Source organism: Pantoea sp. 18069 (assembly GCF_902706035.1).
GTDB lineage: Bacteria > Pseudomonadota > Gammaproteobacteria > Burkholderiales > Burkholderiaceae_C > Comamonas.
This window is the reverse complement of sequence record NZ_CACSJA010000016.1, coordinates 57,672-114,397: the sequence shown is the minus strand read 5'-3', so window position 1 is coordinate 114,397 and position 56,726 is coordinate 57,672. Positions and strand designations below refer to the sequence as shown.

Sequence of the window (56,726 nt, the reverse complement as noted above, 5' to 3'; positions counted from 1 at the left end):
GCGTTATGTGACCAACACCCGTGGCGAGCTGGTGGTGATTTCGCGTTCCGGCGAAATCGTCATCCAGGACGAGCACGGCCGTGAGCGCGAACGCCACAAGGTGCCTTACGGCGCCATCCTGACGATCAAGGCCGACCAGGCGATCAAGGCCGGCACGATCCTGGCGAACTGGGATCCGCTGACCCGACCGATCATTACCGAGTACGCCGGTAGCGTGAAGTTCGAGAACGTCGAAGAAGGCCTGACGGTTGCCAAGCAGCTCGACGAAGTGACCGGTCTGTCCACGCTGGTGGTGATCGATCCCAAGCGCCGCGGCTCGACCAAGGTGATCCGTCCCCAGGTCAAGCTGATCGACGCGAGCAACCAGGAAGTCAAGATTCCGGGCACCGATCACTCGGTGACCATCGGCTTCCAGGTGGGCGCGCTGATCCAGGTGCGTGACGGTCAGGAAGTGGGCCCCGGCGAAGTGCTGGCCCGTATCCCGGTCGAAGGCCAGAAGACGCGCGACATTACCGGCGGTCTGCCGCGTGTGGCCGAGCTGTTCGAAGCCCGTACGCCCAAGGACAAGGGCACGCTGGCCGAGATGACCGGCACGGTGTCGTTCGGCAAGGAAACCAAGGGCAAGGTCCGCCTGCAGATCACCGATCTGGAAGGCAAGGTTTCCGAAGAGCTGGTGCCCAAGGAACGCAACATTCTGGTCCACGAAGGCCAGGTGGTGAACAAGGGCGAATTGATTGTGGACGGCCCGGCCGACCCGCAAGACATTCTGCGCCTGCTGGGCATCGAAGAGCTGTCGCGCTACATCGTGGACGAAGTCCAGGACGTGTACCGCTTGCAAGGCGTGAAGATCAACGACAAGCACATTGAAGTGATTGTTCGTCAGATGCTGCGCCGCGTGGTGGTCGAGAACCCCGGTGAATCGACCTACATCGCTGGTGAGCAGGTCGAGCGCTCGGAAATCCTCAACACCAACGAGAAGCTGCTGGCCGAAGGCAAGATCCCCGCGACGTACTCCAACGTGCTGCTGGGTATCACCAAGGCTTCGCTGTCGACCGATTCGTTCATCTCCGCGGCTTCCTTCCAGGAAACCACCCGCGTGCTCACCGAGGCTGCCATCATGGGCAAGCGCGACGAGCTGCGCGGTCTGAAGGAAAACGTGATCGTCGGCCGCCTGATTCCCGCAGGTACGGGTCTGGCCTACCACCAGGCACGCAAGGCCAAGGACATGATGGACGACGCCGAGCGCCGCGCCATTGCCGAAGCCGAAGCGGCCGAACTGGCTGGCATCATCGAAGAAGGTGCCGACACGGTATCTGTCAGCGATCCGTCCGTCGATTAAGTCTCTGACTTAACTGAGCCGCGCCCCCGTACCGCTGATGGTGGACGGGGGCGTTTTCATTGGGTTTTTCATCGAACCGGCGCGCGATCAGCGAAGTGGGCCGGTCCCTGTGCATGTGGTCTATCTCCCTGGACTGGATCGTCCTGGCCGTGTTGGTCTTCTGGGCCGTGGGTGCCTACAACCGGGTGATGCGCCTGCGATCGGCCTGCGTGCAGGCCTTTGGCGCGCTGGACAGCTATTTCCTGCAGGCCCAGGGGCTGCTCAGCGAGTGGAGCGCGACGCAAGCCGCGTCCGAGGACCCCGAGGGCGCGCAGCGGCTGGCGCACGCGGCCTGGCAGCAAAGCCTGGCCGCGATGGGTGCTGCGCTGGCCGGCGCGCGTGCGCGGCCTTTGCACGCGCAGACCATGCAATTGCTTGAACGCGCCCATGATGCGCAATTCGCGGCCTGGCAAGCCTTGAAGAAACTGCCGGGTGCACCCGACGACCCGGCATGGCGCCTGCGCTGGCAGCAGCAACAGGCACAGACCGGACTGGCCGCCGACCAGTTCAACACCGCAGTGGCGCAATACAACGCGGCCATTGTCCAATTTCCAGCGCGCGTGCTGGCGTGGTTCTTCGGATTCCGCGCGGCACGCCCGCTCCAACCGGCGCTCGCGCCGCAGCTACCAGACACCGCCGCATGAGTCGTATCTTCCCTCCTTCTTCCCGAGAGCCGGCACAGGCCGCGGGCGGCGCGGCGCCTGCGCTGTCGCAGCAACTGGCCGAAGTCGCCCAGGCCTTGCAGGCCATTCTGGCGGGCCAGTCGGGTACCCAGGCGCTGGCGGCCGTGCCCCAGCGCCTGCGCCCCGGCGTGCAGGCCCTGCTGTTCCAGGTGCTGCGCCAGCTGGGCCGTGCCCAGGCGCTGCGCGCCGAACTCGCGCCGCGCACGCCGCCGCCGCGCGTCAATGCGCTGCTGTGCACGGCGCTGGCGCTGGCCTGGGATGAAAGCCAGGCCCCCTACCCGCCGTTCACGCTGGTCAACCAGGCCGTGGAGGCCGCCAAGCGCGGCCCAGCCCAGCGCCAGGCGGCGTTCATCAATGCCTGCCTGCGGCGTTTTCTGCGCGAGCGCGACGCGCTGGTGGCGAAGACCGATGCCCAGCCCCAGGCGCTGTGGAACCACCCGCAGTGGTGGATCGCCCGGCTGCAGCAGGACCACCCCGCGCACTGGCAGCAGATCCTGCAGGCCAACAACCGCCATGCGCCCATGACCTTGCGCGTCAACCGGCTGCAGGCGACGCCCGCGCAATACCAGCAACTGCTCGCTGCGCAGCAGATGGGCGCGACGCCCGTGGGCGAAAGCGGCCTCGCGCTGGCCCAGCCCCAGCCGGTGCAGGCCTTGCCCGGCTTTGCGCAAGGCCAGGTGTCGGTGCAGGATGCGGCCGCGCAGATGGCCGCACCCTTGCTGCTCCAGGGCCTGGACCTGACGCAGCCGCTGCGCGTGCTCGATGCCTGCGCCGCCCCGGGCGGCAAGACCGCGCATCTGCTCGAATACGCTGGTGCGAGCGCGGGAGCCGGGGCGCCGTTGCAGGTCACGGCGCTGGAGATCGACGCCGAACGCAGTGGGCGCATCCACGAGACGCTGGCGCGCGTGGGCGTGAAGGCGCAGGTCGTCGTCGCCGACGCTTCGCGGCCCGACCAGTGGTGGCAGCAGGCCAGCGGCGGCGCCCAATTCGACGCCATCTTGCTCGACGCGCCCTGCACGGCTTCGGGCATCGTGCGCCGCCATCCCGACGTGCGCTGGCTGCGCCGCGACAGCGACATTGCCCAGCTCGCGGCCATCCAGTCGCGCCTGCTCGACACGCTGTGGCCGCTGCTGCGCACCGGCGGGCGCATGCTGTATTGCACCTGCTCGGTCTTCAAGGCCGAAGGCGATTTGCAGGTCAAAGCGTTCCTTGCACGCAACACTCAGGCGCGCTTGCTGCCATCACCCGGCCATTTAATTCCGGGCAATACTGCGCAAACCGCAGCTGTCCCGGACAATGAACCGGGTGACCATGACGGATTCTTCTACGCCCTGTTGGAAAAAGCCCCCTGAGAGCGCCCCGCTCGCAGGTGCGTTGCCCGTGCGTTGGCAGCACTGGGCGCTGGCCTGCCTGCTGTGGATCGCGGGCTGGGGCCTGCCCGGCGAAGTGCGGGCCCAGAGCAGCGCGGCGATCACCCAGATGCAGGTCGAGCGCACGCCCGAAGGCATGCTGCTGAGCGCGGTGCTGGCGTTCGAGCTGCCCGAGCATGTCGAGGACGCGCTGCTCAAGGGCATCACCATGCATTTCGTGCTGCAGGCGCAGGTGCTGCGCGAGCGCTGGTACTGGTCCGACCGCGAGATGGCGCAATCCGCGCGCTATATGCGCCTGAGCTATCAGCCGCTGACGCGCCGCTGGCGGCTGCACACCTCGTCCACCCCGTTCACCGGTTCGGGCCTGGGGCTGGCGCTGTCGCAAACCTATGACGATCTCGCGGAAGCGATCAACGCCATGCAGCGCGTCGCGCGCTGGAAGATCGCCGACAGCGGGCAGGTGCCCGAAGACATGCCGGTCACGGTGCAGATGCGCTTCGGCCTGGACCTGTCGCAGCTGCCGCGGCCGCTGCAGATCGGCGCCTTCGGCCGCTCGGGCTGGAACCTGCAGATGACGCAAAGCCTGCGCCTGGCCGGCGGAGGCCTGCCTTGAGCGTGCGGAACGCGCCGGACGCGGCGAACGCCCCGTTGCCTGTCTCGCGTCTGTCGCGCTCCGCACGCTGGGCCCTGGGCGTGGGCGTGGCGCTGATGTGCGCCATCGGCCTGGTGCTGATGTTCCTGCTGGCGCTGGCGACCAACAACCGCGAAGTCTACGAGCGCAACTACAACTGGCTGTTCACGATGAACGTGCTGGTCGCGGCGGTGCTGCTGGGCTTGCTGCTGTGGGGCGGCGTACGGCTTGCGCTGCGCCTGCGGCGCGGGCGCTTCGGCAGCCGCCTGCTGCTCAAGCTCGCGGGCATTTTCGCGCTCGTGGGCGTGGTGCCCGGGCTGCTGATCTACGTGGTGTCCTATCAGTTCGTTTCGCGCTCGATCGAAAGCTGGTTCGACGTCAAGGTGGAAGGCGCGTTGTCCGCGGGCGTGAGCCTGGCGAGCATCACGCTCGAGACCGTGGCCAACGACATGGCGCACAACACGCGCACCGCGAGCGAGTCGCTGTCCAAGGTGCCCGATGCGGCGGCCGGCTTCGAGCTCGAACGCATACGCGAGCAGCTCGGTGCCGTCGACGTGGTGCTGTGGAGCGCTTCGGGCAAGGTGCTGGCCAGCGTGGGCCCGTCGAAATTCGATCTGCTGCTGCCCGATAGACCGAGTGCGCAGCAGATGCGCGCGGTGCGCGACCAGCAGGCGGTGGCGCGCATCGAGGGGCTGGACGATGTGTCGGTCGTCACCGAGGCCGCGGCCCTGGAGCGCATGCTCGAAGCGGTGCGCGTACGCACGCTGGCGCTGGTGCCCAACCCGGCCGTGGGCCTGCTGGCCGAGCCGCGCTATGTGCAGGCCACGCTCAAGCTGCCGATGGCGCTGCTGGCCAACGCGATCGCGGTGCAGGAGGCCCACCGTGAGTACCAGGAGCGCGCGCTGGCACGCGAAGGGCTGCAGCGCATGTATATCGGCACGCTCACGCTGAGCCTGTTTCTCGCGGTGTTTGGCGCCATTTTGCTGGCCGTGGTGCTGGGCAACCAGCTCGCGCGGCCGCTGCTGATGCTGGCCCAGGGCGTGCGCGAAGTCGCGCGCGGCGACCTGCGGCCCAAGGCCTCGCTGCCCAGCGCCGACGAGCTCAGCGGCCTGACGCGCGCGTTTGCGTTGATGACCCAGCAGCTTGCCGAAGCGCATGCGGCCGTGGGCCAGAGCATGGCCGATGTCGATGCCGCACGCTCCAATCTGCAGACCATTCTCGACAACCTGACTTCGGGCGTGATCGTGCTCGACGAAGCCGGCCATGTGGTGTCGAGCAATCCCGGCGCGACCCGCATACTGCGCGTGCCCATGGCCGCCTACCAGGGGCGGCTGCTGGGCGACGTGCCGGGGCTGGCGGAATTCGCGCAGATCGTGCGCGAGCAGTTTGCGCAGTTCCTGGGGGAGGGCGGCCGCGACCGCTGGCAGAAAGTGCACGAGCTGCACAGCCCGGCGGGCGGCGGCGTGGTGCACGACAGCACCAGCCTGGTGGTGCGCGGCGCGGAGCTGCCCGACACCCAGCGCCTGCTGGTGTTCGACGACATTTCCGAGATCGTCTCGGCCCAGCGCGCCCAGGCCTGGGGCGAGGTGGCGCGGCGCGTGGCCCATGAAATCAAGAATCCGCTGACGCCTATCCAGCTGTCGGCCGAACGCCTGGCGATGAAGCTGATGGACAAGCTCGCGCCCGCCGACCAGGCCTTGCTTGGCAAGTCGGTCAAGACGATTGTCGACCAGGTGGGCGCGATGAAGCACCTCGTGGATGAGTTCCGCGACTACGCGCGCCTGCCCGCGGCCCAACTGTTGCCATTGGACCTCAATGGCCTGCTGGCCGACGTGATGCATCTTTATGGCGAGGAAAATGCGCCGGTGCGTGTCAAGGTCGACCTCGACCCGAACTGCCCCCGGATTGCGGGGGATGCGCAGCAACTGCGGCAGATAGTGCATAACCTGTTGCAAAATGCCCAGGATGCGACCGAGCAGGCCGCGGCCGAGACCGGCCGTGCGCCAGAGGCAGTGGAGCTCAGCACGCAGTGGAATGCGCTCACCGAGCGCGTGCAGTTGAGCATCAGTGACCGGGGGCCGGGATTTCCGGCGAACATCCTGCAACGGGCCTTCGAGCCCTATGTCACGACCAAGGTGCGCGGCACCGGTCTGGGGCTCGCAGTGGTCAAGAAAATTGCAGATGAACACGGGGCCCGGATCAAGTTGAGCAACCGGGTAGAAAACTCGATAGTGCAGGGAGCACAAGTGTCGCTATCATTTGCCCCTGTAGGTAAGGCCCTCGCGGAGGGCTCCGCTCAGCGCAGCACATAGGCGTTTCAATACACATGGCAAACATACTGGTGGTCGACGACGAATTGGGGATTCGGGATTTGTTGTCGGAAATCCTCAACGACGAGGGTCATAGTGTCGACCTGGCGGAGAACGCAACCCAGGCACGGGCAGCGCGTCTGTCCAGCAACTATGACCTGGTGCTGCTGGACATATGGATGCCCGATACGGACGGGGTGTCGCTGCTCAAGGAGTGGGCGTCGGCCGGGCAACTGACCATGCCGGTGATCATGATGAGCGGCCACGCCACCATAGACACCGCCGTGGAGTCCACGCGCATCGGTGCGTTCTCCTTTCTCGAAAAGCCGATCACGCTGCAGAAACTGCTCAAGGCGGTCGAGCAGGGGCTGGCGCGCAGCAGCGCGCAGGCCACTTCGGCGCCCGGGCATGCGCCGGCCGAGACCGGCAGCGCCGCGGCGCAGATCGAGACATCGCATCACCATGCGATGTCCTCGACGGTGCGCGTGGCGGCCGAAGCCGGCCCCGAGCAGCACCAGGGGTTCGACCTCGACCGCCCGCTGCGCGAAGCGCGTGACGGCTTCGAGAAAGCCTACTTCGAATTCCACCTCGCACGCGAAGGCGGCTCGATGACGCGCGTCGCCGAAAAGACCGGTCTGGAGCGCACCCATCTGTACCGCAAGCTACGCCAGTTGGGCGTCGACCTGGGCCGCAACAAGCGCGGTTAAGAATTTTTGAAAAAAATCGCGATTTTCAATTTGGGGCCAAAAAACGCCCCTATAATTTGAGCTTCAGCGGCCCGGTAGCTCAGTCGGTAGAGCAGAGGATTGAAAATCCTTGTGTCGGCGGTTCGATTCCGTCCCAGGCCACCAAACATGAAGCCCCAGATCAGAAATGGTCTGGGGCTTTTCAGTTGGGGCGCGAGGAAGGCAATCCTCGCTTTCCGAAGGGCTGCCTGTTGTCGGCATAGTCGATTGCAGCCATCGGCAAAAAAATGGTTCTCTCACGATGCGGCCCGGCAGTGCTGCGCACCAATGCCCAATGGCGTCAGGACCGCTTGGTGACGCTGCCACTGACTCCCGCACGGTCAGCCATTCCAACAATACCAACGTGACTGTGCCGAACATCCGCGTCACCACTTTTGACCCGGTGAAGGCAGAACTGAACAAGGCCAATCGCTCATCTGTGCGTAACGATCAGTCTGTCGTGTGACTGCAATGCTGGAGGACGCAGCACGCCACTGGCCATCGCAATCCCCGCGTTCTCCCGGCTAGTGTTGAAGGGCCAGTCGTACTCTGGACGTTACGGAATCGAACTAAGCGGAGCGGCGACCAGCAGACGCGATTTTGCGAATCTCCCCGTTTTGTTGGTATCGCCTGATCCACCGCCGTGCAGGCTCCTCGACAAAGTAGTAACCCGCTGCGGAAAGCGCCACCAGCACTGTCAATGATGCTATCGCCAGCACCTTATTGTCGGACAGCGCGGGGGCTGATTGAATCAACTTGTCGTGATGGCTGATAAGCAGCAAGATGATCAGGGCTTGAAATGAATAGAAGCAGTAACTTATCTTTCCCAGCCAGACAAAGACGCGGCAGGAAAGAATCGACGCAATCAGGCCTTTGTCATTTGACAGGGAAAAAATCATGAAGGCGATCACAGGCAGGGCGATCCAGTTATGGCCGACATAAAGAGGCATTTTTGGCCCCACCACTCCAAGATAAAGCAGAAATATCACCAGTACAGCCACTTGCAGCGCCGCTCCCCAGCGATATCTGAATTCAAGACGGAGGGCCAGGAATGCACATGCCCCAATCAAGAACTCCGGCAAACGAAAGATGGGCATTGAATAAAAGACGCCATTCGATGGGCTGTCGAAAAGTGCGGCGGAAAGACCGGGCAACGTCGCCAACAACCAGCAGACAGCGGCGATGCTCAACAACTGCCTCACGGATGCCTTCAGAAGCTTGGGCAAAAGGAATGGGAGCAGGGCGTAGCAGAACGCTTCGACGGAAATTGACCAACTGCCACCGACATTCCAGTAGTGGAAATACTGGGGAAACCATGCCTGGATAAGAAAAATATTTGAGAAGACAAGGGTCGCCAATTGAGCGATCCCCTTTGATGCATCGGCCAGTGAATCGCTGTTGAAACTGATTCCAATCCATGGCAATGTCACCAGCGCAGCTGCTAGATATATTGGGTATATTCTGGCGAAACGATTGATGAAATAGTCTTTTAACGTGCTGTGTCCATCTGCGTAACGATACGCAAGCACAAAGCCGGAAAGCATGAAGAACAAGCTCATCCCGACGGCTCCCTGGTCCAGAGCATTCTTCGCAAAAGGATGGGTCGAGATAGGCCAGCGAATGTGAATGTGGAAAAGAAAGACATAGAAGGCTGCAACAAAACGCAGTCCAGTCAGGGAGCGGATTTCTTTTTCGTCTTTCAATGGTTGTCCTTGATTTTTCGCTTGTCCACTAGCCATGCCCGAAACCAGATGCTTCCCGGGAAAGGCCTGTTGCAGATTTTTCGGCGCGGATGGCGGTGCTTTTCATCACCTTGTGATGAAGGCGACCACACTTTTGCAGTACTGGCGCAAACGTTGCCATGTGGTGCACTGCATCGACTCATTTGTTAAGCAACACGACTCAAAGATCGCATACGCCGCTTGGGGCGAGGCCATTATCCGTGCATGGCGTAAGCGTCGAGGGTCGCCTGTGCGAACTATCGTAAGCGGGCGGATAGGGCCGTGATCAGTGTGGTCCATTGCGAGTGAGCCGGCAGGGGGCCCTAGCCAGTGCCGAGATCTACCGCTTCCTGGTCGATAAAACGCCCCTGGCTGCGCAGCAGCGGCAGCAATTGGGTGTCGGCATAGGCGCAACCTGTGTGGCCGGGGTCGGTTTGCTGGGCTTTGGCGGCCCATTCCGGCGTATGGCCTGCGCCGGCCGCCAGCAGCGTTGCCAGTGGTGCATAGCCGTGGCGCCAGGCGCTGGCCCCGGGAAACACTTCGCGCAGGCTGGCAAGTATCTGCATGCCGGCGTGGTCGAGGTCGCCGAAGAAGTACACCGGCAGCGACCCGCTGCACGGGGCGAACAGCCAGTTTTCAATCGCTGGCAACGACGCGGCGCATGCGGGGGCGCGCAAGTACAGGCGGCAGCCGGTGCGTGCGCGCAGCCTGCGGGCGCTGCCGCGAAAACCCGCCGCATAGACCAGCAGGCTGCGCTGCCAGGCCGGGCCACGGGCATCGGCCATGTGCTCGAAGGTGACCAGGTTCTCGATGAACAGCACGTCCGTGAAGGCCGGGGGCCGGCCCTCATCGCCGGCGCCTTCGGGGCCGCTGGCGGGGGGCGCCAGCAGCAACTGGATAGGCGCTTCGCTGAACTGACCCGGTGCCGCGCCGAGCAGGCGCAGCAGTTCCTCACGGTGGTCCAGCACTTTGGAGCGGCCCTGAAAGGCGCGCGCCGATGCTTCGCGCAGGGCCATGGTCCGGCCCGACCGGCACAGCGCGGTCAAGGTGACGAGGCTGCGGGTGGCCTCTTCCAGCGACAGCCCTTCGATCGGGACCAGCGGGCTGCGGGCCAGGTGGTCCAGCACGGCGGCCGGATCGGTCGGCGCGTCGTGCGGGCGGGCTGTCCAGTGCGCCGTGATCTGCGCCCGCCATTGCTGCCGCCAGCGCTGGGCCTGCGGGGTGTAGCCGGCCCACGCCGCCAGGGCGTCGAAATCGAGCAGCTCCAGGCGCGGCTTGCGGTCGATGAAGTTGGCGAAGGCCCGCGGTGCCTCCAGCCGCAGGGCGGCCCAGCCCGTGGCGCACAGCTCATCGAGCTGCATGCGCAGCAGCTGGATCTGGTCGGCGTCCACGGCAGCGTGCAGTTCGGGGGCCGCCTTGCGGTCCAGCGCCAGGCGCAACGGCCCCTGGGCCGTGCTGCGCTCCGCCTTGGCGAGCAGCAACCGGGCCACACGCAGCAGGAAGGGATGCGGCGAAGGCTCAGCGGTGTCCATGTTCAGTGCCGGGCCTGGCCATCGGGTCGACCACCGTCCTTGTCTTCAGCTTCCGGGGCAGGAGCCGGGGCAGCAGGCCCTTGCGCCTGCTGCCACTGGGCACGCGCAGCTTCGCGCGCCTGCTCGGCATGGGTGTCCCACAGCCGGGCCAGCGCCGGGCGGTTGAGCGTCTTCTCCTGCGCTTCGCTGACGAACAGCTCCTGGAAACCATCGCCGCTGGGCCGGCGTGCCATCACCTTGGAAAAGGTGAACTCCTTGTCGAACTCGGGCTTGACCGCGCCCGACTTGGAGGTGGGCATGGCGACGATGAGCTGCAGCCCCAGGGTCTGGGACAGGAAGCGCAGCACGTTGCGCGAACGCGTTTCGTCCATCTTGGAGAAGGCCTCGTCGCTGAGCATCAGGCGCAGGGCCGGCGCACCCTTGCGGTCGCGGCCGAAATGTCCGAGCGCATGGGCCAGCACCGCCGAGCGCACCACGTAGAACGGCGTCTCCAGTTCGCCGCCCGAGCCCGTGCCCCAGGTCGACAGCCTGGTGGTGCCCACCGGGCTGGTGCGCACGATGTCGTAGCGCCGGTAGTTGCGGTAGTCGGCCAGTTCGCGCAGCGCGCGTTCGCTGGCCCCCTGGTCGTTGGCCAGCAGCAGGCGGCGAATTTCTTCCGCGGTGGCGCGTTGCGCATCGGTGAGGCGGGGCGAGGTGAAGATAGAGCCGCGGTCATGCTCCAGCCCTTCGACCGCGCTCTCCACCGCCTCGAAGAACTCCTGCACTTTCTGCAGGCGCGGCACCCAGTCCCACTCCAGCTTGAAGGTGTCGCTGCCGAAGCGGATGTCCTGCAGGTGGCGGTTGAGCCGCTGCAGCGTCAGCGCGCCCTGCTTGACGTCGTCGCGCATCTTGAAGCAGAAGCTGCTGGTGAAGACGTGGTTGAACTGGCCTTCGGCCTCGCGCAGGGCGCTGGCGTTGTCTGCCAGGCCGATTGCACGCTGGCGCTGGGCCTGCTCGGCGATGGCGGCGCGGGTGCGCTCGACCAGGGGGAGAAGCTCTTCCAGGCGGTCCACGCTGCGCGGGGGATCGGTCCAGGCAAAGCGCTCGCTGTCGTCGCGCGCACCGGACAGGTAGGCGCCCACGGCCTGGGCCAGCTCCCGCAAGGTGCGGGGCAGGTTGTCGCGCAGGCTTTGCACGCGGTGGCGCAGTGCGTCCAGGCTGGTTTCCTGCTCTGCCGCCAATGCCTGGGCTTCGTCCAGCAACTGGCGCTCGGTGGCCAGCGCGGGCACGGCTGCCGCAAAGCGCGAAGCCCAGACCGCGGCATTGGTGCTGGCGATCTCGAGATCCGGCAAGCGCTCGGCCAGGGCCTTCTCCCGGCGGCGCAGATCCGCCAGTTCCCGGTCCGTGGCACCGACCTGCTTGAGTTCCTCGTCGCGCTGGCCGGTGATTTGCTCTATGCGCGCCCTGAAGCCTTTTTGCTCGGCCAGCAATGCGTCGATGGCGGACAGGTCCAGCGCCTTGAGCGCCTGCTCGGCACGCGCATGCTGCGCCTGGCTTTCGAGCACGGCAAGCACCAAGGGCGTGAGCGGCGTGAACACCGAGCCGTTGAACATGCGGGTGATGGCCTGCAACGACTGGCGCAAGGTTTGCAGGGTACGGGTTTCCCCTGCCAGCCGCCGGATCTCGTCTTCGCACCACTGCCGACGCCGCTGGCGCGCGGCTTCGCCAAAGACCAGGTCGCCGTCGGGTGCGCGGCAGGCGAACATGCCGTAGCCCCGGCTGCCCAGGCCTTCCTCCATCAGGCCCTGCGCGGTGCGCGCCAGTTCGTCCTCGGTGTCGACCTTGCGCACGCGGCCGTACTGCGCCAGCAGGAACGCGTTGGCCACCGGGTGCTTGCAGATCAGTTCGTGCAGCACGGCGCGGTTCTCCAGCTGGCGCCCTTGCGTGTCTTCCATGGCCTTGCGCCCCTGCACGACCTTGGGCGAGCGCACGCGGTAATGCTGCTTCACCAGCCGGGTGCACAGCGCCTCCATCCCGGCCTCGACGATGATGGCGAAGCGGTCGCCGCCCATGTAGCCTTCGATGGCGTTCTGCCAGGGCGTGCCGGGACGCGGCTCCACCAACTGGGCCAGCAGGTGGGGGCGGGCAGAGGGCATCTCGCGCTCGATCAGCGCCACCGCATCGTGTGCGTCTTTCGGCCCCTGGGCCCGGCCGGACTGCAGGCGGCGCAATTCGGCATTGCGCTGCTCGGCGTCGTCCTTCAACTGGTTCAGCCGCACGCCGACGTCGGTCAGTGCCTGCAGCACCGCCCCCTGCACCGAGGCATCGCCATCGTGGATGCACTGGCGCAGGACGCCGAGTTGCACGTCGAACGCTTCCAGGTCGAAGGCGGGCAGCTCCACGTCCAGGGCCGCGTCGCGCGCGTAGGCGCTGACCATCGCCGGCCAGGGTGTGAGGATCTGCTGCGCGACAGGGCGAAGCGCCTGCACCGCCGCAGCCAGGGCCGGCTCGGCCGAAAGATCCAGCGCCAGCAGTTGTTCGAGTTGCGCGGCCATCCCCGCGATACCGCGCGCGGCCTCCTGTACGCGGCCCCAGTGCAGGCGGAACTGGTCGGCCTGCAGCCGGATCTGGTTTTCCAGCGCCTGCTTCTCGCGTGCCACGTCGCTGTCGTCCAGGCGCTTTTCCACCCCGCGCAGTTGTTCGCGCAACTGGGTTTCCTGCGCTTCGAGCGAGGCCCGCTTTTCCTGCAACTGCGCCTGCTTCCTGTCCTGGACGGCGATCTGGCGCAGCACCAGGGCCTGTTCATCGTGCGCCTCGCTGCGCGCGCGCAGCGCATGGGCGATGGTGGTGGTGACGAAACGCCGTGCTTCGTCCAGCACCTGCCCGGCGCTGGATTGCGCGGTGTCGAGCCGCTGCAGATTCAGCGCCAGGCGCTCGGCTTCGAGCTTCAGGCTGGCGATGGAGCGCATCAGCTCGCGCATCTTGTCCAGGTCCTTGCTGAAGTCGTGCTGCTCGAGGATTTCGTCGCGCACCAGGTCGTTGACGTTGCCCAGTTCCTTGTATGCCATTGCCTTGACGAGCGACTTGGCCGCGCGCGTGGCGTCGTGTTCGCCTACCGCCGTCTTGCCCATGAGCGCGCCGTACAGGTGCTGCAGATAGCCGCCCTTGTCGGGGAAGCGTTGCACCACCGCGCCGGACTTGTCCGGCCTGGCCTGCAGGCGGTGCTGCAGCTGCACGTACAGTTCCTTGAGCGGCAAGGGCGAGGCGGTGAGTGCCTCGCCCGCGCGGCGCGCCAGATGGTCCAGCGACAGGGCCCGGCGCACGAGGAAGAACTGCGGCGCGCCCTGCAGTACGGCACGTCGGCCGTCCTCGAAAGCCTCCACGCCGACCAGCGCGGTGAAGGGCTCGGTCTGCTCGCCCGCCTGCTCGGAGGCTTCGAACACGATGCCCGCGTAGCTGGTCGAGCGGGTGCGCAGGAACACGCCGTCGGCCTGCTGTCCCAGGGCGTAGGCGGCCAAGGTGCGCGGCTCCTTGCCGCCGCGCCGGCTCTGCGTGGATTCGTCCTGGCCGATGTTAAACTGCACCACGTGCTGGTGCGCGGCCGTGAGCACGGTCTGGATGGCATCGAGCAGCGTGGACTTGCCCGAACCCGATTCGCCCGTGAGCAGCACCGAGTCGGCGAAGGGCCATTCGCGGTCCTCGAGCGAGCCCCAATGCCAGGTGAGCAGCTTGGCGATCTTCATGCGCTGCCCTCGGAGGCCGGGGGCATCTTGTGCCCCGCCAGGCGCAATGCCTCGTCCAGCGCCTCGTCGCTGACGAAGCTCATCACCGGCCGCAGCACGGCCAGGCCCATCTGCATGTCTCCGGCGTCGTCGCCCTCGACGAAATGCAAGATGCGGTGCTTGCGCAGTTCGCGCAACAGGGCCGTGCGTTCGCTGGCCGCATTCGGCAGCTTGTGCGCCAGCAGCGACACCACCGCCTGTGACAGTTCCTCCAGGCTGATGGCCAGGCGCTCGTCCACCAGCGGGCGGCGTCCGGTCAGCGCCTCGGTGTAGAGAAAGCGCAGGGCGATCACGGCCGCCACGAAATCCCGCGACAGGCGCGCGCGCAGGCGGCGCACGCCGTCTTCCTCGTCGTCACCGCCGCCTTCGCCCGGGGGGTACAGGCGCAGCAGGCGGGCGTCGCTGTCGTGGGCCAGCACGAAGCCTATGCAGGCGAACCATTCGCGCAACAGCTGCTCGCACTGGATGGCGTCGTCGTAGAGCGCGGCTTCGGGCCGGGAATGCTCGCGCCACAGGACGCCGCTGGCCAGCAGGCGCCCGGCCAATTCGGCGAAGCGTGCGGGCGTGATGCTGGCGCTGCCTTCGGTCACCAGGCGCTGCTCGATGTACTGGGCCAGGGATTGCAGCATGTTCAGCGCTCCCTGCCTGGCTGGCCGGGTGCCGCGTCCAGCCCGTTCATGGGTTCGATGCGCAGTTCATAGTCGTCGGCCTGGAAGTACGGCGTGCTGACCTGCGTGGCCGTTTTTCGCGCCTGCAACAGGCGGCGCCCCTCGGTCGAACGCGCTGCGCCCACGGCATGCAGCACGCGCACCGCGTCCTCGGCCGAGTCCATCGGCAGTGCCGCCAGCGTGATCGGCCCATCCTGCAAGTAGGGCAGCAGGCCTTGCAGCACCTGCTGATCGCTGAAGGCAAAGGCCTCGGCTTCGGCCCGGCGCAGCAGCGCACTCAGGCGGCTGGCCTCGTCCACCACCAGCGGGGCCTGCGACGCGGCCTCGACCTCGCGGTCGCGCACCGTCCAGCGCAGCACGCCGCCGGGCAGGCGGATCTCGCTGGTGGCCAGGCGCCGGGTCAGGGTGTCGAGCAGCAGTGCGCGGCCGGGCTCAGGCTGGTCCTTGAGCCACGCCATGGTGCGGCCCAGGGGGGATTCGGCGCCATAGTCCAGGGACAGGGCCTGGCGCAACAGGCTGGTGAAGCGGCGCACGTAGTTGTTCATCTCCGAGCGCAGCATAGGCAGTTTCAGGCCGCAGGCGGCATCGACCATGCTCTCTATGCGGTCCGCGAGCCACAGCATGGGGCTGCGGCCCTGCGACGTCTGCTCCAGCCAGGGGGCGCGCTGCAGCAGGTGGGCGTTCACCAGGGCGCGTTGCTCGCCGTCGAGGGCGCGCACCTCTTCCAATGCTTCGTTGATCTGGCCGCGATGGCGCTCGGCCGAGTCGGCCACCAGGCGCACCGCATATTCACGCGCGAAGCGCTTCTCGATGAATTCATTGAATTCGTTCCAGGCCACCTTCTGCGCCAATGCCTCGCGCGTCAGGCTCTGGATCAGGTGGCGGAAGTATTCGATGTCGTCCTGCAGATCCTGGACCACGCGGCTGGCGAACTCGTGGCCGTCCAGCAGTTCATCGGCGTCGCCGGTGGCGATGAAGGCCGTCAGCGCCTTGCGCGCCGAGCGCATGTTGCGCTGGCGGGTCTTGGCGCGGGAATCGTCGATGTTGGCGAAGGTCTCGCTGAAGGCCTTGCCCGCGCGGCTGAGCTTGAGCGTGGGCCGCAAGTCGATGGGGTCGCGGTAGTCCTCGAGCCAGCCGTGTTCCTTGAGCTTGCGCACCAGATCGCTCGCATAGGCACGCTCTTCTTCGGCGCGCGTGGTCTTCGCGTCGCCAAAGGCCAGGCTGCGCAGCGTGGGGTCGGCGAGCGCATGCTGAATGACTTCCAGCACCAGATCGCGCGTCAGCACTTCGGCATAGTCGGCGTTGGCCCCATGCACACGCTCGTGCAAGGCCCGCAGCACGGCGGCGCACAGTTCACGGTTGTCATGCGTGAGTGGACGGAAGAAATGTTCGCGGGGCGGGGTGAAGAACTGCATGGAATGCCTCGGGGCCACGGGTGCACCAACCGATTTTCGACAGGCCTGCCAAGACCCGGGTGGACCTGCGGTGGCTGTTACGGCAGGCCGATCCAGTCTAACGCAGAGTCATGGAGCGGGCCTGCAACAGCATGTGCGTGTTGCAGCGTCAAGCAGCAAATGCCATAGATGAGAATAACTCTCAGTACAATCGCCTGTGATTTCATTTCGCCGCCCGATTTCCGCATGCAGCGCAGCAATGCTGCGCTGTGGGCAGGACTTCGTGGTATCGCCATTTCGGACTGGCGGCGACCCCATGCCCGCCGTGTCTTACTGCCTCCATTCCTCGTCCGACCGACCGCCTTCCAGGACATCGGGTACAGGTGCGTGCCTGCGCCCAAGGCATGGAACGTGATGCGGCACGACCTGCTTTCACAAAAGGGTGCGCCAGAGCCTCCTGATGCGCCAGGCGGCCACCTGGCCAGCCTCTATGCGCGCTGGCGCGTACCCGTCATGCGCATGCTGCGCCGCCACTTCGGCACAACGGCGGAAGTCGAGGATGCAGCGCAGGAAGTGTTTGTGCGCGTGGCTGCCACGGGCAAGGTGCTGCGCCCCGAAGAGGAGCAGCCCTATCTGCGCCAGACGCTGCGCAGCGTGGCCGCCCGGGACTGGCACAAGAGCGCCCGATCGCATGGGCTGCAAGCCGTTTCCTATGATGAATGCCAGGAGGAACTCCACGCGGCGGCGGCGGAAAATCAGGGCAGCGCCGAGCACGCGGCGCAGCAGCGCCAGCGGCTGACCCGCTTGCACCAGGCCGTGCAGGAGCTGCCCGAACGCCAGCGCCAGGCCTTTGTGTTGCACCGGGTCGAGGGCCACACGGTGCAGGAGACTGCCGATCAGATGGGGATTTCCTTGCGCATGACCGTGAAGCATCTGGCGCGCGCCCTTGCCTACTGCGAGACCCGCGTGCTGTTCGCCAGTGCGGGGCAGATGCAGCGCCTGCAAGCCATGCAGGCGTCGCTGAGTGAAAAAGATGACGATCAACGCGCCGCTTCATGGGCGCAGGGCCCAAAAGAATGAGCGCAAAGCCAAGCCCATCCCTTTTGCAGGACCTCCCGCCAGAGCAGGTGCTGGCGTTGAACCACCGCGCGGGCGACTGGCATGTGCGCCGGCAGCAGCCTGGCTGGTCCAGCGCGGATGAGCGCGCGCTCGATGCCTGGCTGGCCGAAGATGCGCGCCATCGCGAGGCGATGGAGCGTGTGGGCCGGGCGTGGCGAGAGGCCGCGCAGCTCAAGGCGATGTTCCCGGCTGCATATGGCCCCGCCCCGCAGGCCGCCGCATCCCGTGCGGCCCCGCCGGTGGCTGGCCGCCGCACTGCTTCGATCGGCCAGGGCTGGTGGCGCGGGCCTGTGCTCGGGTCGGCCTGTGCGCTCGCCCTGGTGGCGATGGTCGGCTACGGCTGGCATCGCTGGGACAACACCGCGGGCTATTCGGTCGATGTCGCCACCGGCCCCGGAGAGCTGCGCAGCATCGCTCTGCCGGACGGCTCGCAGGTGGCGCTGAACGCCAACAGCCAGTTGCAGGTGCGTTACTACCCGCGCCGGCGCGAGACCGTGCTCGACAAGGGCGAAGCCTTCTTCACGGTGGCGCCAGCCGCGGCCAGGCCGTTCACCGTGGCCAGTGGCGGCCACCAGGTGCGTGTTGTCGGCACGGCGTTCAATGTGCGCACGGGGCCGCCGGAGTTTGTGGTGCAGGTGCAGCAAGGCCGTGTCGAAGTGCGCTCGACCGCGGATGCCGGCGCTCCCGTGGTGGTGATGGGGCCGGGCTCGGGGCTTGCCATCGACCCCCTCGACGGCCACCGCCGTGAGTCGGCGGTCTTGCCCGAGGCGATCGCGGAGTGGACCAGCGGCCAGATCTACTTCAAGCGCCTGCCGCTGGCGCAGGTGGCGAAGGAGCTGGCGCGTCATCTGGTCCAGCCCGTGGAAGTGGAGGGCGCGGCGCTGCAGTCGCTGCCCATCTCCGGCTTCCTGGCGCTCAAGGATCCGGAGCGATTTCTGCTGGCCTTGCCCAGCGTTGCAGAGGTGCGCGTCCAGCGCCGCAGCGACGGCGGTTGGGTGATCCGCCGTCGCTGAGATACAAATTGTTTCGTATTGACGGGTTCCATGGATCAGGCCTTTGATGCTTCTTCATGGCAGGGGCACGGAGATTTTCGCGTCCCACGCGCTGCCAGCCACGGACACAAAGCCTCTGCTTTTCTGATTCCCAGCCAACGGCCGTACATCAGCGGTCGGACCTGCCTTCTTGCGCCGGTCTGCCGTCGTCACACAGGCAGGAATTCAGGAGATGCAGGTCATGCACCAAGGTCAGTCGAGGGAGTGGGTTGAGAAGAACGGGCGGGCGACGCACGGCGGCGGCGTCGCATTGCGGCCGAACATGCTGGCGCTGATGGTTTCCATGGCCGTGGCCGTGATGGCCATTGCGCCCACCGCCGCGACGGCACAGACGGCAGCCGCGCAGGAGGCACGCCTGTCGTTCGATCTGTCGGCACAGCCGCTGCTGAGCGCGCTGCGGGCCTTTGGCCGCCAGACGCAGTTGCAGGTGCTTTTTGACGATGCGCTGGTCGAAGGGCGCCAGGCCGCGGCTGTGAGCGGCAGCCTGTCGCCACGCGATGCGCTGGAGCGGCTGCTTTCCGGCACCGGCCTGGTGGCCGTGAGCACCCAGCCCGGAACGTTCACGCTGCGGCCCCAGGCGTCCGGGAGTTCGGCGACGACGATGGCGGCCGTGACCGTGACGGCGCAGGCCCTGGGCGGCGGCGCGACCGAAGGCACGCGCAGCTACGTTGCGGCCGGACCCAGCACCACGGCCACGCCGCTGGGGCTGACGCAGCGCGAGACGCCGCAGTCGGTGAGCGTGATGACCAGCCAGCGCATGGAAGACCAGGGCCTGATGACGATACAGCAGACGCTGGCACAGGTGCCGGGAGTGCAGGCCACGGCCCTGGGCACCGAGCTCGGCGGTGCGAGCGCGCGCGGCTACTCATTCAGAAACTACCAGTTCGATGGCGTGAACACTTTCGTCCAGGTGCTCGGCGGCGGGGCCGTTCCTGCCGCCACCGTGGCCGACATGGCGTTCTACGACCGCATCGAAGTGCTGCGCGGTGCCTCCGGTCTGGTGACCGGGGTGGGAGACCCTTCCGGCACGATCAACATGGTGCGCAAGAAGCCCACGGCCGAATTCCAGGGCTCGGCCGAGGCAGGCCTGGGCTCATGGGGCGACAAGCGCGGTGTGATCGACCTCTCGGGCCCGCTGAACGAGGCCGGCACGGTGCGCGGTCGCCTGGTCGCCGCCGGGCAGGACGCCGACAGCCACATCGACAACTATGGCCGCAAGAAGGCCCAGATCTACGGCGTGATCGAAGCCGACCTGACCAGCACCACGCGTGTGACGGCCGGACTGGAACACGAGCGCACCAAGGTCAAGGGCCAGGGCTCCTACATCGGCTTCCCTATCTGGTTCGCCGACGGCTCGCGTACCGACCTGCCCGTGTCGTTCACTGGCGCGAGCCGGGACAACCGGCTGGACCTGGAGTCGACCAAGGCGTTCGCCACGCTCGAGCAGCAGCTGGGCGGCGACTGGAAGCTGAAACTGTCGGCCAGCCACGCACGTTCGTCGCACCGCGAGGAGCGCACCGTGCTGGACTCCGACAGCACCTTTTATGATGCCGCGGGCAATGGCGTTGCCCTGTGGGCGTCCAAGCGCGCGGGCGACATCGAACACAGCAACGTGGATGTGAAACTGATCGGTCCGTTCTCGCTGCTGGGGCGTCAGCATGAGCTGGTGCTGGGCGCGGCCTATGAAGAATATGACCAGCTCATGCAGTCGCACCCCGACACCAGCGGCCTGAGAGGCACCGCCGCCAATCTCTTCACCTGGGATCGTACGGGCGCGGGCGTTTACGGTCCGGTCAATGTGAATTCGCAATACACCATGCGGCAGTCCAGCCTCTATGGCGCGGCGCGCTTCCAGGTAAGCGACAAGCTCAAGCTGATCACGGGCACGCGCATCCTTTCGCACGACTACAAGTTCGACGAAAGCTGGACGGGCGGCAGCTATGCCACCGCCACGTCGGAAGATGGCGTTTTCACGCCCTACGCCGGTGTCGTCTACGACATCGACAAGGACCATGCGGTCTACGCCAGCTACACCACGATCTACCAGCCCCAGTCGGCGCGGGACCGCAACGGCGCGGTGCTCGATCCGACCGAGGGCGCGAACTATGAAGTGGGACTCAAAAGTGCCTGGCTCGGCGGACGGCTCAATACCGCTTTGGCGCTCTACCAGATCCGGCAGGACAATGTGGCTGAAGCCGATCCCGGCTACTTCGTACCCGGCACCATCGACACGGGTGCTTCGCGCTCCGTCAAGGGCACCAGGACCCAGGGTCTGGATGTGGAGGTTTTCGGGGCGCTGGCGCGTGACTGGAATGTTTCGGCATCGTGGACCTACGGCCAGAGCGAGACCGCCAATGGGACGCGCACCAATACGACCTTCCCGCGCAACATGGTCAAGCTGTGGACCACCTACCGTCTGCCCGGCGACTGGAGCCGTCTCACACTGGGCGGTGGCGTGAACTGGCAGAGCAGGACCTACTCCACGGTCAATTTCTGGCAGCTTAACCGCGACCTGTACTGGGAGCAGAAATCCCATGCCGTCGCCAGCCTGATGGCGCGCTACGAGTTCAGTCCGCAGCTTTCCGCCACGCTGAACGTCAACAACCTGTTCGACAAGAAGTACATCGCCTCGGTGTCCGACTGGTGGAATTCGGGCAATTACGGCACGCCGCGCAGCGTGGCGTTGAACGTCAAGTACCGTTTCTGACGTTTTCGCCGGGCAACGGCTCTGTGCGTTGCATAGCTGCGCTGCCATCCCCGGATGGCAGCGGCTTGCGACAGAACGCATGTCCAATGCATTGCGATAGAAAACACTTCGGACGATTTGCTTGTTTGCAAATGAAAACTCAGTCGTTCTGAATCTAAGGTGCGTTCACTAGCATCTGCCCCATTGCAATCATCTGGGGTGGAAAGAGTGAACAAACGTCGTTTCCTGCTGGCCGCGCAGTCGCTGCTGGCCCTGTCCGCATGGGGCGTGACCGGCGTCGCACGGTCCGCCGTGAACCCGAAGACCAAACTGGTGGTCGCCGATCAGAGCGAGCTGCTGCGCCACCTGCTCGATGCAAGCGGGCAGCGCAAGCCGCTGGGCTTTCAGCTGGAGCTGCCCAATTTCGCCGGCGGCCCGGCCATTTTCGAAGCGATTCGCGCGGGTGCGCTCGACATTGCCTATGTCGGCGACACGCCGCCCATCCAGGCGCGCGCCGCGGGCGTGAACCTGCCCATCATCGCCACCTTCACGCGCGAGCGTGCGCAGTACCGGCTGGTGCAGCGCGCGGGCGCCAATATCCAGCGCCTGAGCGATCTGCGCGGCAAGCGCGTGAGCTATATCGAAGGGTCGGGGCGCCAGGTGTTCCTGATCGAGGCGCTGACGCGTGCCGGCCTGGGCCTGGGCGATGTGCAACTGGTGAACCTGCGCGTGGCCGAGCTCAATGACGCGCTGCGCGCCAACGCCGTCGATGTGGCGGTGCTGATCGAGCCGCATGTGACCCGCCTGGGCAAGCAGATAGGCGCCAGCCCCGTGCCCGACCCGCAGGAGCGCAACCTGCTGCCCGCGACGTCCTATATCTATGCGCGCCCCGAAGCGCTGGCCGATGCGCAGAAAGCCGAGGCCATAGGCGAATTCCTGGCGGCCTTCGTGCGCGCCGGCAAGTGGAGCAACGCCAACGTGGCGCAATGGGGCCGCCACTACTACACCGACTTCCAGCGCGTGGATGGCGAGAGCACGGCGGCCATTCTGGCGTCGCAGTCGCCATTGCTGTTCCAGACCGCGGCCGAAGCCCAGCCCCACCACCAGAAGCTGATCGACATCCTGCACGCGGCCGGCACCTTGCCCAGGCGGCTCGATGCCTCCGCTTCGTTTGCCACGACCTATGACAGCGTGATCGAGGCCAACCGATGAACCCGCGGCGCAAGCCATTGCCAAGGAGCCCCGCATGACGCAGTCGAATACGCTCGCGCCCCCGGCGCTGTGGCCGGCGCCGCCCGCCAGGACCGTTGCCGGAAAATCGCCTGCGCTGGTGCCGCCGCGCCTGTCGCAAGGCCGGCTGCTGATCGGGCCGGCGCTGCTGGTCGTGGTCTGGGAGGCCGCCTCGCGCCTGGGTTTCCTGTCGCCCGCCACGCTCACGGCGCCGTCGCAGGCGCTGGTCACGGCCTGGCAGATGGTGGCCGACGGCAGCCTGCTGCCGCACCTGCTGGCGTCGGCCGGGCGCGCGTACAGCGGGCTGCTGCTGGGCGTGGTCGCAGGCGTGCTGCTGGCGCTGCTGTCGGGCCTGACGCGCAGCGGCGAAGCCTTGATCGACGGACTGGTGCAGATCAAGCGCGCCGTGCCCACGCTGGCGCTGATTCCGCTGGCCATCATCTGGCTGGGCATTGGCGAAGCGATGAAGGTGCTGCTGATCTTCACGGCCGTGCTGGTGCCTATCTACATCAACACCCATGCGGCGCTGCGCGGCATCGACGTGCGCCATGTCGAGCTGGCGCAGACCCTGGGGCTGTCGCGCAGCGAGTTCATTCGCAAGGTGGCGCTGCCGGGGGCCTTGCCGGGGTTCTTCGTCGGCCTGCGCCTGTCCGTGTCGCTGTGCTGGACGGCGCTGGTGGTGCTGGAGCTGATCAACACGCAGACCGGAATCGGCTACCTGATGAACCGCGCGCGCGACTGGGGCCAGACCGACATCATTGTCGTGGGCATTCTGATCTATGCCTTGCTGGGCCTGCTGTCGGACGCCGTGGTGCGCCGCATCGAAGCGCGCGTGCTGTCGTACCGCAGGGCGCTGGGATCATGACGCATACCGCAACGCCAGGGTCGGTGCAGCTGCGCGGTTTTTCGCGCGGCTTCGGCGGCAAGAAAGTGCTCGATGACCTGCGCCTGGACATTCCCGCGGGCCAGTTCGTCGCGCTGCTCGGCGAGTCGGGCTCGGGCAAGACCACGGTGCTGCGCGCGCTCGCGGGGCTCGACGGCGACGCGCAGAGCCAGGGCGTTGCCAGTGCGCATGGCAATGTCTCGGTGCTGTTCCAGGACTCGCGCCTGCTGCCCTGGCTGTCGGTGATCGACAACCTGACGCTGGGCCTCGACGCCGCAGCCGTGCGGCCCGCGGCCGAACAGATGCTGCGCGATGTGGGCCTGGGCGACAAGGCCCATGTCTGGCCGAACACGCTGTCGGGCGGGCAGTTGCAGCGCGCGGCGCTGGCGCGCTCGCTGCTGCGCGAGCCGCATGTGCTGCTGGCCGACGAGCCTTTCGGCGCGCTCGATGCGCTCACGCGCATGCGCATGCACGGCCTGCTGTTCCAGCTGGTCGAGCGCATCAAGCCGACGGTGATCCTGGTCACGCACGACGTCGACGAATCGCTGCTGCTCGCCGACCGCATCCTGGTGCTCAGGAACGGAAAGATCGCGCAGGACTACGCCGTCGACCTGCCGCACCCGCGCCGGCCCGATCACCCGCTGTTCATGGACCTGCGCACCACCTTGCTGCAGAGCCTGGGCGTCGACACCGAACTCGCTTGAAAGACCCGCCATGACACGACAACTGCATCTGAACCTTTTCCTGATGTCGCGCGGCCACCATGAAGGTGCGTGGCGCCATCCCGGCGCCAACCCCAAGGCCTTGACCGACCTGGACCTCTATGTCGACGCCGCGCGCATCGCCGAGGCCGCCAAGTTCGACGCGGTCTTCCTGGCCGACAGCCTCGTGGGCCCGGAGAACGGCCAGGTGATTTCCTCGGGCATGCTCGAGCCGCTGGTGCTGCTCACGGCGCTGGCGCTCAAGACCGAGCGCATAGGCCTGATCGGCACGGCCTCGACCACCTACAGCCAGGCCTATACGCTGGCGCGCCAGTTCGCGTCGCTGGACCATATCTCCAAGGGCCGCGCGGGCTGGAACATCGTGACTTCGTGGGCTCCGCGCGCCGGCGCCAACTACGGGCGCAGCGAAGACGTGGAGCATGGCGATCGCTACCGCATCGCCGAGGAATTCGTCGCCGCGGTCGATGCGCTGTGGCGCAGCTTTCCCGCGAGCGCCATCCTCGACGACGCGGCTGCGGGCCAGTTCCTGGACGCGGCGCAGATCCGGCCCGTGGATTTCAACGGCAGCCATATCCGCACGCGCGGCCCGCTCAATGTGCCCAGCAGCCCGCAAGGCCGGCCGCTGTATGTGCAGGCCGGGCAGTCGGAAGCGGGCCGCGCGTTTGCCGCGAAACGGGCCGAGGCGATCTTCACGGCGCATGGCTCCAGGGAGTCGGCCCAGGCCTTCTATGCCGATATCAAGGGCCAGGCGCAGCAGTGGGGTCGCAGGCCCGAAGACATCGTGATCCTGCCCGGCATCAGCGCGGCGATAGGCTCTACGACCTACGAAGCCCAGCAGGTCTGGGAAGAGCTCGACAGCCTGACCAGCATCGAGGTGGGCCTGGGCCGGCTGTCGGCGCGCTTTGGCGGCCATGATTTTTCGGGCGTTGCGCTCGACAGGAAGCTCACGCGCGACGACTTTCCCGACCCGAACCTGGTCGAAGCGTCGCGCAGCCGGGTGATAGGCTATGTCGACACCAGCCTGCGCGAAGGCCTGAGCCTGCGCCAGTTGCTCAAGCGCCTGGCCGGAGCGCGTGGCCACCTCGCGGTCGCGGGCACGCCCGAGCAGGTGGCCGACACCATCGAGGACTGGTTTCGCAGCGGCGCGGCCGACGGCTTCAATGTCATGCCGCCGGTGATCAACCAGCAGTTCGAGCTGTTCACCAGCGAGGTGGTGCCTATCCTGCGCAAGCGCGGCCTGTTTCGCCATGAGTATGAAAGCCATACCTTGCGCGGGCATTTCGGGCTGGAGGAGCTGGCGCCGGCGCAAGCCGGAGCGCAGCCTGCAGCTGCCGCGCTTGCCGCCTCGGAGTTGGTGCAGGCCTGATCGGCGCTGCGGGGGCGGCAAACGAACAGCGCCAGCGCGGTGGAGGCCGGGGGCTTGCCAAAAGCCATGGATTGCTCCGACCATAGCGCCATGCAACGTTCTGTTCTCTCGCTTCCCGCATTCGCCCTGGCTGCTTTGCTTGCACTGACGTGTGCGGTGGGCCAGGCCCAGCCGCCGGGCGCCAAGGCGCCAGCATCTGCGGCCATCACCGCGGTCCAGCCGATTCCCCTGCAGGACATTCTTGCGCGCGCGGACGAAGGGGCGAACGGCCATTCGCTATTCGTTTTCGAGAAGTCATGACTTTGCGCTCGCTGGTCGCACAAGTCAGATCACTGCTAATGCATTGATTGGTTGGAAGAAAAGGCTGTTTCTTGAGAGGCGCTATGGTTTTCGCCAGCCCTTGATGGCCATCAGCGAGCCATCGAAGCTGCCTTGCCGCTACGCCTCGGGGCCGCCTGCCGTTCAGCGGATCGCCAGGCCCGCGGTCTTGATCGCCTGGGCGTAGCGCGGCTGTTCGGTCTGCAGGCTCCTGGCCAGATCCGCGGGCGTGCCGCCGGCGACCTTGAAGCCCTGGGCTTCGAGCTGGGCGCGCACTTCGGGCGACTGCAGCACCTGGTTGATGTCGCGGTTGATCTTCTGCACGATGGCCTGTGGCGTGCCCGCCGGCGCGAAGTAGCCTTGCCAGCTTTCGACGGAAAAGCCGGGCAGTTGCGCCGCTTCCGCGACCGTGGGCACATCGGGCAGCGCGGGCGAGCGGTAGCTGGTGGTCACGGCCAGCGCGCGCAGCTTGCCGGCACGCACATATTCGGTCACGGCGGCCAGCGTGATCAGCGTGGCGTTGGCATGGCCGGCGAGCACGTCGACGGACGCCGGGCCGCCGCCGGGATAGGGAATGTAGTTGACCTTGGCGCCGGTTTCCTGGGCCAGGATTTCATGCGCCACATGCGCGATGCCGCCATTGCCGGGCAAGGCCAGGCTGATGCTTTCGGGCTGGGCCTTGGCACGGGCCAGGTAGTCGGCCAGGGTGTTGAGGCCCGTGCCGGGGTTCACGACCAGCACCTGCGGGTTGACCACGGCCTTGACGACCGGCGCGAAGCTGCGCGCCGCGTCGTAGGGCAGGTCGCGAAACAGGATGCCGTTGAGCGTCAGGCCTTCACCTTGCTGCAGCAGCGTATAGCCATCGGGCGCGGCCTTGGCGGCCTTGCCCGCACCGATGGTGCCGCTGGCGCCGGGAATGTTCTCGACGATCACGGTCTGGCCCCAGAGCACGGACAGGCGTTCGCCCAGCGTGCGCGTGAGCTTGTCGGCGCTGCCGCCCGGCGCCACGGGAACGATGATGCGCACCGGCTTGCTGGGAAAGCTGCCGACCTTGTCGGTGGCCGCGTGCAGCGAGGAAACATACAGCGCGCCGCCGCCGGCGGCGGAAAGTGCGATGGCCGACGCCAGAGTGCGCAGGAAGAAACGTTTGGTGGTCATGTGGCGGCTCGGCAGGAAACGGAAGATGCCCTGAATCTAGGCGCCGTACCCCGGCGCGTGAACGAAGCTTTTCGGCTAACGATCTGCGGTTTTCTTCGTTGGACAAGCCCGCGCAGGTGCGTACCGTGGTGGCAGATTTCCGCAAGGCCCATCCCATGACCCAGACCCATGTTTCCCTCGACTTCAGCGGCAGCGATATCGCCAGCCGCCGCACCGCTGCCGTGGCGGATTTCATCGCCCAGGCCCGGCGCCTGGTGCCCGACCCCGAGCGCGCGACGCCCGAGCAACTGCGCGCCGTGGCCACGCTGCTCGAGCGCCTGGGCACGCAGCGCGAACTGTTCGCGGCCGAGCATTTCCCGGTGTCCGCGCAGAACCCGGCGCAGGTGTATCGCCTGAGCGAGGACGCCGCGGGCCGCTACGCGCTGTACCTGTCGACCGGGCTGCCGGGCAAGTCCCAGCCGCCGCACGACCACACCACCTGGGCCATCATCGCCGGGGTGTCGGGCAATGAGCGCAATGTGTTCCTGCGCCGCGAGACCACGCAGGATGCAACGCGCGACAGCCTCACCGCCGAGCGCAGCGTGGACGTGACGCCCGGCGTGTCCGTCGTGCTGTCGCCGACCGACGTGCACACCATAGAGCTGATCGGCGACGAGCCCGGCCTGCACCTGCATTTCTATGGCCTGGCCATAGACCGCCTGCCCGGGCGCGTGGTGTTCGAAAGCCTCGAAGGCGGAACGTACCGTACCTTTGGCCCACCCAAGTCCATCCGCCACCCGGTCGTCTCGCCCCAGGCGCTCAAGGCCGCGCTGTTCGACGGCGAAGAAATTGCCGTGCTCGACGTGCGCGAGACCGGCGTGTTCGCCCACCGCCACATCCTGTTCGCGGCGTCGGCGCCGCTGTGGCGGCTCGAGCTGCTGATCGATCGCCTGGTGCCGCGCCGCGGCACGCGCATCGTGCTGGTCGATGGCGACGAGTCGCTGTCGCACCAGGCCGCGGCCAAGCTCGCGCGCCTGGGCTGGCGCAATGTGTCGGTGCTCCAGGGCGGCACCGACGGCTGGGCGGCCGCAGGCTTTGAAATCTTCAGCGGCACCAATGTGCCGAGCAAGGCCTTTGGCGAAGTCATAGAACACGAAAAGCACACGCCCTGGATCACCTCCGACGAGCTGCAGCAGCGCGTGGCGCGCGGCGACAACATCGTCGTGGTCGACAGCCGCACGCCCGAGGAGTTCGCGGCCTTCAGCCTGCCGTTCGCGCACAGCCTGCCTGGCGCCGAACTGGTCTACCGCATAGCCGAGATCGCGCCCGACCCCGAGACTTTCGTGGTGGTGAACTGCGCGGGCCGCACGCGCAGCATCGTGGGCGCGCAGACGCTGATCGACGCCGGCATTCCCAACCGCGTGGCGTCGCTGCGCAACGGCACCATGGACTGGCTGCTCACGGGCCGTACGCTGGCCCATGGCCGCAGCGCGACCTTCCCCGAACCCGCGCCCGACACGCTGGCCAAGGCGCGTGAACGCGCGGCCGACGTGGCGCAGCGCGCGGGCGTGCAGCGCATCGATGCCGCCGAACTTGCGCGCTTCGAAGGCGAAGCGCAGGAGCGCTCGCTCTACCGCTTCGACGTGCGCACCGAGCAGGAATACGCAGCCGGCCATCTGCCGGGCTGGCGCTGGGCGCCCGGCGGCCAGCTGGTGCAGGCCACGGACGAATACGCGGCGGTGCGCGGCGCGCGCATCGTGCTTGCCGACTGGGACGGCGTGCGCGCGCTGACCACGGGCGCCTGGCTGGCCCAGCTCGGCGGCTACGAAGTGTTCCTGTACACGCCGCCGGCCCTGCCCACGCTGGAAATCGGCGCCGAGCCGGTGCGCGTGCTGGCGCTGCATGCGCCCGCGCCGCTGGTGTCGCCGCAGCAGGCCCAGGCCTTGTTGAAAGCCGGCACGGCCAGCGTGTTCGACATCGATCGCCGCGCGGCGTTCGAGAAGAAGCACATCGCGGGCGCGCGCTTTGCGGTGCCCGACCGCCTCGAAGCGCTGGTGGCCGAGCTGCCCGAAGCGCAGACCGTGCTGCTGCATTCGCCCGACGGCGTGCTCGCGCGCAGCGTCGCGGCCGAACTCGCGGCGCGCACCGGGCGCGATGTGCGCGCCATTGCGGGCGGCACGCCGGCCTGGGTGGCCGCCGACCTGCCGGTGGCGCAGGGCGCCGAAGGCGTGCTCACGGGCGATGACGACCACTGGTACAGCCCCTATGCCCACCATGACCTGGAACTGCGCAACGCGGGCTTCCAGCAGTACCTGGACTGGGAGCTGGGCCTGGTGGCGCAGCTAGCGCGCGAAGGAACCACGGGAATCCGGCTGCTGCCTGCGGCCGGTTAGTTGGGGACGCAAGGGGGGCCGCGGCGGCCTGGGGAGGCCGCCGCGGGATGGCAAAACAACAACGGCGCCTTGGGGCGCCGTTGTTGTTGGGGGGCGGGGCTTACGCCGTGGCGAGTTCTGTGCTTTGCGCCACCTGCTCAAACGCCTGCTGCAGATCCGCAATCAGATCCTGCGGCTCTTCGAGCCCCACATGCAGGCGCACGACCGGCTGGGTGCTGGTCCAGAAACTGTGCTCGCGCAGGCGATCGGGCGAGGCCACCAGCGCCAGGCTTTCATAGCCGCCCCAGGACGCGCCTATGCCGAAGAAGCGCAGCGCGTCGATAAAGCGCTCGCCCGCGCGCGCATCCACGCCTTCCTCGAACGCAAACGACACCAGGCCGTTCGCGCCGCTGAAGTCGCGTTTCCACAGCGCATGGCCCGGGTCGGAAGGCAGGGCGGGATAGAACACGCGGCTGACCTGGGGCTGGTCCTGCAGCCACTGCGCGACCTGGGTCGCATGGCGCTGGTGCTGGGCCAGCCGCACGGGCAGCGTGCGCAGGCCGCGCAGCGCGAGGTAGGCGTCGTCGGCGCCCACCGTGAGGCCCAGCGCTTCATGCGCGAGCGCGATCTTCTCGGACAGTGCCGGCGAGTCGGTGACGACGATGCCCTGCATCACATCCGAGTGGCCCGAGATGTATTTGGTCGCGGCGTGAATGGAAATGTTCGCGCCCAGCGCCAGTGGCTGGTGGAACCAGCCGCCGCTCCAGGTGTTGTCGGTCGCGACCGGAATGCCATGGGCGCGCGCCACGGCCGCGAGCGCGGGCAGGTCCAGCACTTCGTAGAGCAGCGAGCTCGGCGACTCGAGGTAGACCAGCCTGGTGTTCGGCCGGATCTTCTTGGCCAGGTCGTCCTGCGACGGCGAGAAGTATTCGAGCGTGATGCCCAGGCGTTGCAGCAGCGTGGCGTCGACGCGACGCACGGGCGAGTAGACGCTGTCGGCGACCAGCGCGTGGTCGCCTGGCGACAGCAGGGCCACCAGTACCAGCGTGATCGCCGACAGGCCCGAGGGCGTGAGGAAAGCGCGGTGGCCGCCTTCGAGCGCGGTCACTGCGTCCTCGAGCGCGCGGTGGGTGTCCAGGCCGTGCCGGCCGTAGGTGGCCAGGCGCTCGCCCGCGCTGCGGCGGTGGTGGTGGTCGGCGTAGGCGGCGCTGCTCTCGAAGCGCACGGTGCTGGTGCGCACCACGGGAACGTTGACCGGGCCCGAGCCGCCGCGCAGCGCGGGCGCGCCCGCGTGCAGCAGGCGGGTGGAACGGCCCAGGCGCGAGGAAGAGGCGTTGGTGCTCATGCCGCGACCTTGCTGGGCAGGAAATGGGTGGCGTTGTAGTTGGTGATCGCGCCGGTCTCGGCGTCTATGCCTATGCGCCCGGTCAGGCGTTCAAGCGGCTTGCCGTAGAGGTGAAAGTGCAGCGTCGGCGACTCGCCCACCACATGGATGCTGTGCACGTCGTCGGGCAGGAAAGCGATGGATGCGCCGGGCTGCACCGTGAACTCGCGCGCGAGATGGATCTGCGCCTGCGCGGGGTTGCTGCGGTCGTCGGTGCGGTCGTAAAGGCGGTTCACTTCCTGGCCTTCGACGGCGACGATCACCGCCCAGGTGGTGTGGTTGTGCGGCTGCGTGGTCTTGCCCGGCAGGATGGAGTTCAGGTACAGCGCCAGGCCTTCGTCGCCGTCTTCGGCGTTGAGGCGGTAGCGCGTCGAGGCGCCCACGCCCTGGCCGCTGTCTGGCGGCGGAAAGTCGGCGCGCGTGAATAGTTCGCGCTGCGCGGCCAGCGCTTCGAGCCGCGCGGTGATGGCGGCGAGCGCGGCGCGGTCGGGTGCGCCTTCGGCGACCAGCTGGCGCACCTCGGCGAGGGTGGCGGCTACCGCGGCGCGGCGTTGTTCGGACAGGGAGGTGGTGGTCATGGTGGGCCTCTTGAAATGAACTACAGGGCGAAACGCAATTGGTTGAAGCGCAGGGGCTCGGTGGGCGGCGCGGGGCGCGTGCGCGGGCCATCGCCGAGCGCGCGCTGCAGGAACTGGCGCGTGCGCTCGCTGCGCGGCGCGCCGAAGATCTGGGCCACGGGGCCATGCTCGACAATGTTGCCGGCTTCGGTGAAATAGACCTGGTCGCTGATCTCCTCGGCAAAGCGCATTTCGTGCGTGACCAGCACGCAGGTCATGCCTTCCGTGACCAGGTCGCGTATCACCGTGAGCACTTCGCCCACGGTCTCGGGGTCCAGCGCCGAAGTGACTTCGTCGAACAGGATCAGCTCGGGCTGCATGGCCAGTGCGCGCGCAATCGCCACGCGCTGCTGCTGGCCGCCCGACAGCTCGCCGGGGTAGGCGTCGGCCTTGTGGGCCAGGCGCACTTTGCCCAGCAGCGCGCGCGCGTCGCGCTCGGCGACGGCGCGGCTGCGCCCGACCACGCGCGTGGGCGCGATCACCAGGTTCTGCAGCACCGTGAGGTGGGGGAACAGGTTGTACTGCTGGAACACGAAGCCCACGCGCTTGCGCAGGGCGATCAGCTCGGCCTCGGTGCGCAGCGCGTCGACGCGCGTGTCGCCCACGGTGATCTGGCCGCTTTGCGGCCGCAGCAGGCCGGTGATGCAGCGCAGGATGGTCGACTTGCCCGAGCCCGAGGGCCCGATGATGGACACCGCCTGGCCGCGCCGCACTTCGACGTTGATGCCCTTGAGCACCTGGTTGTCGCCAAAGGACAGGTGCACGTCCCGGAGTTGCACCAGCGGCACCTCGAGATCGTTGGCCGCGGGCGTGGAGAGAAAGGATTCAGTGGCGTTCATGGCGTCGCTCCAGGGCGCGGGTGGCGCGGGCAATCGGATAGCAGTAGGCGAAGAACAGCGCCAGCAGCGTGAAGTAGACGAGGATGGTGAAGTCGGTGCGCACCACGGTGTTGCTGGCGATCTGCGCCATGTCGACGACGTCGTGCACGCCCACCAGCGAGGCCAGCGAAGTGCTCATGGTGATGCTCGCGTAGAGGTTCATCCACGGCGGCAGCATGCGCCGCAGGCACTGGGGCAGCACGATCAGGCGAAAGATCTCGCTGCGCTTGAAGGCCAGCGACTGCGCGGCTTCCCACTGGGCGCTGGGAATCGACTGGATCGCGCCGCGAAAGATTTCGGCGACGTTGGCGCTGGTCGGCAGCGCCAGGCCCAGCACCACCTTGAGCCAGTCGGGAAAGGGAAAGCTCCACTGCACGATATGCACTTCGAACGGAAACACATAGGTGGTGAAGTAGATCAGCACCAGCACCGGCGCGTTGCGAAAGGCCTGCACATAGACGCGCGCGACGCGGCGCACGATGGCCGACGGCGACAGCAGCAGCGTGCCTATCACCAGGCCCACGGCCGTGCCCAGCGCCACGGCCAGCACGCTGATCTCGATGTTGACCCAGAGGCCGCGCAGCAGCGACGGCAACCATGTCCACAGCAGCGCGACGGCGATCGGCGTCGTGTCCGTGGCGCGCCAGAACGTCAGCAGCGCGAGCAGCGCCAGGCCGGCGAGCAGCCAGGGATTGCGCGCATGGCGGGCGAGGGCGGAGGGCAGTGCCGGCGCCGCGGGGCGCAACAGGGTGGCGTCATTGGCCATAGCCAGGCATCCTCAGTCGTTGTTCGAGCCAGCGGCCCGCAAGGCTCACCAGCCAGGTCAGCAGGCCGAACCACAGCAGTATCAGCAGCAGCAACTCGAGCACATTGTCGCGCTGCGTCCAGATCATGATCGATTGATAGGTCACGTCGCCGACGGCGATTGCCGAAGCCACGGCGGTCATCTTCACCAGGTCGACGAGGTTGTTGACCAGCGACGGCAGCGCAAAGCGCACCGCCAGCGGCAGCTGCACGCGCACCAGCAGCTGGTGGCGCGAAAAGCCCAGCGAACGCGCGGCTTCGAGCGTGATCGTGGGCACGCTCTCTATGCCCGCGCGCAGCGCCTCGGCATGGAACACGCCCTTGTGCAGCGACACCACGATCACCACCCAGATGAACGGTGTCAGCGGGTTGGGGCCCGCGCCCCAGTCGCGCAGCTGCTGCGTGATCAGCATGTTGAGCACCAGGAAGGCGCAGTACAGCTGCACCAGCGTGGGCGTGTTGCGCGTGACTTCGACAAAGGCGCGCGCGGGGCTGGCCAGCCAGGCGCGGCCCGACGTCAGCAGCGCGGCGAGCAGTATGCCCACCGCCAGGCTGCCGGGAATGGTCAGCAGGCACAGTTGCAGCGACACGCCCAGGCCGCGCACGAACGCCTGGCGCTCCATGTCGTCGAGCACGAAGGAATAGTTCAGTCCCAGGGCCTTGAGCGCCTGCACGCCCTGAACCGTCAGGCTATCGCTCATGGCCAGGCTTTAGCGCGAGGCGGTTTTGAGCTGGGCCTGCTGCTCGACCAGGAAGGGGTTGGCCGGGGAAATGCCTACGCGCTTTTCGGTCGCGATCAGCCAGCCGCTGCTGTGCCATTCCTGCACCACCTTGTCGACTGCGGCGATGGTGTCGGCCTCGCCCTTGCGGGTCCAGACCACCGATGGCGCGGGCAGGATTTCGGACGTGATGGGCGCGGCGTACTGCGTCCATTCGGCGTTGCTGCGCAGCAGCGGGTGGATCAGCGTGCTGTCATGCACGGCGGCCACGCAGTTGCCGCCGCGCAGCGCCAGCAGCGAATCGGACGAGCTCTTGTAGCCCTGGACCTGCGCGCCGTATTCGGTGGTCAGCGGCTTGGCGTAGCTGCTGCCCTGCGATACGCAGACCGGCTTGCCGCGCAGGTCGGCCCATTGGGTGATGCCGCTGTCCTTGCGCACCGCGGCGGCGCCGCCGACACGGTAGAACGGCGTGGGCGCATAGCCCAGGATTTCGGCGCGGTCGGGGTTGAGCTCCATCGAGGCGATCAGCAGATCGACCTTGCCGGCCTGCAGGAATTGCACGCGCGTCGCGGTCTGCACCTGTACCAGGTCGGCTTCGACACCCAGGCCCTTGGCCACGGCGCGCGCGAGTTCGGGGTTCCAGCCCACGAGCTGCTGGGTCGCGGGATCGATGGAGCCGAACGGGCCGCCGTTGACCAGCACACCGATAGTGACCTTGCCGCGCTGCTTGATCTTGTCGAGCGTGGCGTCGGCATGGGCCGTGCCGGCGAGCAAAGTGAGGGCGGCGGCCACGCCGGTCAGCGAGCGGACGATGGAGGGGGCAAGGGTAGGGTGCATGGTGGTCGGCGGAAGATAGTGCAGATAGGCGCTTATCTTCTGGCAGCCATGCGAATGCGACAACAAAGCTTATCGATGAACGATATGCGCGCAGCGCGCTAAGAGGAGTGGCTGATACGACCCTTGAGACGTCGTTGCTGGGCCTTGCCGTGCTACTTGCACTGTCTGCGGCCCGGCGCCTAGTCTCAACCGCAAATCTACGATTTGCTGGGTCGTCTCAGCCGCTCCAAGTCAAACAGCTCACGCATGCGCTACGGCCGCAGGCAGGCGGAACGCCGCGAGTTCATCGGGCGCGCATTGGGCGATCAGCCCGGTTTCCCAGGCCAGGTAGCGGCGCGCGGCGTCGAGGTTGCCGTCGTGGCGGTCGTGCACAAAGAACAGGTAGTCGATGGCCTCGCTGTCTGCCGGGCTGTGGGGCGTGGTTTCGAGCGGCAGGCCCGCGGCTTGCCAGTCGGCGGCGAGCGCCCATTGCAGCGTGCCCGCAGAGCGGTCCGGCAGTTCGGCCAGCGCAAGCGCGGCGGTGGCGGCGTCGGGCGCGAGCAGCAGCACGGCCTGGTCGGCGCGCGCCGCGGCCTGCACCTGCGCGGCCAGGCGCGAGCGCAGGGACCAGAGCGCGCCCGCGGCGTGGCGCTGGCGGTAGGACAGCGAAGGCTGGATATCGACCAGCAAGGGCGCATGGCGCTCGACCCAGGCGGCCAGGTCCTGCACCGCGAGTGGTGCCGCGCCGGACGCGGCGACGGGTTCGGCCGGCAGGCGCAGCGGCGCATGGATACCGCCCTGGACCGTTGCCGTCTCGTAGCCCAGGCGCCACAGCCAGCTGGCGACGACCGGCGCGCGGACGGCTTCGTCATCGAGCAGCAGCACGCGGCTGTGGCGCACGGCGATGCTCTGGTCGGTGGCCTGCAGCAACTGGCCGCCCGGCGCATGGCGCGCACCGCTGAGCGTGCCGGCGGCGAATTCCTCGGCGCTGCGCACGTCGAGCACATAGGTGGTGCGCGTGCGCTCGTCTATCCAGGCCTGGGCCTGGGCGGCGTTCAGTTGCGGCACGCCCAGTTCGGCGGCCAGCGCGGCCGCGGCTGCCTGGTCCTGCGGGCGCGCGTTGCCGGGCGTCGGGTCACGGCGCGTGCTGCCATGTTCGAGCTGCAGGCCTGCGAGCGCCCAGCCCTGGGTGCCGTTCTCGAGCGCGATCACGGGGTTGGGAATGCCCAGGCTGCGCAGGATTTGCGCGCCAATGATGCTGCGCGTGCGGCCCGCGCAATGCACGACGATGGGCGTGCGCGGATCGGGCGCGAGCGCGTGCCAGCGCAGCGCGAGCTCGCCGTTGGGCACGGGCGTCGCGCCGGGAATGGTCATCTTGCGGTGTTCGCCCAGCGTGCGGCCATCGAGCAGCACCAGCGGCTCGCCGGCCTGCTGGCGGCGCTGCAGCTCCTGCGCCGAAAGCCGCGGCGTGTCGAACGCGTGCTCGACCAGCTCGCCAAAGGTCTTGGACGGCAGGTTCACGCCCTGGAACAGCACATAGCCCGCAGCCGCCCAGGCCGGCGCGCCGCCTTCGAGCACATGCAGCTGCGTATAGTTCAGCGCCGCCAGGCGTTCGGCGGCGCGCTCGGCCACGCCATCGCCGGCATCGAGCAGCACCACGCGCGTGTCGCGCCGCGGCACCAGGCGCGGCACCTCGTTTTCGAGCTGGCTATAGGCCGCGGGAATCGCAAAGAACGGATGGCCCTCGCCGAACTGGCCGGCTTCGCGCACGTCGAGCAGCGCGATTTCCGCGCCATCGTTGAGCCAGGCACGCAGCGTGGTGGCGGGGACCGAGGAAAAGTTGGGGGAGGGCATGGAGCGAAAGGCGCGTGCGCGCGGCAAAGAGGTGAGGAAGACCGAATGGTCTGCCTGAATCTACGCGCGCGGGGAACGCAGGCCAAGGAAGAAATGTGCATATGCAATGCGGGAAATCTTCTTTGGGCGGCGTCAAGATACTGGCGCGGCCCAGGGGGTCCCCGTTCGCCCTGAGCCCGTCGAAGGGTGAACGGCCAGCCCTATAGCTTGAGTGCAGGGCGTTCATGATTCGAGAAGCTCACCATGAACGGCTTGGTGGAGCCGCGTCGGCCTTGCTTAATCCACGCGCAGCTTTGCCACCTTCGCCAGGTTCTGCCACACCGCCACATCCTGCTTCACCGTGGTTGCGAACTGCTCCACGCTCTTGATCGGCGGCTTGGCCATGTTCTGCAGCGCGAACTTCTGGATCACGTCGTCGGTCGCCAGGATGCGGTTGATTTCGTGGTTCAGGCGCTGAACGACTTCGGGCGGCGTGCCGGCGGGTGCGAACACGCCATACCAGCCGTTCATGTCGAAGCGGAAGCCCTGCTCGAACAGCGTGCTGACTTCGGGCAGGGCAGGGCCGCGCGCCGAGCCGGTGCAGCCCAGGGCGTTGAGCTTGCCCGCGCGGATATGCGGCACGGGCGAAGCGATGTCGGTGAAGCCTACGGAAATGTTGTTGCCCAGCAGATCGGTCACCAGCGGCGCCACGCCCTTGAACGGCACATGCTCCATCACCAGGCCATAGTGGGCCTTGATGCCCTCCATCGCCAGGTGGCCGGTCGAGCCGCTGCCCCAGGAGCCATAGACCAGCTTGTTGGGCTGGGCCTTGACGTAGCGTACCAGGTCGCCGAGGTTGTTGAAGCCGGTGGACGGGTGGGCCACGAGCAGCACGCCGGCCGAGCCGACCTGCGCCACGGGCAGCAGGTCCTTCTCGGTGTCATAGGGCATCTTGGCCTGGATGATGGGGTTGATGGCGATCGCCGACGAAGGCGACAGCAGCAGCGTGTAGCCGTCGGCCTGGGCCTTGGCGACGTTGTCGGTGCCGATCAGGCTGTTGGCGCCGGGCTTGTTGTCGACGACCACGGTCTGGCGCAGCGCTTCCTGCAGATTCACCGCGAGCAGGCGGCCGAAGATGTCCATGCCCGAGCCCGCGGGCCCGGGAACGACGAGGCGGATGGTGCGCGCCGGCCAGTTGCCCGTGGTGCTGCTGGCCTGGGCCTGGAGCGCGAAAGCGGCCGAGCCGGCGAGCAGGGTGCGGCGGGTGATGGGGGTATGGATCATGAAGTTGTCTCCTCTGTGTTCTGCGTGGTCAGCACAGGGCTGCCCGCGGTTGGGTTGGCATCATGGCAGGGCAGGCAAAAGCACCTGGCCTGTAAGGAACTGGGCGCGCGCGCCGCTGACGTAATCGAGCAGCGGCACGCATTCGGCTGGCGCGCAGGTGGCGGCCAGCGCATTGATGCGCAGGCCCGCCGCGCCCCATTCGGCGGCCAGCGTGGCGATGGCCATGCGCGCCGCCGCGCTGTCGCTGGCCAACTGCCAGTCGATGTCCGAAGGTGTGGTGGGCAGCAGCAATGTCAGGCTGGCCTGGCGCGCATGCTGGTTGCGGAAGGCGCGCGCCGCGTCCAGCACGGCGGCAAGAACGCCACCCACGGGTGCCTGCAAGGCACGGCCGTCGATCACGGCCGGGTAAGTCTGGCCGGTGGCACCGGCCGTTGGCAGTTGCGCCAGCGCAGCCTGCCAATCAGCGGATTCCATGGACGTGCACTGCAGCGCGCGCGGCGTGTCGAACGCCAGCGCAGGCAGTTGCGCCGGCGGCAGCGGCTGGCTGCCGCCATAGAGGGATGAGCCGCCATCGAGCACCAGCAACTGGCCGGCGCAGGGGCGGGCGCCAGGGCCCACGAGAAAGGCCAGGGCCTCGGCCATGTCTTCGGGCTCGGCCATGCGCGCCAGTGGAATGCGCGACAGCGCCTGCGGCAGATCCAGGCGCTGGCTATCGATCAGCCGCTGCACGAGTTCGGTGCGCACAAAGCCTGGCGACAGCGCGCTCACGCTCCAGTCGGGCCGGGCGCGCGCCAGCGTCTGGGTCTGGGCGATCAGGCCGGCCTTGCTCGCGCTGTACAGGCCGCGCCAGGGAATGGCACGCAGGCCCGCGCCCGAGGCCACATTGACGATGCGCGCGCCGGCGCGCAGATGCGGCGTGCACACATGCACCATGCGCGCGGGCGCTTCGAGGTTGAGCGCCAGCAGCCGCTGCGCCGCGCCGTCGTCGGCGCCCGCGAGCACTTCGGCGCCGCCCGCGGACATGCCGGCGTTGTTGATCAGCGCATCGAGCGGCGGCAGCAGCGCGCCCAGGGCCTCGATGCGCGCAGCATGGGTGAGATCGGCGACCAAGGCCAGCGGCGCGGGCGCGCCCGCGGGCCAGGCGGCCTGCAGGCGTTCTAGCGCCGCGGCATCGGCATCGACCAGCACGCAATGCCAGCCGTCACGCGCCAGCCGCAGCGCCGTGGCCCGGCCTATGCCGCCCGCGGCGCCGGTGATGAGAACGGTGCCTGGCATGCTCAGATATTGGTGAACGTCACGCCGCCATCGACGGCCAGGCCCTGGGCGGTGACGAACCCTGCGTCATCGCTGGCCAGGAAGCAGATGGCGCGCGCGATGTCTTCGACCGTGCCCAGGCGGCCCATGGGCGTGCTCGCGACGCGCGCCGCGTCGCGCTCGGCGTTGCGGTTGCGCTGCGTGCCTTCGGTGGGAACGGCCGAAGGGCAGACCGCATTGACGCGTATGCGCTGCGCGCCGAGTTCGGCCGCAGCCGCGCGCGTGATGCCCAGGATGCCCGACTTGATGCCCGAATAGACCAGCGAGTTGGGCGCCGAGCGCAGCGCGGCCGTGGAGGCGACGTTGACGATGGCACCGCCGCGTTGCGGGTCCATGGCCGCGGTGGCGGCCTGAATGCCCCAGATCACGGCCTTGAAGCCCACGTCGAGCATGCGTTCCATGGTGTCGGCCTGGATGTCGGGCACGGCCTGGTAACGCACCCAGGCGGCGTTGTTGATCAGGATATCGAAGCGCCCGCCTTCGCTGCGCGCCTGTTCGACGGCTGCCTGAATGCCTTCGCGGCTGGCGATGTTCTGCACCACGCCGAAAGCGCGCCCGCCCGCTGCGCGGATCTCGTCGACCACGGCGGCGACGAATTCGGGCTTGAGGTCGTTGACGGCGACGACGGCGCCGCGCGCCGCCATCTGGCGCGCGGTTTCACGGCCTATGCCGTTGCCGGCGCCGGTGATCAGGGCCACGCGGTCCTGCAAGTCGAGTTTGGCGCTGCTCATGCGGCCTCCTGTGCATTGATGAAGTCTTGTCCGAGTTGGCGCGTGAGTGCGCCCGCGCCGCAGGCAGCGTCCAGCGCGCGCACGCTGCGCAGCGCGCGGTGCAGCGGCAGCTCCCAGGTGAAGCCCATGCCCCCGTGCAGGTGCATGGCCTTCTCGATGATGAAGGCCGCGTGCTGCAGATTGAGCGCCAGCGCGCTGCGTGCCACGCGCGCCGGCTTGGCGCGCTCGGGCTCCGCGGGATCGACGCGCAGCGCATGGGCGATGGCCGCGCCGCTGGCCTCGTGGAACAGCTTCATGCGCGCCAGCCAGTGGCGCACGGCCTGGCGCGTCGACAAAGGCGCGCCAAACTGCACGCGCGTGCCGGTGTGCTCCACGGCGGCCTGCAGCGCGCCGTCGGCCGCGCCATGGGCGCTGGCCGCGAACAGCAGGTCCAGGTCATGCCACAGCGCGGCGGCAGCGGTGGCATCGATTTCGGCCAGCACCTTGGCTTGTGACAGATCCAGCCAGGCCGCGGGTTCCTCGGGGTCCAGCGAGGGATCGAGTTCGCGCGGCGCGCCGGCGAGATCGACCAGCACCGCGCCTTCGCCCTGCGCCGCGCGCAGCAGCAGCCAGTCGGCCTGCTGCGCCTGGCGCGCATGGCCTGCCCAAGCGTCGCCCAGCCGGCCTTGCGCGGCAATCGTCGCGCGGCGGCTGCCGTCGACCAGCGCCGCACGCAGCGCCGCATCGGGCAGGTGGCGTGCGAGAGCTATCTGCTCGGCCAGCGCAAAGCGCAGGCGCAGCTTTCCGGCGGCCTGCACCACGGGCACGGCAAAGGCCAGCGGCAGGTCCATGCCGCCGTCGTCTTCAGGTGCGCAGACGCCGAACAGGCCGGCCGCGGCGAGCACGCCCGCATGGGTGTCTTCGGGGCGGCTGAGCGCATCGGTGATCGCGGCTTCGGCGGCCTCGCCGAACTCTTCGGGGCGCAGCCCCTGGTCTTCTTGGGTCATGTCAGTGCTCCCGGGGCAGCTGGAGAATGCGTTGGGCGATCAGATCGAGCTGGACTTCGGACGTCCCCGCATAGATCGTCTCGGCGCGTGAGAACAGGTAGGCCTGGGTGAAGACCTGGCGCGCGCGCCGGGCCAGCGCGCTGGACTGCGGGCCGATCTGGCTGACCTGGGACAGCGCGAAGCTGGCAAACGACTGGTGGCACTCGGACCAGAACAGCTTGGTCAGCGAGCCGCGCGCGCCCACGGCCTGGCCCTGCAGGATCTGGTCGACCGAGCGCTCGACCAGGCCCTTGAGGCCGTCGATCTCGGCGAGCAGCTCGCCCACGCGGCGCTGCACGCCGCCGTCTTCGAGCTGGCGCGCGAGCTGCGGGTCGGAGCGCAGCGCGCGCACCAGAAAGCGCAGCTCGGCTTCGAAGCGCCAGGGGCGGTACATGCGGTTGGTCGCGCGTTCTATGCCCAGCACCTTGAGCGCCGCGGCCCAGCCTTCGTCGGGCGCGCCCAGGCGCGCGCTGTCGGGCACGACCACGTCGTCAAAGAAGACTTCGGCAAACGAATCCTTGCCGTCGATGGACTTGATGGGCACCACGCGTATGCCGGGCGTGTCCATGGGCACGGCAAACATCAGCAGGCCGCGGTGGCGGTCGGCGACGGTGCCGGTGCGCGCCAGCAGCAGGCAGTAATGGGCCTTGGCCGCGCCGCTGGTCCAGATCTTCTGGCCGTTGATGCGCCATTGGTCGCCTTCGAGAACGGCCTTGGTGCGCAGCCGCGCGAGATCGGAGCCCGCGTCGGGCTCGGAAAAGCCCTGGCACCAGAACTCGCGCATGCCCAGGATATTGGCCAGGAAGTTCTGCTTTTGCTCTTCCGTGCCCACGGCCATGATGATAGGGCCCGCGAGTTCCTTGCCGATGGAGCTCACGCTGTCGGGCATCAGCAGATTGCCGACTTCCTGGTTCACGACCAGGTGTTCGCGCAGGCTCAGACCATGGCCGCCGTAGACCTTGGGCCAGGTCATTCCGGCTAGGCCGGCCGCGTGCATCGCGGCTTCCCATTCGCGGCTTTCCTGCAGCGTGGGCGTGCGGTAGTCGAGGCTGTCGCCGCGCATGTGCGTGGGCAGGTGGGTCGCGAGCCAGTCGTGGGCATGGCGGCGGTAGCCGGCCAGGTCGACGCTCATAGGGAAATCATTCAGCATGGGCGCTCTCGGGTTCAGGGGTGCGGGCCACCATCAGCGCGTCGAGGATGGCAATGCCTTGGCCTTCGGGGCGCACGAGGATGGGGTTGAGGTCGATTTCGCCGACCTGGTCGCGGTGCGTGCAGGCGAATTCGGACAGCCGGGCGACCGCGCGCGCGGCTGCGGCGATGTCGGCCCGGGCCTGGCCGCGTGCGCCGTCGAGCAGCGGGAACAGGCGCAGCGAACGGATCATGGTCAGCGCCTGGGCCTGGCTCACGGGCGCGGGCTGCACGGCGACGTCACGCAGCACTTCGGCGTAGATGCCGCCCATGCCGACCATTACCACGGGGCCGAACACCGGGTCGCGCGAAATGCCGGCGATCAGCTCGGTGCCGCCGCGCAGCATGGGCGCGACCAGCAGGCCTGCGATGCGTGCCTGGGGCGCATGGGCGGCGACGCTGGCAAAAATGCGCGCGCTGGCTGCGCGCACCGCATCGGCGTCGGCCAGGTTCAGCGCCACGCCGCCGACTTCGGTCTTGTGCGCAATGTCTTCGGAGAGGATCTTCAGCACGACCGGGTAGCCCAGCGCATCGGCGGCCTGCACGGCGCCGTCGGCGTCTGGCACCTGCAGCTCGCGCGGCACTTCAAAGCCCGCATCTATCAGCACCTGCTTGGCCGCGTATTCATTGCGGAACGCGGCCTCGGGCAGGCGCGCGGCCGTGCTGCGGGCAGCGGCCGCGGGCGGCTGTTCGGCTTCGAGCAGCCGGGCCTGGCGCACCAGGGCTTCGATGCCGCGTGCCGCGGCGTCAATGCTCGAGAACACCGGAATGCCCAGCGCCTGGATCTGCACCACGGCGTCGGCCGGACCGCGGCTGATGATGACCAGCGGGCGCTGCGGATAGGCCGCGCGCAGCTGGGCCAGGGCCTGCAGGTAGATGTCGCGCAGCCGGCTGCTGTACAGGCCCAGCGAAAGAAACAGCACCGTCGTGGCTTCGCCCGGGTCTTCCTGCAGCGCGGACAGCACTTCGAACAGGATGTCGGGGCGGCTGGAAATCTGCGCCGAGGCATCGACAGGGTTGTTGGTGCTTGCGCCGGGCAGCACCTTGTGGATGCGTGCGCGCGTGGCGGGGGCCAGCGCGGGCAGCGCCAGGCCGGCGTCGCTCATCGCGTCGGCCATCATGATGCCGAAGCCGCCCGAGGCCGCGACCAGCGTCACCGCGGGCATGCGCGGCAGACTGTCTGGCAACAATTGGCTCAGCGCCTGGCCGATTTCCACCAGGTCTTCATGCGAGCGCACGCGCAGCGCGCCATGGCGGCGCAGCACGGCGTCTATCACCGCGTCCGAGGCCGCCAGCGCGCCGGTGTGCGAGGCCGCCGCGGCCTGGCCCTGTTCGGTGGCGCCGATCTTGAGCACCACCACGGGCGTGCGGTGTTCGCGCGCAATCGCCAGTGCCTGCGTGAGGCGCTCGCCGTCGCGGCAGGTTTCCATGCAGCACAGGATCACGCGCGTCGCGGGGTCGCGCGCCAGCGCGGCAATGCCGTCGGCCAGATCGACTTCGGCTTCATTGCCGGTAGTCACCATGCGGCTGATGCCGACGCCGCGCTGCACCAGCAGTTGCAAGGTGTAGCTGCCGATATTGCCCGACTGCGAAACGATGCCGATGGCGCCGGGCTGGGGGTAGTAGTCCTCGAGCGCGACCGAGAACGAGGCGATGGCGCGCTCGGCCACGCCCACCGTGCCCAGGCAGTTGGGGCCCAGCAGGCGCATGCCGTGGCGCAGGGCCGTGGCGCGCATCGTCGCCTGCCAGGCCGCGCCTTCCTCGCCGGCTTCGGCAAAGCCCGAAGACAGCACGACCACGGCGCGCACGCCGCGCGCGGCGCAGTCTTCTACGGCCTGCACGGCGTGGGCCGCGGGCACGGCGATCAGCGCCAGTTCGGGCGCCTGGGGCGTGTCGGCCAGGCGGGCGTAGGCCGGCAGGCCCTGGATTTCACCGCCCTTGGGGTTGATCGGATAAATGGCGCCCGCATAGCCGTGGCGGCGCAGCAGGTGCACGGGCCGCCCGCCGATCTTGGTGGCGTCGGCCGAGGCGCCTATCACGGCAATGCCGCGCGCCAGGAAAAAGGCGTCCATCCCGGTTCCCGGGGCGGGTGTCTGGTAGTCGCTCATGGTTCAGCGGCCCTTGAATTGCGGTTCGCGCTTTTCGAGGAAGGCCATGCGCGCTTCGCGCGCGTCCTCGGTGCGCGACAGCGTCATGGTGAATTCCTGCTCGAAGCGGTAGGCGTCGCGCTGCGGCATCACGTCGACCATGTTGGCCGCGCGCTTGGCGTAGATCACGGCCAGCGGCGCCTTGGATGCGATTTCATGCGCGAGCTTCATGGCCACGGGCAGCAGTTCCTCGGGCGGCAGCACGGCTTCGAGCACATTGCGCTGCAGCAGCTCGGCGGCCGTGAGGCGCTGGCCCGTGAAGAACATGCGCCGCGCCGTGGAGCGGCCGAACAGCGTGCGCAGCATGGACGCGCCACCGGCCAGGCCGACATTGATTTCGGGCATGCCGAAGGTTGCGTTGTCCGAGGCGTAAAGGATGTCGCAGGCCGCGGCCAGGCCCAGGCCCGCGCCCAGCGCCGCGCCGTTGATGGCGGCAATCACGGGCTTGGCGCATTCGCGTATCGCATTGCCGGTCTCGCGGGTAATGCGGTTGTGCTCGAGAAAATCGCCGGGAATATCGGCGTCGGGTCGGTCCTTCAAATCGGCGCCCGCGCAGAAAATAGTGCCCTGGCCCGTCAATACCGCGCAGCGAATATCGTCGCGTGCGGAAATGTCGTCGAAAATCGCAACGATTTCCCGGCGCATTTCACGGCTGAGCGCATTGACGGGCGGGCGGTTGAGCGTGACCAAAGCCACCTTGTCCTTGATTTCAAACAGCACGCTTTTTTCAGACATGGGTCACCCCCACCAGATTCGAAATGGCATTTGCCGGGCAGAAAGGGAAAATATCCGCGGCATGGCGCGGAAAATCGGTGGCGATCAAATTTGTCTCCTGGTTTTCGGGCTAAAACCCTAGCCCTCTACACGGGGGGCGCAGGGAAATTCTAGGGACGAACCGCGCGAAATACTCCGGATAAATCGTTGGATGTGTTCTGCGAAAACGTACGGAGTCGCGCGGCCATCCCCTCGTAAGATGAAGGCAATCGTTTGCCTCGCAGGCCTGCCTGCACGCCCTCTGGCTGGGCACGGCTGCCTTTCTTTCACTCCACGTTCACCGCCATGCCCGCCTCCCCCGCTTCCCATCCCGAGATCCAGGTGTTTGGCACGCTGCGCACCCGCCTGGGCGAATGCCCGGTCTGGGATGCGCGCCAGCAACTGCTGTGGCTGATCGACAGCCGCGACGGCCTGCTGCTCGCGCTCGATGCGCAGGGCGACGAGCGCCAGCGCTTCGAGCTGCCCGCGCCGCTGGGGTCGTTCGCGCTCAACAGCGACGGGCGACTGGTGGTCGCGCTGCGCGAAAGCGTGGTGTTGCTCGACCCGGCGAGCGGGCGCCTGCAGACGCTGGGCCGGCTGGAAGAACAGCACCCCAATTTGCGCCTCAACGACGGCGCGGCCCTGGCCGATGGGAGCTTTTGCGTGGGCACCATGCACACCTTTCGCGAAGCGCACGAAGCGCCGCTGGGCGGGCTGTACCGCATAGATCCCGCAGGCCAGATGCTGCGCGTGGACCAGGGCTATGGCGTGGTCAATGGCCCGGTACAGCATCCGGTCGATGGCCGGGTGTTCGTCTGCGACAGCGCGGCGCGGCGCATCCATGTCTACCCGCCGCCGGGCGACGGGCCCTGGCTGCGGACCCTGTTTGCCGACACCCAGCGCCTGGGCTCGGCGCCCGATGGCTGCTGCTTCGACGACGAAGGCGGGCTGTGGAGCGCGCTGGTGCACACCGGGGAGATCGTGCGCTTCGATGCCCGGGGCCAGCCGGGCCAGCGCCTGCGCCTGCCGCTGGCGCACCCGAGTTCCCTGAGCTTTGGCGGCCCGGCGCTCGACGAGCTTTACGTGACCTCGATTTCCGACAGCGGCCGGCTCAGCGCCAGCGGCCCGCTAGACGGCCGCGTGCTGCGCGTGCGCGGCCTGGGCCGGCGCGGCGCGCCGCGCCCGGCCTGCAACATTCAGCCGCCAAGCTGATCGGCAGCCGGTGCTGCGGCAGCCGGTGCTGTGGCGGCCGGGGCCGGCTCATCGCGCAGCGCGATAAAGCGGTTGCTCTCGCCCGACACATGCTCGACGACGAAGTCGAGGAACAGCCGCAGCTTGGTCGGCACCATGGGCGTGTCGAGAATCGTGGCGTACATGCCTTCCTCATAGGTGGTGTTGGTCACCTGGTAGTCGGCCAGCAGCCGCACCAGGCTGCCGCGCTCGAGGTCGGCGTGCACCGTGTAGTCGTCCAGCAGCGCAATGCCTTCGCCCAGGCGCGCCATCTCGAGCAGCGCCATGCCGTTGTTGCTCGCATGGCGCGGCTGGAAGGCCAGGTCCTCGATCTGCCCCTCCTGGCTGAAATGCCAGACGCTCTCGCCGCCGGGGCGCAGGTAGTTCAGGCAGTCGTGCTCGGCGAGATCGGCGGGCTTTTGCGGCAGCGTGCGCCCCGCAAGATAGCCGGGCGAGGCCACGAGGTAGCGCGCGCTGCGAAACAGGATGCGCCGCTTGACGCCGGCTTCGACCGGTGGCGAGATGCGGAAGTCGATGTCGATCTGGTCGCGCCGCAGGTCGGCCGGCGTTTCCGACAGGATCAGCTCGATGTGGATGTCGCGGTACAGGCGCCGAAAGCGCGCGACCAGCGGCGGCAGCACGCCCAGCCCGAACATCATGCGCGAGTGCACGCGCAGGTGGCCCCTGGGCGCTTCGCGGATCGCGGTGATGCTGGTGTGCGCTTCGTTGATGTTCCAGAGAATGCCTTCGAGCTGGCGCGCATATTCCTCGCCCGATTCGGTGAGCATGATCTGGCGCGTGGAGCGCAGCAGCAGCTTGACACCCAGCGATTCCTCGAAATCGGTGATCAGCCGCGAAACCGCCGTCGCCGAAACCCCGAAGGTGCGCGCCGTCGTTGAAAAGTTCTTGGTTTTCGAGACCGAAAGAAAAAACTCCATAGCACGCAGCCGATCCATGACTTCTCCAATATCCGCAGGACAGATCCTCGATTTTCATGCATTCCAGCCAGCGCCGGGGCTTCCTAGAATCATTTATCAGATTCACGCGTATCAAGACAAGGAAGCACACCATGGAATTCGGCGTATTCATTCTCGCGCAGCAACGTGGTTATCACCAGAGTTCGCAGCAGGTCATCCAGAACTCCATCGAGCAGACCGTGGTCGCGGAACAGGCCGGTTTCCACTCCGCCTGGTATGCCGAGCACCATTTCAACAACTACTCGCTGTCGCCCTCGCCCTTGATGATGGTCGCCCATGTGGCCGCCAAGACCAGCCGCATCCGCCTGGGCACGGCGGTCTGCATCCTGCCGCTGTACCATCCCGCGCGCTTCCTGGCCGAAGTCGGCTTCGTCGACACGGTCTCCAACGGCCGGCTGGACCTGGGCGTGGGCTCGGGCTACCAGGAGTTCGAGTTCGAGCGCTTCGGCGTCAAGATCGCCGAGTCGGGCGAGATCTTCAATGAATTCCTCGACATCATTCCCAAGGGCCTGGGCGAGCGCATCTTCGAATACCACGGCAAGCACTTCGATGTGCCGCCCAGCTCCATCGCCGTGCGCTGCGTGCAGGACCCCATGCCCCCGCTGTGGGTCACGTCCGGCAACCCCACGGTGCTGGGACGCGGCGTGCGCGAGAACCACAACCTGTTCGTCACGGCGCTGCTCAACGGCAACGACGCCATCACCAGCCTGCGCGCGCGCCTGGACAAGGTCGCCGAGGACAACGGCAAGGACCTGGACCGCGATGTGAAGTTCGGCTTCCTGCGCTGCGCCTATGCGTCGGACAACCGTGCCGAAGTCGACGCGTATCTGGACAACGCGCGCTTCCAGCGCCGCATTTCCGAAAGCCTCAAGTTCCGCCGCGCGCACAGCGACGACGGCTACATGGTGCACGAGGAGCCGTCGCCCACCGACATCAGCTTCGACCAGATGCGCGCCAACCTGCCCGTGGGCTCGGTCAACCAGGTGATAGACAAGATGCTCGAGGAAATCAGCATCCTGCGCCCCAAGCACATCGCGCTGCAGACCCAGCTCGGCGACTTCGACCAGAAGACCATGCTGCGCCAGATCGAACTCTGGGGCGAACGCATCATTCCCGCGATCCGCAAAGAGGTCGGCGAGCTCAGCGTGGCCACGGCCTAAGGAGACCAACATGCGCTTTCATCTGTCCGATTCCGGGACCCTGTCCCTGCGCGAGCCCATGGATTTCAAGCGGCTCGATGTGCTGATCGATCCCCAGCCGCCCGAAGCGGTGGAGCGGGCGATACGCCGCATCGGGCGGCGTGAGAGCGACACCCATGTACGGCTCGCGCCTTCGGTGCTGCGCTTTGTCAGCGGCCATGCGGGCGAGCCCGAGTGGGAAGAGGGCTTTGCGCGCATGCTCGACTATGCGCAGCGCAATGGCTGGGTCGACGAGCAGGGCCAGGTGCGCGCCCACATCAGCCATGGCGACCAGGAAGAAGTGGTGTCGATCGCCGAATTCAAGACCGCGCTGCGCGCGCTGCCCGCGGGCATCTGCGCGGTGAGCACGGGCCAGGGCGATGAGGTCGCGGGAATGATCGTCTCCAGCCTCACGGCGGTCTGCGCCGAGCCGCCGATGATAGGTTTCTTTGCCCACCGGCAGTCGTCGTTCACCGCGCCGCTGCTCGAAAGCGGGCGCTTTGTCGCCAACGTGCTGGGCGAAGGGCATGACGGCGTGATGGCGCAGTTCCTGCAGGCACCCCAGGGCATCGCGCGCTTCTCGGACGAACGCTGGCACAGCGAAGGCGACCAGGCGCCGGTGCTGTCCGATGCGCTGGCCAGCATGGAATGCGACGTGGTCTGGACCCAGGCGCTGGGCACCCACCATCTGGTGGTCGGCAAGGTGCGGCGCTCGCACCACAGTCCCTCGAGCCCGGTCGTGCATTTCAATGCCGCCACGCACCGCATTGCGGCATAGGGGCGCAGCCATGTACACACCGTTGAAGGGAAAGATCGCCCTGGTCACCGGCGCGGGCTCGGGCATAGGCCGGGCCCACTGCGAACTGCTGGCCGCACGCGGCGCGGCCGTCATCGTCAATGACCTGCACGCCGACGCGGCGCACGAGACCGTGGCGCTGGTGCGCGCGGCCGGCGGCCAGGCCCTGGCCTGCGTTGCCGATGTCTCTCAAGGGGCCAGCGTCGCGCAGGCGTTCGCGGCCGCGCAGCGGCAGCTGGGCGCCGTGGACATCCTGGTCAACAACGCCGGCATTCCGGGTGGCATGCGCCCGCTCGAGGATATAGACGAAGCCGCGATCGACGCGATGTTCGCCGTGACCGTCAAGGGCGCGATGCTCTGCACCCAGGCCGTGCTGCCCGCGATGAAGCAGCGGCGCAGCGGCAAGATCATCAACACCGCGTCGATCACGGCCTATGGCACGCACCGCAATGTGAGCGCCTATGCGGCGTCCAAGGGGGCGATCATCAGCCTCACGCGGGCCTGGGCGCGCGAATTCGCCGAGTGGAATATCCATGTCAACGCGGTGGCTCCCGGCCGGGTGCAGACGCCGATGAGCGCCGGCCTGAGCGCCAACCCCGAATACGCCCGCGAAGTGCAACTGCGCGTGCCGCTGGGCCGGCGCGCGCAGCCGCAGGAGATTGCCTGCGTGGTCGCGTTTCTCGCGTCCGCGGACGCCGACTACATGACCGGCCAGATTCTCGGCCCCAACGGCGGGGAAGTCATGTAGCGCGCATTCCCCGTGAAGCGTGCGGCATACCGGTCAAAAAATAATCAATGGAGACAAGAATGCACCTTCTCAACGTTCTGGCAGTCGCGACCGCGCTGGCCGCCGCTGCACCGCTGCAGGCCCAGGAGGCTTTCCCCAGGCGGCCCGTGACCATCGTCGTGCCGTTCTCGGCCGGCGGCGTGACCGACCACTTCGCGCGCGTCACCGGGCTCAAGCTCGGCGCGCTCTGGGGCCAGCCCGTGATCGTGGAAAACCGCGTCGGCGCGGGCACCATCATCGGCACCCAGCATGTGAGCCGCGCGCCGGCCGACGGCTATACGCTGCTGTTCACCAGCTACGCGTTCACGTCCAACCCCGAGCTGCGCAAGAACCTGCCGTATGCAGCGTCGGCGTTCCGCCCGGTCGCGCTGCTGGGTTCGACGCACAACATCCTGCTGGTCAACAACCGGCTCAAGGGCAAGTCGCTGGGTGAACTGATCGCGCAGGCCAAGGCCCAGGCGCCCAAGGGCGGGCTGACGCTGGGCTCGTCGGGGCCGGGCTCCAGCCCGCATATAGGTGCCGAGCTGTTCGCGCAGCAGGCCGGCATTCCGTTCACCCATGTGCCCTACAAGGGCCAGGGGCCGGCGATGATAGACCTGACTTCGGGTGTCTTCGACGGCATGTTTGACGGCATGTCGTCGTATCCACAGGTGCAGCGCGGCGCGGTGAGCGCAGTGGCAATTGCCGCGCCACGGCGCCACCCCGACGCGCCGGAACTGCCGACGTTCAAGGAACTGGGCATGGACTTCGTCGCCGGCAGCTGGTTCGGCCTGCTCGCGCCCGCGGGCGTGCCCGATGAGGTCGTCGCCAGGATCAACGCCGACATGCGCGAAGCGCTCAAGGACCCCGAACTCAAGGCGCAGATCGCCAAGACCGGGCTGCAGGTTTCGACCTCCACCCCCGAAGCCTTTGGCAAGTTTCTCGCGCAGGAGACGGAGAAGTTGCGCAATTTGATACGGCAGGGGGCGAAGATAGATATCAATTGATCCGTTTGTCCTGAGCGGGGCGCACCACGAACGGTTTTCCCCGCTCGCCCTGGGTCCTGAGCCCGTCGAAGGATCGAAGCGTCGGTATTTTGAGCGCCGGCCACTCATCGCCGCTGTTTTCTCAAATTGAGTGCTTTATAAGCCATTGATTTATTTGACAAAAAGAGCGATTTCTTGAGCGCCTGCCTGGCCGGCCCCGTCAGGCCTCGAGACCCGCTACGCCGACCTTGCTCAGTGGGCGTAGGAAGGGTCTTCACGGTCCAGCAGGCGCTTCATTTCCTCGAAATGGGCGATGGAGAAATTCCTGATTCCTTCCCAGTCCCGGGCGGTTCTTTCCGCGATGTCGTCGGGCAGGACCCGCAGCGGCTGCCCGGTGGCATAGGCGGTGGCCAGAAGCTGGCAGGCGCGCTCTATGGTGTACATGTCATCGAATGCTTCACCCACCGTTTCGGCGGTGATCAGCACGCCGTGATTGCCCATCAGGAGCCGGGATTTGCTGGCCAGGCAGTCGACCAACCGATTTCCTTCGGCCGTGGTGTCCGCCATGCCGCCGTAGCAGACGTCGACCGCGACCCTGTTGAAATAGCGGGCAGTGTTCTGGTCGATCGGAAGAATGGCGGCATTCTCCAGGCAGGAGATGGCCGTGGTGTAGATGGGGTGAAGGTGCATGGCGACCCTGACCGACGGCAGTCTTTTGTGCAGTTGTCCATGGATGGCCCAGGCGGTGATGTCCACCTGGTTGCTGTCGATGCAGGAGGGTTCTGCGTCGGCATCCAGCAGCAGCAGATCGCTGGCGCGAATCGTCGCGAAATGCTTCCATTTCGGATTGATCAGGAATCGCTTTCCGTCGGGGCTGACCGCGGCACTCAGATGGTTGGCCACGGCCTCGTGCATTCCCAGGCGCGCGAATATGCGAAACGCTGCGGCCAGGTCGATGCGGCGCTGTTGTTCATGGTCATTCGTCATGGCGAACCTCTGTCTGGGAGTTGGGTGCCGGCGTGTCACTCATTGCCGGGCACGCCATAAGACGGTGCGGCGTCGGGGCAGCGCGCACGCGTGATGTAGTCGCGCATCTGTGGTGCGTACTGGCGCCAGAGCTGGGACAGCGCGGCAATGGGCGTGTCCGACCAGTCGACGCGCAGGTCCACATGCGGCCAATCCTCGTGCTCATAGACGCAGATGCCGGCGGAATGCACGGGCCCGGCTTCTCCCCCCGCTGCCGCGCCGGCTTCCAGCGCTGCCAGCAGCCGCTCGGCCAGCAGATCCCCGGGCCGGGCTTCGAAGGCCTGGACCATGGCGGTCACCACGCCGGCATGGGCCAGCAGATTGCCGACCGCCACACTCTGCTCGCCTTGCAGCGTGGCGGTTTCGCCCAGCCCCTTGGCGCCGGTGAAAACGGCACTGCAGCCGTCGGCATCCAGGACGGCGATCTGCCGCCATTGCGCATGGGCGCGCGCGCCGACCAACTGGTCCAGCACGCCCGGGGCGCCATAGCCCTGGTTCAGCAACTGCAGGCCCAGAATGCCCAGGCGCGGATCGGTCACATTCTGCGAAAGCGTCACGCCGCGCGGCCCGGCCCACAGGCAGCGGCTGGCGACCGCCGGGCTCGAGCTGCTGATGACCGCGCCCAGCGCGCCCGTGCGTGCGCAACGTCCGGCAAGTGAAAAAGTCATGGCATTGCCTTTGGTGCATCGGGGATGACTGCGGTGGCATCGATCTCGACCAGCCATTCCGGCCGTGCGAGCGCCGACACGACAATGCCGGTGGAGACGGGAAACACGCCTTTGAGCCATTTGCCCACCACGTTGTAGACCTCTTCGCGGTAGCGGACATCCACCAGGTAAATCGTGATCTTGCAGATATGGCTGAGCTCGCTGCCGGCTTCATCCAGCAGCATCTTGATGTTGGCCATGGCCTTTTCGGTCTGCGCCGCGACATCGCCAACGCCCACGGATTCGCGGGTGTCCAGATCCTGGCCAATCTGGCCGCGCAGGAACACGATGTTGTTGGCGACCACGGCCTGGCACAGGTCGTTGTCGAGCTTCTGCTCGGGGTAGGTTAGCTGGGTGTTGAAGGGCCGGATGCGGGTATGGGGGGTCATGCTTTTTCCAATGGCTGCAGTGTGTCCGGCGTGCTCGGGCAAGCTTGCTGGGCGGGCACGTAGTTGAGATAGGTCTGTTGCTTGGCGATGTGGTCCGCTATGTACTTTGCGTCGTACCAGACGCCCCATATGAAGGACGACCCGCGCCGCGTCTGCCAGGGAAGACCCAGGAAATAGACGCCGGGCTCCGTAGAGATGCCGCGTTGATGGCGCGGTTTGCCGTTGTCGTCGACGGCACCGCTGGGCAGCCAGCGGTAGTCGGCGGCATAACCCGTGGCCCAGACGATGGCCGTGATGCCCGCGGCCTTGAGATCCAGCGACAGCAGCGGGTCCGCAGCGCGTGCCGGCAAGGCAAGCAACTCGCGCGCGGCGGGTTCTGGCGGAAAATCCAGGCCGTTGCGGGCGATGTAGGCATCGGCTTCGTCCAGCACCGAGAGATAGTTGCTGTTGCCATGCTCGATATTGCGGCGCAGGTCCGGCGCCAAGGTCAAAGCGCCGTTTTCAAAGCGCTCGGTTCTGCCGACCAGGGTCATCCCCGCGGCCGCCAGCCGGTGAAAGTCGACCGTGGCGCCGCCGTACGCGCCGCTCACCGCGATCGTCGTGTGTTCGGCGCCTGGGCTCGCTTCGGCATCCCATTGGTTGAGCACCCCCAGCCACCAGCAGAAATCGCGTCCGCGGTAGCTGCGCGGCGGCCTGTCGTGGGGGCCCACGGACAGATAGACGCGCTTGCCGGCGCGCAGCAGTTCGTCGGCGATCTGTACGCCCGACGAGCCCGCGCCAATCACCATCACCGCGCCTTCGGGCATCTGGCCCGGATTGCGGTAGGCGGCGGAATGCATTTGCATGACGTCCACCGTGTCCGGAATGAGCGGTGGAATGACGGGTATCTGGAAAGCCCCCGTGGCCGCGACCACCTGCCCGGCTTCGATGACGCCCTGCGAAGTTTCGACGCGAAAGCCGTGGCGGCCCTGAAGGCGCTGCACGTGCGTGACTTCGACGCCGCAACGGATGGGGGCGTTGAATTGCTGCGCGTAGGCGACGAAATAGTCGGCCACCTTGTCCTTGGGCACGAAGGCATCCGGGCTTTCGCCGGGGAATGCCAGTCCGGGGAAGCGGTCATGCCAGGCAGGACCGTTGGTCACCATGGAGTCCCAGCGTCCGGTCCTCCAGCGTTCGGCGATGCGGTCGCGCTCCAGCACAATGTGCGCGATGCCGTGTTGGGACAAATGCTCGCTCATGGCAACGCCGGCCTGGCCGGCACCGACGACGAGCACTTCTGTTTTCTCGATCGACATGGTTGTACCCTTGCTCAAAGCGGATTGACCAGCGGAGACTGGCCAGGAAGGGCACCTCCTCGAAGGCTCCCGGACTTCGAGGATCCCCACTGCACAGCATGTTCCGCCGGCAACTCCCGGCTGCCCGGCGGGGTCAGCCAGATGCGGTACAGCAGGCGCGCGGCCCCGCCCGTGGCATCGTTGGTGAACGCCGTGCGGCCGTGATAGGTCAGGTGCTGGTTCATGAACTGCATTTCACCCATCGCAAACGGCAGCTGTACGTGGAGCTCATCCGCGACGGCGTGCAGCAGGTCCAGGGCTTCGTTCTGCTGGGCAGTCAATGGCGGCACGCTGGCCACCTCCTGCGCCTGGTTGACATAGGTGCGTGAATATTGGCTGGTGAAGTCGCCGTTGGGCCCGATGGAGAAGACCGGCATGGCGAACACCTTGTCTTCGCGCTCACCTTCTTCGTCCAGGGGGCGCATACGCCAATAGGGCTGGTGCAGCACCGCCAGCAGATCCGGGCGGCGGCGGCCGATTTCGTTGTGGATGGCCACGCTCGAGACGATCTTGGATTCACCGCCGGCGATGCCGTTGGTCACGCACATCAAGGCCAGCAGATCGGTCTTGTCGGTGTGAAACCGCAGCGAGCCCGAGGAGGCCGAAATGGTGCGCGCCGACTTGATGGGCGCAGCGCCGCCCGCACCGGGCTGCTGGTATTCGAATTGCTGCCCACCCGTGAGGTCCTCGACGCGGCGAACGATCTCTCCCTGCCAGGTCTGGTAGACCGGCGTGCCCAGGTGGACGCAAAGCCCCCAGAAAATGCGTTGCGCGTCGTCCTGGCTCAGTGTCTCGACGGGAAGGCCGGCGATGCGCGCCAGTCCTGTGCCGCGCTCCAGCGTGTCGCCGAGCCAGGAGACCAGGGCTTCCAGCCCGGTGATGGGAAAATCCGACGCCGCAAAGCCGCTCACCGGCGCCGATCGCCCGGCCAGCGCTTTGGCCGCGCCCACCAGACTGTGCACTTCAGACGGCGACAGCGTCCAGCGCCAGCCGGGGTCGTTCATCAGCTCGTTGCCGGTCCAGGCGGAGCGCCCGTGGATGGGCGCAAGGTGAGAGGGCGGTACGTTGAAAGTTGGGTTTGGCATGGCTTTTCTTGTGGTCATGGATCGTCAGGCTTCAGGCACTCACTTGGATGCGGCCGACGCGCACCACTTCCGTCCAGCGTCGCACTTCCGATTCCACGAAATCTGCGTAGGCGCGCGCATTCAATGCGGTTTCGGGCGTGATGCCGAGCTCGATCATTTCCTTGTTCATCTTGCTGCGCCCAAGCATCTCGCGCAGGGCGACATTGATCCGGTCGGTGATGTCTTTCGGCATGCCCGGGCTGCCGCACAGACCGAACCAGGAACTGGCCGCGAGTTGGGGCCAGCCCAGTTCGGCGATGCAGGGTGCGTCGGGAAGCAGCGGCAGGCGCTGCGGCGTGTACACCGCCAGCACGCGCAGCGCGCCGCTGCGCACCAGGGGAAGGTGAGGCGGCAGCAGGGTGTCGCATAGCAGCGGCACCTGTCCCGCCAGCAGGTCGATCTGTGCCAGCGCCGAGCCGCGATACGCCACATGCTCCAGCGGGATGTCCAGTGTCTGGGCGGTGAGCTCGCCCGCCAGATGGCTCAGCGAGCCTATGCCCGCGGAGCCGTAATGCACCGATTGGCCGCTGGCCTTGGTGTCGCGGACCATGTCCTGCAGCGAACGCCACGGGGAGTCGGCGCGCACGATCAAGGCCATCGCACCGCGGCCAATCAGTCCGATATGCGTGAAGCCGTTGACGGCATCGAAGCCCAGCTCCTTTTGCGGGTAGAGCGCCGGGCCGCTGCCGTGGTTCGCCGAGCTGGTGGCCAGCAGCGTGTAGCCATCGCCCTTGGCCTGGGACACCATGCGCGTGCCGATGCGACCGCCTGCGCCCGCATAGTTTTCCACCGTGAAGGACTGACCGAACACGGTCGACAGCTCGGTTGCTATGCGCCGCGCCAGCAGGTCCACCGGACCTCCGGGAGCGAAGGCCACGACGATACGAACGGGGCGGTTAGGCCACTGGGCGGCATGGACGGGGGCCAGGGACGACGCGGCAGCCGCGGCGGCGGCACCCAGCAACTGGCGACGGTTAAGGGCGAAGGTCATAGCTTGGATCTGCCTAGGTTGGTTGAAAACGCAACCGGATGGGTTGCGAACATGCGTGGATTCACTGGCCGTGAAGCTGCAGAAAATCTTGTGCATGGGGGTTAATTTAGTGACGGCGCTGCATATGAAAAAGAAGTGTTTGCGTATGCAACGCAAAGCTTTTTTCTATACGTCTTCTTGGTGCAGCGGCTGCACCAGCTTGGTGTTTTCCGAGAGCACTTCGGTGCAGAACTGTTCAAAAAGATGCACGGCCTTGCGCTGGCGCATCGAGCGCAGCCGGGCGATTCCCAGCGTCATGGCCTGGGCTTTTTCCTGCACCTCGCAGATCGCGAATTCCTTGCCATCCACGGTGCATGTCGAGCGCAGCGGGAAATTCAGCATGCTGTAGCCCAGGCCATTGGCGACCATGCCGCGTATCACTTCAGGCTGTGAAGAACGAAAGGCGGCTTCCGGCTGGCGGCCAAAGACATCGAACAGGGACGCGAAATACTCCCGGCTGTGCGGCAGGTCCAGCATCACGTAGGGCTCGTCCAGCAGGCTGCTCAGCGACACCGCGCCCGCGCCCGCAAGACGGTGCTGCTTGGGCAAGATGATGTAGGGGGGCAGATCGACCAGAGGCGTGAACAGGATGTCTGGTGGAAGATCGAGGTTGTAGGTCAATCCGATATCCAC

Annotated in this window: 48 protein-coding genes and 1 tRNA gene (2 of these 49 cut by a window edge); 21 read left to right on the top strand and 28 right to left on the bottom strand. The window is 67.2% G+C overall.

The window, feature by feature from the left end; genetic code table 11:
• The 7 genes from rpoC to GVL12_RS14400 all read left to right on the top strand — a co-directional run.
• Positions 1-1,339: the 3' portion of a DNA-directed RNA polymerase subunit beta' gene (gene rpoC, locus GVL12_RS14430; protein WP_159915158.1), read on the top strand. The gene continues 2,888 nt to the left of window position 1, outside the view; the window shows 1,339 of its 4,227 coding nt (coding positions 2,889-4,227); its start codon lies off the left edge, out of view; the stop codon is at positions 1,337-1,339.
• Between the two features lie 113 nt (positions 1,340-1,452).
• Positions 1,453-2,022: a LemA family protein gene (locus GVL12_RS14425; RefSeq protein ID WP_159915156.1), complete on the top strand. Its 570-nt coding sequence runs from the start codon at positions 1,453-1,455 to the stop codon at positions 2,020-2,022.
• Positions 2,019-3,413 carry a 16S rRNA (cytosine(967)-C(5))-methyltransferase RsmB gene (gene rsmB / locus GVL12_RS14420; RefSeq protein ID WP_159915154.1) on the top strand — a complete coding sequence of 465 codons (1,395 nt, stop codon included), beginning with the start codon at positions 2,019-2,021 and terminating at the stop codon, positions 3,411-3,413. The genes GVL12_RS14425 and rsmB overlap by 4 nt, the downstream gene beginning before the upstream one ends.
• 28 nt (positions 3,414-3,441) lie before the next feature.
• Complete coding sequence (locus GVL12_RS14415; RefSeq protein ID WP_200843760.1) at positions 3,442-4,044, top strand: DUF4390 domain-containing protein; 603 nt, start codon at positions 3,442-3,444, stop codon at positions 4,042-4,044.
• Between the two features lie 2 nt (positions 4,045-4,046).
• Complete coding sequence (locus GVL12_RS14410; RefSeq protein ID WP_235033868.1) at positions 4,047-6,374, top strand: PAS domain-containing sensor histidine kinase; 2,328 nt, start codon at positions 4,047-4,049, stop codon at positions 6,372-6,374.
• Between the two features lie 14 nt (positions 6,375-6,388).
• Entirely contained in the window at positions 6,389-7,078 is a 690-nt protein-coding gene (locus GVL12_RS14405; RefSeq protein WP_159915150.1) for a response regulator, read from the top strand.
• Positions 7,079-7,146: 68 nt separating this feature from the next.
• Positions 7,147-7,222, top strand: a tRNA-Phe gene (locus GVL12_RS14400).
• Positions 7,223-7,665: 443 nt separating this feature from the next.
• Here the strand turns inward: GVL12_RS14400 and GVL12_RS14395 are convergent.
• From GVL12_RS14395 to GVL12_RS14375, 5 genes are all read right to left on the bottom strand, one after another.
• Positions 7,666-8,835: an acyltransferase gene (locus GVL12_RS14395; protein WP_159915148.1), complete on the bottom strand. Its 1,170-nt coding sequence runs from the start codon at positions 8,833-8,835 to the stop codon at positions 7,666-7,668.
• 305 nt (positions 8,836-9,140) lie between these two features.
• Positions 9,141-10,349 carry a hypothetical protein gene (locus GVL12_RS14390; protein ID WP_159915146.1) on the bottom strand — a complete coding sequence of 403 codons (1,209 nt, stop codon included), beginning with the start codon at positions 10,347-10,349 and terminating at the stop codon, positions 9,141-9,143.
• A gap of 2 nt (positions 10,350-10,351) precedes the next feature.
• On the bottom strand, positions 10,352-14,071 hold the full coding sequence (locus tag GVL12_RS14385; protein WP_159915144.1) for an SbcC/MukB-like Walker B domain-containing protein: 3,720 nt from the start codon (positions 14,069-14,071) through the stop codon (positions 10,352-10,354).
• Positions 14,068-14,739 (bottom strand): DUF4194 domain-containing protein, encoded by a 672-nt coding sequence (locus tag GVL12_RS14380; RefSeq protein WP_159915142.1) that lies wholly within the window; start codon positions 14,737-14,739, stop codon positions 14,068-14,070. Before GVL12_RS14380 ends, GVL12_RS14385 begins: the two co-directional genes overlap by 4 nt.
• Before the next feature lie 2 nt (positions 14,740-14,741).
• Entirely contained in the window at positions 14,742-16,193 is a 1,452-nt protein-coding gene (locus tag GVL12_RS14375; protein WP_159915140.1) for a Wadjet anti-phage system protein JetA family protein, read from the bottom strand.
• 225 nt (positions 16,194-16,418) lie between these two features.
• Between GVL12_RS14375 and GVL12_RS14370 the strand changes: the two genes are divergently transcribed.
• The 8 genes from GVL12_RS14370 (at position 16,419) to GVL12_RS14335 (ending at position 25,530) form a co-directional block, all read left to right on the top strand.
• Positions 16,419-17,252 (top strand): RNA polymerase sigma factor, encoded by an 834-nt coding sequence (locus GVL12_RS14370; protein ID WP_200843758.1) that lies wholly within the window; start codon positions 16,419-16,421, stop codon positions 17,250-17,252.
• The gene (locus GVL12_RS14365) at positions 17,249-18,304 is read left to right on the top strand and encodes a FecR domain-containing protein (RefSeq protein WP_159915138.1); all 1,056 of its coding nucleotides are present in this window, start codon (positions 17,249-17,251) and stop codon (positions 18,302-18,304) included. The genes GVL12_RS14370 and GVL12_RS14365 overlap by 4 nt, the downstream gene beginning before the upstream one ends.
• 220 nt (positions 18,305-18,524) lie before the next feature.
• The gene (locus GVL12_RS14360) at positions 18,525-21,050 is read left to right on the top strand and encodes a TonB-dependent siderophore receptor (protein ID WP_159915136.1); all 2,526 of its coding nucleotides are present in this window, start codon (positions 18,525-18,527) and stop codon (positions 21,048-21,050) included.
• A 207-nt stretch (positions 21,051-21,257) separates the two neighbouring features.
• Positions 21,258-22,241 (top strand): ABC transporter substrate-binding protein, encoded by a 984-nt coding sequence (locus GVL12_RS14355; protein WP_200843757.1) that lies wholly within the window; start codon positions 21,258-21,260, stop codon positions 22,239-22,241.
• Positions 22,242-22,275: 34 nt separating this feature from the next.
• Positions 22,276-23,124, top strand: a complete 849-nt coding sequence (locus GVL12_RS14350; RefSeq protein WP_159915132.1) for an ABC transporter permease — start codon at positions 22,276-22,278, stop codon at positions 23,122-23,124.
• A complete protein-coding gene (locus tag GVL12_RS14345) occupies positions 23,121-23,846 on the top strand; it encodes an ABC transporter ATP-binding protein (RefSeq protein ID WP_159915130.1) in 726 nt (241 codons plus the stop codon). The genes GVL12_RS14350 and GVL12_RS14345 overlap by 4 nt, the downstream gene beginning before the upstream one ends.
• A 10-nt stretch (positions 23,847-23,856) precedes the next feature.
• Complete coding sequence (locus tag GVL12_RS14340) at positions 23,857-25,230, top strand: LLM class flavin-dependent oxidoreductase (protein ID WP_159915121.1); 1,374 nt, start codon at positions 23,857-23,859, stop codon at positions 25,228-25,230.
• Positions 25,231-25,320: 90 nt separating this feature from the next.
• Entirely contained in the window at positions 25,321-25,530 is a 210-nt protein-coding gene (locus GVL12_RS14335) for a hypothetical protein (RefSeq protein WP_159915112.1), read from the top strand.
• 162 nt (positions 25,531-25,692) lie between these two features.
• On the opposite strand, the gene GVL12_RS14330 is transcribed toward GVL12_RS14335, so the two are convergent.
• Positions 25,693-26,706, bottom strand: a complete 1,014-nt coding sequence (locus tag GVL12_RS14330) for a tripartite tricarboxylate transporter substrate binding protein (RefSeq protein ID WP_159915110.1) — start codon at positions 26,704-26,706, stop codon at positions 25,693-25,695.
• 155 nt (positions 26,707-26,861) lie between these two features.
• Here GVL12_RS14330 and GVL12_RS14325 point away from each other — a divergent pair, with 155 nt between their 5' ends.
• Complete coding sequence (locus GVL12_RS14325; protein WP_159915108.1) at positions 26,862-29,078, top strand: rhodanese-like domain-containing protein; 2,217 nt, start codon at positions 26,862-26,864, stop codon at positions 29,076-29,078.
• Positions 29,079-29,178: 100 nt separating this feature from the next.
• On the opposite strand, the gene metC is transcribed toward GVL12_RS14325, so the two are convergent.
• From metC to GVL12_RS14255, 14 genes are all read right to left on the bottom strand, one after another.
• Entirely contained in the window at positions 29,179-30,402 is a 1,224-nt protein-coding gene (metC, locus tag GVL12_RS14320; protein ID WP_159915106.1) for a cystathionine beta-lyase, read from the bottom strand.
• Positions 30,399-31,019, bottom strand: a complete 621-nt coding sequence (locus GVL12_RS14315) for a cysteine dioxygenase family protein (RefSeq protein WP_159915104.1) — start codon at positions 31,017-31,019, stop codon at positions 30,399-30,401. Before GVL12_RS14315 ends, metC begins: the two co-directional genes overlap by 4 nt.
• Before the next feature lie 20 nt (positions 31,020-31,039).
• Positions 31,040-31,897 (bottom strand): amino acid ABC transporter ATP-binding protein, encoded by an 858-nt coding sequence (locus GVL12_RS14310; RefSeq protein ID WP_159915102.1) that lies wholly within the window; start codon positions 31,895-31,897, stop codon positions 31,040-31,042.
• The gene (locus tag GVL12_RS14305) at positions 31,884-32,702 is read right to left on the bottom strand and encodes an amino acid ABC transporter permease (protein ID WP_159915100.1); all 819 of its coding nucleotides are present in this window, start codon (positions 32,700-32,702) and stop codon (positions 31,884-31,886) included. The genes GVL12_RS14310 and GVL12_RS14305 overlap by 14 nt, the downstream gene beginning before the upstream one ends.
• Positions 32,692-33,441 (bottom strand): amino acid ABC transporter permease, encoded by a 750-nt coding sequence (locus GVL12_RS14300; RefSeq protein ID WP_159915098.1) that lies wholly within the window; start codon positions 33,439-33,441, stop codon positions 32,692-32,694. Before GVL12_RS14300 ends, GVL12_RS14305 begins: the two co-directional genes overlap by 11 nt.
• A 9-nt stretch (positions 33,442-33,450) precedes the next feature.
• Positions 33,451-34,296: a transporter substrate-binding domain-containing protein gene (locus GVL12_RS14295; RefSeq protein WP_159915096.1), complete on the bottom strand. Its 846-nt coding sequence runs from the start codon at positions 34,294-34,296 to the stop codon at positions 33,451-33,453.
• Positions 34,297-34,536: 240 nt separating this feature from the next.
• Complete coding sequence (locus tag GVL12_RS14290; protein WP_159915094.1) at positions 34,537-36,129, bottom strand: rhodanese-like domain-containing protein; 1,593 nt, start codon at positions 36,127-36,129, stop codon at positions 34,537-34,539.
• A gap of 276 nt (positions 36,130-36,405) precedes the next feature.
• The gene (locus tag GVL12_RS14285; protein WP_159915092.1) at positions 36,406-37,392 is read right to left on the bottom strand and encodes a tripartite tricarboxylate transporter substrate binding protein; all 987 of its coding nucleotides are present in this window, start codon (positions 37,390-37,392) and stop codon (positions 36,406-36,408) included.
• A gap of 60 nt (positions 37,393-37,452) precedes the next feature.
• Positions 37,453-38,667, bottom strand: a complete 1,215-nt coding sequence (locus GVL12_RS14280) for an SDR family NAD(P)-dependent oxidoreductase (protein WP_159915090.1) — start codon at positions 38,665-38,667, stop codon at positions 37,453-37,455.
• Between the two features lie 2 nt (positions 38,668-38,669).
• Positions 38,670-39,437 (bottom strand): SDR family NAD(P)-dependent oxidoreductase, encoded by a 768-nt coding sequence (locus tag GVL12_RS14275; protein WP_159915088.1) that lies wholly within the window; start codon positions 39,435-39,437, stop codon positions 38,670-38,672.
• Positions 39,434-40,423, bottom strand: coding sequence for an acyl-CoA dehydrogenase family protein (locus GVL12_RS14270; protein ID WP_159915086.1), 990 nt, complete (start codon positions 40,421-40,423; stop codon positions 39,434-39,436). The genes GVL12_RS14275 and GVL12_RS14270 overlap by 4 nt, the downstream gene beginning before the upstream one ends.
• A gap of 1 nt (position 40,424) precedes the next feature.
• A complete protein-coding gene (locus GVL12_RS14265) occupies positions 40,425-41,612 on the bottom strand; it encodes an acyl-CoA dehydrogenase family protein (RefSeq protein ID WP_159915084.1) in 1,188 nt (395 codons plus the stop codon).
• Entirely contained in the window at positions 41,602-43,758 is a 2,157-nt protein-coding gene (locus tag GVL12_RS14260; protein ID WP_159915082.1) for an acetate--CoA ligase family protein, read from the bottom strand. Before GVL12_RS14260 ends, GVL12_RS14265 begins: the two co-directional genes overlap by 11 nt.
• Before the next feature lie 3 nt (positions 43,759-43,761).
• The gene (locus tag GVL12_RS14255; protein ID WP_159915080.1) at positions 43,762-44,532 is read right to left on the bottom strand and encodes an enoyl-CoA hydratase/isomerase family protein; all 771 of its coding nucleotides are present in this window, start codon (positions 44,530-44,532) and stop codon (positions 43,762-43,764) included.
• A 324-nt stretch (positions 44,533-44,856) separates the two neighbouring features.
• On the opposite strand from GVL12_RS14255, the gene GVL12_RS14250 reads away from it, so the two are divergent.
• On the top strand, positions 44,857-45,762 hold the full coding sequence (locus GVL12_RS14250) for an SMP-30/gluconolactonase/LRE family protein (protein ID WP_159915078.1): 906 nt from the start codon (positions 44,857-44,859) through the stop codon (positions 45,760-45,762).
• Here the strand turns inward: GVL12_RS14250 and GVL12_RS14245 are convergent.
• Positions 45,747-46,718 carry a LysR family transcriptional regulator gene (locus tag GVL12_RS14245; protein WP_200843756.1) on the bottom strand — a complete coding sequence of 324 codons (972 nt, stop codon included), beginning with the start codon at positions 46,716-46,718 and terminating at the stop codon, positions 45,747-45,749. The genes GVL12_RS14250 and GVL12_RS14245 overlap by 16 nt on opposite strands.
• Before the next feature lie 131 nt (positions 46,719-46,849).
• On the opposite strand from GVL12_RS14245, the gene GVL12_RS14240 reads away from it, so the two are divergent.
• From GVL12_RS14240 to GVL12_RS14225, 4 genes are read left to right on the top strand one after another with little or no spacing between them, the layout of a single operon-like run.
• On the top strand, positions 46,850-47,917 hold the full coding sequence (locus GVL12_RS14240; RefSeq protein WP_159915074.1) for an LLM class flavin-dependent oxidoreductase: 1,068 nt from the start codon (positions 46,850-46,852) through the stop codon (positions 47,915-47,917).
• A gap of 10 nt (positions 47,918-47,927) precedes the next feature.
• The gene (locus tag GVL12_RS14235) at positions 47,928-48,713 is read left to right on the top strand and encodes a flavin reductase family protein (protein ID WP_159915072.1); all 786 of its coding nucleotides are present in this window, start codon (positions 47,928-47,930) and stop codon (positions 48,711-48,713) included.
• A 10-nt stretch (positions 48,714-48,723) separates the two neighbouring features.
• Complete coding sequence (locus GVL12_RS14230) at positions 48,724-49,479, top strand: SDR family NAD(P)-dependent oxidoreductase (protein ID WP_159915070.1); 756 nt, start codon at positions 48,724-48,726, stop codon at positions 49,477-49,479.
• Between the two features lie 59 nt (positions 49,480-49,538).
• Positions 49,539-50,504, top strand: coding sequence for a tripartite tricarboxylate transporter substrate binding protein (locus tag GVL12_RS14225; protein ID WP_159915068.1), 966 nt, complete (start codon positions 49,539-49,541; stop codon positions 50,502-50,504).
• Positions 50,505-50,735: 231 nt separating this feature from the next.
• Here GVL12_RS14225 and GVL12_RS14220 read toward each other — a convergent pair whose 3' ends face one another.
• The 7 genes from GVL12_RS14220 to GVL12_RS14190 all read right to left on the bottom strand — a co-directional run.
• Positions 50,736-51,470 carry a class II aldolase and adducin N-terminal domain-containing protein gene (locus GVL12_RS14220; protein WP_159915066.1) on the bottom strand — a complete coding sequence of 245 codons (735 nt, stop codon included), beginning with the start codon at positions 51,468-51,470 and terminating at the stop codon, positions 50,736-50,738.
• Positions 51,471-51,505: 35 nt separating this feature from the next.
• The gene (locus GVL12_RS14215; protein WP_159915064.1) at positions 51,506-52,177 is read right to left on the bottom strand and encodes a DUF1028 domain-containing protein; all 672 of its coding nucleotides are present in this window, start codon (positions 52,175-52,177) and stop codon (positions 51,506-51,508) included.
• Positions 52,174-52,605: a RidA family protein gene (locus GVL12_RS14210; protein ID WP_159915062.1), complete on the bottom strand. Its 432-nt coding sequence runs from the start codon at positions 52,603-52,605 to the stop codon at positions 52,174-52,176. Before GVL12_RS14210 ends, GVL12_RS14215 begins: the two co-directional genes overlap by 4 nt.
• Positions 52,602-53,900 carry an NAD(P)/FAD-dependent oxidoreductase gene (locus GVL12_RS14205; RefSeq protein WP_159915060.1) on the bottom strand — a complete coding sequence of 433 codons (1,299 nt, stop codon included), beginning with the start codon at positions 53,898-53,900 and terminating at the stop codon, positions 52,602-52,604. The genes GVL12_RS14210 and GVL12_RS14205 overlap by 4 nt, the downstream gene beginning before the upstream one ends.
• A gap of 14 nt (positions 53,901-53,914) precedes the next feature.
• Complete coding sequence (locus GVL12_RS14200) at positions 53,915-55,024, bottom strand: TauD/TfdA family dioxygenase (protein WP_159915058.1); 1,110 nt, start codon at positions 55,022-55,024, stop codon at positions 53,915-53,917.
• A gap of 31 nt (positions 55,025-55,055) precedes the next feature.
• A complete protein-coding gene (locus GVL12_RS14195; RefSeq protein ID WP_159915056.1) occupies positions 55,056-56,054 on the bottom strand; it encodes a tripartite tricarboxylate transporter substrate binding protein in 999 nt (332 codons plus the stop codon).
• 165 nt (positions 56,055-56,219) lie between these two features.
• On the bottom strand, positions 56,220-56,726 hold the 3' portion of the coding sequence (locus GVL12_RS14190; protein WP_159915054.1) for a LysR family transcriptional regulator. 450 nt of this gene lie beyond the right edge of the window; the window shows 507 of its 957 coding nt (coding positions 451-957); its start codon lies off the right edge, out of view — the gene reads right to left on this strand; its stop codon occupies positions 56,220-56,222.

What these genes read in the sequence shown, in the direction of transcription:
- GVL12_RS14425 (WP_159915156.1), top strand. Translation starts at nt 1,453, where the DNA reads ATGTGGTCTATCTCCCTGGACTGGATCGTCCTGGCCGTGTTGGTCTTC.
- rsmB (WP_159915154.1), top strand. Translation starts at nt 2,019, where the DNA reads ATGAGTCGTATCTTCCCTCCTTCTTCCCGAGAGCCGGCACAGGCCGCG.
- GVL12_RS14405 (WP_159915150.1), top strand. Translation starts at nt 6,389, where the DNA reads ATGGCAAACATACTGGTGGTCGACGACGAATTGGGGATTCGGGATTTG.
- GVL12_RS14395 (WP_159915148.1), bottom strand. Translation starts at nt 8,835, where the DNA reads ATGGCTAGTGGACAAGCGAAAAATCAAGGACAACCATTGAAAGACGAA.
- GVL12_RS14390 (WP_159915146.1), bottom strand. Translation starts at nt 10,349, where the DNA reads ATGGACACCGCTGAGCCTTCGCCGCATCCCTTCCTGCTGCGTGTGGCC.
- GVL12_RS14385 (WP_159915144.1), bottom strand. Translation starts at nt 14,071, where the DNA reads ATGAAGATCGCCAAGCTGCTCACCTGGCATTGGGGCTCGCTCGAGGAC.
- GVL12_RS14380 (WP_159915142.1), bottom strand. Translation starts at nt 14,739, where the DNA reads ATGCTGCAATCCCTGGCCCAGTACATCGAGCAGCGCCTGGTGACCGAA.
- GVL12_RS14375 (WP_159915140.1), bottom strand. Translation starts at nt 16,193, where the DNA reads ATGCAGTTCTTCACCCCGCCCCGCGAACATTTCTTCCGTCCACTCACG.
- GVL12_RS14370 (WP_200843758.1), top strand. Translation starts at nt 16,419, where the DNA reads ATGCAGCGCAGCAATGCTGCGCTGTGGGCAGGACTTCGTGGTATCGCC.
- GVL12_RS14365 (WP_159915138.1), top strand. Translation starts at nt 17,249, where the DNA reads ATGAGCGCAAAGCCAAGCCCATCCCTTTTGCAGGACCTCCCGCCAGAG.
- GVL12_RS14360 (WP_159915136.1), top strand. Translation starts at nt 18,525, where the DNA reads ATGCACCAAGGTCAGTCGAGGGAGTGGGTTGAGAAGAACGGGCGGGCG.
- GVL12_RS14350 (WP_159915132.1), top strand. Translation starts at nt 22,276, where the DNA reads ATGACGCAGTCGAATACGCTCGCGCCCCCGGCGCTGTGGCCGGCGCCG.
- GVL12_RS14345 (WP_159915130.1), top strand. Translation starts at nt 23,121, where the DNA reads ATGACGCATACCGCAACGCCAGGGTCGGTGCAGCTGCGCGGTTTTTCG.
- GVL12_RS14340 (WP_159915121.1), top strand. Translation starts at nt 23,857, where the DNA reads ATGACACGACAACTGCATCTGAACCTTTTCCTGATGTCGCGCGGCCAC.
- GVL12_RS14335 (WP_159915112.1), top strand. Translation starts at nt 25,321, where the DNA reads ATGCAACGTTCTGTTCTCTCGCTTCCCGCATTCGCCCTGGCTGCTTTG.
- GVL12_RS14330 (WP_159915110.1), bottom strand. Translation starts at nt 26,706, where the DNA reads ATGACCACCAAACGTTTCTTCCTGCGCACTCTGGCGTCGGCCATCGCA.
- GVL12_RS14325 (WP_159915108.1), top strand. Translation starts at nt 26,862, where the DNA reads ATGACCCAGACCCATGTTTCCCTCGACTTCAGCGGCAGCGATATCGCC.
- metC (WP_159915106.1), bottom strand. Translation starts at nt 30,402, where the DNA reads ATGAGCACCAACGCCTCTTCCTCGCGCCTGGGCCGTTCCACCCGCCTG.
- GVL12_RS14315 (WP_159915104.1), bottom strand. Translation starts at nt 31,019, where the DNA reads ATGACCACCACCTCCCTGTCCGAACAACGCCGCGCCGCGGTAGCCGCC.
- GVL12_RS14310 (WP_159915102.1), bottom strand. Translation starts at nt 31,897, where the DNA reads ATGAACGCCACTGAATCCTTTCTCTCCACGCCCGCGGCCAACGATCTC.
- GVL12_RS14305 (WP_159915100.1), bottom strand. Translation starts at nt 32,702, where the DNA reads ATGGCCAATGACGCCACCCTGTTGCGCCCCGCGGCGCCGGCACTGCCC.
- GVL12_RS14300 (WP_159915098.1), bottom strand. Translation starts at nt 33,441, where the DNA reads ATGAGCGATAGCCTGACGGTTCAGGGCGTGCAGGCGCTCAAGGCCCTG.
- GVL12_RS14295 (WP_159915096.1), bottom strand. Translation starts at nt 34,296, where the DNA reads ATGCACCCTACCCTTGCCCCCTCCATCGTCCGCTCGCTGACCGGCGTG.
- GVL12_RS14290 (WP_159915094.1), bottom strand. Translation starts at nt 36,129, where the DNA reads ATGCCCTCCCCCAACTTTTCCTCGGTCCCCGCCACCACGCTGCGTGCC.
- GVL12_RS14285 (WP_159915092.1), bottom strand. Translation starts at nt 37,392, where the DNA reads ATGATCCATACCCCCATCACCCGCCGCACCCTGCTCGCCGGCTCGGCC.
- GVL12_RS14280 (WP_159915090.1), bottom strand. Translation starts at nt 38,667, where the DNA reads ATGCCAGGCACCGTTCTCATCACCGGCGCCGCGGGCGGCATAGGCCGG.
- GVL12_RS14275 (WP_159915088.1), bottom strand. Translation starts at nt 39,437, where the DNA reads ATGAGCAGCGCCAAACTCGACTTGCAGGACCGCGTGGCCCTGATCACC.
- GVL12_RS14270 (WP_159915086.1), bottom strand. Translation starts at nt 40,423, where the DNA reads ATGACCCAAGAAGACCAGGGGCTGCGCCCCGAAGAGTTCGGCGAGGCC.
- GVL12_RS14265 (WP_159915084.1), bottom strand. Translation starts at nt 41,612, where the DNA reads ATGCTGAATGATTTCCCTATGAGCGTCGACCTGGCCGGCTACCGCCGC.
- GVL12_RS14260 (WP_159915082.1), bottom strand. Translation starts at nt 43,758, where the DNA reads ATGAGCGACTACCAGACACCCGCCCCGGGAACCGGGATGGACGCCTTT.
- GVL12_RS14255 (WP_159915080.1), bottom strand. Translation starts at nt 44,532, where the DNA reads ATGTCTGAAAAAAGCGTGCTGTTTGAAATCAAGGACAAGGTGGCTTTG.
- GVL12_RS14250 (WP_159915078.1), top strand. Translation starts at nt 44,857, where the DNA reads ATGCCCGCCTCCCCCGCTTCCCATCCCGAGATCCAGGTGTTTGGCACG.
- GVL12_RS14245 (WP_200843756.1), bottom strand. Translation starts at nt 46,718, where the DNA reads ATGGAGTTTTTTCTTTCGGTCTCGAAAACCAAGAACTTTTCAACGACG.
- GVL12_RS14240 (WP_159915074.1), top strand. Translation starts at nt 46,850, where the DNA reads ATGGAATTCGGCGTATTCATTCTCGCGCAGCAACGTGGTTATCACCAG.
- GVL12_RS14235 (WP_159915072.1), top strand. Translation starts at nt 47,928, where the DNA reads ATGCGCTTTCATCTGTCCGATTCCGGGACCCTGTCCCTGCGCGAGCCC.
- GVL12_RS14230 (WP_159915070.1), top strand. Translation starts at nt 48,724, where the DNA reads ATGTACACACCGTTGAAGGGAAAGATCGCCCTGGTCACCGGCGCGGGC.
- GVL12_RS14225 (WP_159915068.1), top strand. Translation starts at nt 49,539, where the DNA reads ATGCACCTTCTCAACGTTCTGGCAGTCGCGACCGCGCTGGCCGCCGCT.
- GVL12_RS14220 (WP_159915066.1), bottom strand. Translation starts at nt 51,470, where the DNA reads ATGACGAATGACCATGAACAACAGCGCCGCATCGACCTGGCCGCAGCG.
- GVL12_RS14215 (WP_159915064.1), bottom strand. Translation starts at nt 52,177, where the DNA reads ATGACTTTTTCACTTGCCGGACGTTGCGCACGCACGGGCGCGCTGGGC.
- GVL12_RS14210 (WP_159915062.1), bottom strand. Translation starts at nt 52,605, where the DNA reads ATGACCCCCCATACCCGCATCCGGCCCTTCAACACCCAGCTAACCTAC.
- GVL12_RS14205 (WP_159915060.1), bottom strand. Translation starts at nt 53,900, where the DNA reads ATGTCGATCGAGAAAACAGAAGTGCTCGTCGTCGGTGCCGGCCAGGCC.
- GVL12_RS14200 (WP_159915058.1), bottom strand. Translation starts at nt 55,024, where the DNA reads ATGCCAAACCCAACTTTCAACGTACCGCCCTCTCACCTTGCGCCCATC.
- GVL12_RS14195 (WP_159915056.1), bottom strand. Translation starts at nt 56,054, where the DNA reads ATGACCTTCGCCCTTAACCGTCGCCAGTTGCTGGGTGCCGCCGCCGCG.